General features: G+C 49.6%; 55 protein-coding genes and 4 tRNA genes (2 of these 59 only partly in view). 40 read left to right on the forward strand and 19 right to left on the reverse strand.

Annotation, left to right across the window (positions count from 1 at the left end):
* Window positions 1–2: a 2-nt sliver of a tyrosine--tRNA ligase gene (gene tyrS / locus HMPREF3047_RS09135; RefSeq protein WP_070713573.1), read on the forward strand. The gene continues 1294 nt to the left of window position 1, outside the view; only 2 of the gene's 1296 nt are visible here; the start codon falls outside the window, past its left edge; its stop codon straddles the left edge of the window (only 2 of its three bases are visible, at window positions 1–2).
* A gap of 176 nt (window positions 3–178) precedes the next feature.
* On the opposite strand, the gene hslO is transcribed toward tyrS, so the two are convergent.
* A complete protein-coding gene (gene hslO / locus HMPREF3047_RS09140; protein ID WP_070713577.1) occupies window positions 179–1075 on the reverse strand; it encodes an Hsp33 family molecular chaperone HslO in 897 nt (298 codons plus the stop codon).
* A gap of 260 nt (window positions 1076–1335) precedes the next feature.
* Here hslO and HMPREF3047_RS09145 point away from each other — a divergent pair, with 260 nt between their 5' ends.
* Entirely contained in the window at window positions 1336–1965 is a 630-nt protein-coding gene (locus HMPREF3047_RS09145) for a C40 family peptidase (RefSeq protein ID WP_070646619.1), read from the forward strand.
* A gap of 8 nt (window positions 1966–1973) precedes the next feature.
* Window positions 1974–2195, forward strand: coding sequence for a hypothetical protein (locus HMPREF3047_RS09150; protein WP_070713582.1), 222 nt, complete (start codon window positions 1974–1976; stop codon window positions 2193–2195).
* A 78-nt stretch (window positions 2196–2273) separates the two neighbouring features.
* Here the strand turns inward: HMPREF3047_RS09150 and HMPREF3047_RS09155 are convergent, their stop codons facing one another.
* Genes HMPREF3047_RS09155 through dxs form a run of 3 tightly spaced genes read right to left on the reverse strand, consistent with a single transcriptional unit; the run spans window position 2274 to window position 6645 of the window.
* On the reverse strand, window positions 2274–3674 hold the full coding sequence (locus HMPREF3047_RS09155) for an L-serine ammonia-lyase (RefSeq protein ID WP_070713584.1): 1401 nt from the start codon (window positions 3672–3674) through the stop codon (window positions 2274–2276).
* Between the two features lie 35 nt (window positions 3675–3709).
* Window positions 3710–4720, reverse strand: a complete 1011-nt coding sequence (locus HMPREF3047_RS09160; RefSeq protein ID WP_070713586.1) for a glycosyltransferase family 2 protein — start codon at window positions 4718–4720, stop codon at window positions 3710–3712.
* 35 nt (window positions 4721–4755) lie between these two features.
* A complete protein-coding gene (gene dxs, locus HMPREF3047_RS09165) occupies window positions 4756–6645 on the reverse strand; it encodes a 1-deoxy-D-xylulose-5-phosphate synthase (protein WP_070713589.1) in 1890 nt (629 codons plus the stop codon).
* 133 nt (window positions 6646–6778) lie between these two features.
* Here dxs and orn point away from each other — a divergent pair, with 133 nt between their 5' ends.
* The 6 genes from orn (at window position 6779) to HMPREF3047_RS09195 (ending at window position 11588) form a co-directional block, all read left to right on the forward strand.
* On the forward strand, window positions 6779–7336 hold the full coding sequence (gene orn / locus HMPREF3047_RS09170) for an oligoribonuclease (RefSeq protein WP_039862353.1): 558 nt from the start codon (window positions 6779–6781) through the stop codon (window positions 7334–7336).
* A gap of 63 nt (window positions 7337–7399) precedes the next feature.
* Complete coding sequence (gene queD, locus HMPREF3047_RS09175; RefSeq protein ID WP_070713592.1) at window positions 7400–7822, forward strand: 6-carboxytetrahydropterin synthase QueD; 423 nt, start codon at window positions 7400–7402, stop codon at window positions 7820–7822.
* A gap of 73 nt (window positions 7823–7895) precedes the next feature.
* Window positions 7896–8267: a DUF1304 domain-containing protein gene (locus HMPREF3047_RS09180; protein WP_070713595.1), complete on the forward strand. Its 372-nt coding sequence runs from the start codon at window positions 7896–7898 to the stop codon at window positions 8265–8267.
* Window positions 8268–8372: 105 nt separating this feature from the next.
* Entirely contained in the window at window positions 8373–9008 is a 636-nt protein-coding gene (locus tag HMPREF3047_RS09185; RefSeq protein ID WP_070713886.1) for a 7-carboxy-7-deazaguanine synthase QueE, read from the forward strand.
* 333 nt (window positions 9009–9341) lie between these two features.
* On the forward strand, window positions 9342–10928 hold the full coding sequence (locus tag HMPREF3047_RS09190) for an L-lactate permease (protein ID WP_070713597.1): 1587 nt from the start codon (window positions 9342–9344) through the stop codon (window positions 10926–10928).
* Between the two features lie 297 nt (window positions 10929–11225).
* Window positions 11226–11588 carry an ACP-like domain-containing protein gene (locus HMPREF3047_RS09195; RefSeq protein WP_070460395.1) on the forward strand — a complete coding sequence of 121 codons (363 nt, stop codon included), beginning with the start codon at window positions 11226–11228 and terminating at the stop codon, window positions 11586–11588.
* 137 nt (window positions 11589–11725) lie between these two features.
* Here the strand turns inward: HMPREF3047_RS09195 and dnaN are convergent, their stop codons facing one another.
* Window positions 11726–12829: a DNA polymerase III subunit beta gene (gene dnaN / locus HMPREF3047_RS09200; protein ID WP_004520410.1), complete on the reverse strand. Its 1104-nt coding sequence runs from the start codon at window positions 12827–12829 to the stop codon at window positions 11726–11728.
* A gap of 106 nt (window positions 12830–12935) precedes the next feature.
* The gene (gene dnaA, locus HMPREF3047_RS09205) at window positions 12936–14504 is read right to left on the reverse strand and encodes a chromosomal replication initiator protein DnaA (RefSeq protein ID WP_070713600.1); all 1569 of its coding nucleotides are present in this window, start codon (window positions 14502–14504) and stop codon (window positions 12936–12938) included.
* A 319-nt stretch (window positions 14505–14823) separates the two neighbouring features.
* Between dnaA and rpmH the strand changes: the two genes are divergently transcribed.
* The 4 genes from rpmH to yidC all read left to right on the forward strand — a co-directional run bounded on the left by rpmH (window position 14824) and on the right by yidC (window position 17285).
* Window positions 14824–14958, forward strand: a complete 135-nt coding sequence (rpmH, locus tag HMPREF3047_RS09210) for a 50S ribosomal protein L34 (protein WP_002214728.1) — start codon at window positions 14824–14826, stop codon at window positions 14956–14958.
* Between the two features lie 2 nt (window positions 14959–14960).
* On the forward strand, window positions 14961–15302 hold the full coding sequence (rnpA, locus tag HMPREF3047_RS09215) for a ribonuclease P protein component (RefSeq protein ID WP_070713604.1): 342 nt from the start codon (window positions 14961–14963) through the stop codon (window positions 15300–15302).
* Window positions 15299–15520, forward strand: coding sequence for a membrane protein insertion efficiency factor YidD (gene yidD / locus HMPREF3047_RS09220; RefSeq protein ID WP_003684591.1), 222 nt, complete (start codon window positions 15299–15301; stop codon window positions 15518–15520). The genes rnpA and yidD overlap by 4 nt, the downstream gene beginning before the upstream one ends.
* Before the next feature lie 118 nt (window positions 15521–15638).
* On the forward strand, window positions 15639–17285 hold the full coding sequence (gene yidC / locus HMPREF3047_RS09225) for a membrane protein insertase YidC (protein WP_070713606.1): 1647 nt from the start codon (window positions 15639–15641) through the stop codon (window positions 17283–17285).
* Window positions 17286–17380: 95 nt separating this feature from the next.
* Here yidC and HMPREF3047_RS09230 read toward each other — a convergent pair whose 3' ends face one another.
* The gene (locus HMPREF3047_RS09230) at window positions 17381–18091 is read right to left on the reverse strand and encodes an SAM-dependent methyltransferase (protein ID WP_070713610.1); all 711 of its coding nucleotides are present in this window, start codon (window positions 18089–18091) and stop codon (window positions 17381–17383) included.
* 54 nt (window positions 18092–18145) lie between these two features.
* Entirely contained in the window at window positions 18146–18736 is a 591-nt protein-coding gene (locus HMPREF3047_RS09235; protein WP_070584844.1) for a Maf family protein, read from the reverse strand.
* 55 nt (window positions 18737–18791) lie between these two features.
* Between HMPREF3047_RS09235 and HMPREF3047_RS09240 the strand changes: the two genes are divergently transcribed.
* From HMPREF3047_RS09240 to HMPREF3047_RS09315, 16 genes are all read left to right on the forward strand, one after another.
* Window positions 18792–19295, forward strand: a complete 504-nt coding sequence (locus HMPREF3047_RS09240) for a YceD family protein (RefSeq protein ID WP_070713613.1) — start codon at window positions 18792–18794, stop codon at window positions 19293–19295.
* Between the two features lie 33 nt (window positions 19296–19328).
* Complete coding sequence (gene rpmF, locus HMPREF3047_RS09245; RefSeq protein WP_002240035.1) at window positions 19329–19508, forward strand: 50S ribosomal protein L32; 180 nt, start codon at window positions 19329–19331, stop codon at window positions 19506–19508.
* A gap of 92 nt (window positions 19509–19600) precedes the next feature.
* Window positions 19601–20125, forward strand: a complete 525-nt coding sequence (locus tag HMPREF3047_RS09250; RefSeq protein WP_070460412.1) for a phosphoribosyltransferase — start codon at window positions 19601–19603, stop codon at window positions 20123–20125.
* 122 nt (window positions 20126–20247) lie between these two features.
* Complete coding sequence (gene plsX / locus HMPREF3047_RS09255; protein ID WP_070713617.1) at window positions 20248–21318, forward strand: phosphate acyltransferase PlsX; 1071 nt, start codon at window positions 20248–20250, stop codon at window positions 21316–21318.
* 152 nt (window positions 21319–21470) lie between these two features.
* On the forward strand, window positions 21471–22433 hold the full coding sequence (locus HMPREF3047_RS09260) for a beta-ketoacyl-ACP synthase III (protein ID WP_070713620.1): 963 nt from the start codon (window positions 21471–21473) through the stop codon (window positions 22431–22433).
* A gap of 51 nt (window positions 22434–22484) precedes the next feature.
* Complete coding sequence (locus HMPREF3047_RS09265; protein WP_070713623.1) at window positions 22485–22832, forward strand: DUF1294 domain-containing protein; 348 nt, start codon at window positions 22485–22487, stop codon at window positions 22830–22832.
* Between the two features lie 9 nt (window positions 22833–22841).
* Window positions 22842–23768, forward strand: coding sequence for an ACP S-malonyltransferase (gene fabD, locus HMPREF3047_RS09270; RefSeq protein ID WP_070713626.1), 927 nt, complete (start codon window positions 22842–22844; stop codon window positions 23766–23768).
* Between the two features lie 72 nt (window positions 23769–23840).
* A complete protein-coding gene (locus HMPREF3047_RS09275; RefSeq protein WP_070713629.1) occupies window positions 23841–24842 on the forward strand; it encodes a WaaS/CpsH family glycosyltransferase in 1002 nt (333 codons plus the stop codon).
* Window positions 24843–24897: 55 nt separating this feature from the next.
* Window positions 24898–25968, forward strand: coding sequence for a WaaS/CpsH family glycosyltransferase (locus HMPREF3047_RS09280; protein WP_070713889.1), 1071 nt, complete (start codon window positions 24898–24900; stop codon window positions 25966–25968).
* Entirely contained in the window at window positions 25961–26998 is a 1038-nt protein-coding gene (locus HMPREF3047_RS09285; RefSeq protein WP_070713634.1) for a glycosyltransferase family 8 protein, read from the forward strand. Before HMPREF3047_RS09280 ends, HMPREF3047_RS09285 begins: the two co-directional genes overlap by 8 nt.
* Window positions 26999–27042: 44 nt before the next feature.
* Entirely contained in the window at window positions 27043–27789 is a 747-nt protein-coding gene (gene fabG / locus HMPREF3047_RS09290) for a 3-oxoacyl-ACP reductase FabG (RefSeq protein ID WP_049336356.1), read from the forward strand.
* A gap of 268 nt (window positions 27790–28057) precedes the next feature.
* A complete protein-coding gene (locus HMPREF3047_RS09295; RefSeq protein WP_070713635.1) occupies window positions 28058–30040 on the forward strand; it encodes a monovalent cation:proton antiporter family protein in 1983 nt (660 codons plus the stop codon).
* 69 nt (window positions 30041–30109) lie between these two features.
* Window positions 30110–30185: transfer RNA gene (locus tag HMPREF3047_RS09300), tRNA-Val, on the forward strand.
* A 32-nt stretch (window positions 30186–30217) separates the two neighbouring features.
* Window positions 30218–30294, forward strand: a tRNA-Asp gene (locus HMPREF3047_RS09305).
* A 39-nt stretch (window positions 30295–30333) separates the two neighbouring features.
* Window positions 30334–30409, forward strand: a tRNA-Val gene (locus tag HMPREF3047_RS09310).
* 32 nt (window positions 30410–30441) lie between these two features.
* Window positions 30442–30518 (forward strand) — tRNA-Asp (locus HMPREF3047_RS09315).
* Between the two features lie 291 nt (window positions 30519–30809).
* Here HMPREF3047_RS09315 and dacB read toward each other — a convergent pair.
* Both dacB and HMPREF3047_RS09325 read right to left on the reverse strand, forming a co-directional pair.
* On the reverse strand, window positions 30810–32222 hold the full coding sequence (gene dacB, locus HMPREF3047_RS09320; RefSeq protein ID WP_070713639.1) for a D-alanyl-D-alanine carboxypeptidase/D-alanyl-D-alanine endopeptidase: 1413 nt from the start codon (window positions 32220–32222) through the stop codon (window positions 30810–30812).
* A gap of 69 nt (window positions 32223–32291) precedes the next feature.
* On the reverse strand, window positions 32292–33719 hold the full coding sequence (locus tag HMPREF3047_RS09325; protein ID WP_070713893.1) for an MFS transporter: 1428 nt from the start codon (window positions 33717–33719) through the stop codon (window positions 32292–32294).
* 136 nt (window positions 33720–33855) lie between these two features.
* Here HMPREF3047_RS09325 and HMPREF3047_RS09330 point away from each other — a divergent pair, with 136 nt between their 5' ends.
* From HMPREF3047_RS09330 to HMPREF3047_RS09340, 3 genes are all read left to right on the forward strand, one after another.
* A complete protein-coding gene (locus tag HMPREF3047_RS09330; RefSeq protein WP_070633057.1) occupies window positions 33856–34422 on the forward strand; it encodes an NADPH-dependent FMN reductase in 567 nt (188 codons plus the stop codon).
* 145 nt (window positions 34423–34567) lie between these two features.
* Window positions 34568–35245: a response regulator gene (locus HMPREF3047_RS09335; RefSeq protein WP_070713642.1), complete on the forward strand. Its 678-nt coding sequence runs from the start codon at window positions 34568–34570 to the stop codon at window positions 35243–35245.
* Window positions 35246–35274: 29 nt separating this feature from the next.
* Entirely contained in the window at window positions 35275–36588 is a 1314-nt protein-coding gene (locus HMPREF3047_RS09340; protein ID WP_070713644.1) for a sensor histidine kinase, read from the forward strand.
* Window positions 36589–36716: 128 nt separating this feature from the next.
* Here HMPREF3047_RS09340 and aroB read toward each other — a convergent pair whose 3' ends face one another.
* The 7 genes from aroB to pilM form a co-directional block, all read right to left on the reverse strand.
* Window positions 36717–37796: a 3-dehydroquinate synthase gene (gene aroB, locus HMPREF3047_RS09345; RefSeq protein WP_070713647.1), complete on the reverse strand. Its 1080-nt coding sequence runs from the start codon at window positions 37794–37796 to the stop codon at window positions 36717–36719.
* A gap of 22 nt (window positions 37797–37818) precedes the next feature.
* On the reverse strand, window positions 37819–38331 hold the full coding sequence (locus HMPREF3047_RS09350) for a shikimate kinase (RefSeq protein WP_070713651.1): 513 nt from the start codon (window positions 38329–38331) through the stop codon (window positions 37819–37821).
* 132 nt (window positions 38332–38463) lie between these two features.
* Complete coding sequence (gene pilQ, locus HMPREF3047_RS09355; protein WP_070713654.1) at window positions 38464–40596, reverse strand: type IV pilus secretin PilQ; 2133 nt, start codon at window positions 40594–40596, stop codon at window positions 38464–38466.
* 20 nt (window positions 40597–40616) lie between these two features.
* The gene (locus tag HMPREF3047_RS09360) at window positions 40617–41159 is read right to left on the reverse strand and encodes a pilus assembly protein PilP (RefSeq protein ID WP_003684527.1); all 543 of its coding nucleotides are present in this window, start codon (window positions 41157–41159) and stop codon (window positions 40617–40619) included.
* 15 nt (window positions 41160–41174) lie between these two features.
* Window positions 41175–41846, reverse strand: coding sequence for a type IV pilus inner membrane component PilO (gene pilO, locus HMPREF3047_RS09365; RefSeq protein ID WP_070713657.1), 672 nt, complete (start codon window positions 41844–41846; stop codon window positions 41175–41177).
* Window positions 41846–42469, reverse strand: a complete 624-nt coding sequence (locus HMPREF3047_RS09370; protein ID WP_070713660.1) for a PilN domain-containing protein — start codon at window positions 42467–42469, stop codon at window positions 41846–41848. Before HMPREF3047_RS09370 ends, pilO begins: the two co-directional genes overlap by 1 nt.
* Window positions 42470–42473: 4 nt before the next feature.
* Complete coding sequence (gene pilM, locus HMPREF3047_RS09375) at window positions 42474–43565, reverse strand: type IV pilus assembly protein PilM (protein WP_070713662.1); 1092 nt, start codon at window positions 43563–43565, stop codon at window positions 42474–42476.
* 153 nt (window positions 43566–43718) lie between these two features.
* Here pilM and HMPREF3047_RS09380 point away from each other — a divergent pair, with 153 nt between their 5' ends.
* On the forward strand, window positions 43719–46115 hold the full coding sequence (locus HMPREF3047_RS09380) for a penicillin-binding protein 1A (protein ID WP_070713665.1): 2397 nt from the start codon (window positions 43719–43721) through the stop codon (window positions 46113–46115).
* Window positions 46116–46180: 65 nt separating this feature from the next.
* A complete protein-coding gene (locus HMPREF3047_RS09385; RefSeq protein ID WP_070713669.1) occupies window positions 46181–47017 on the forward strand; it encodes a PHP domain-containing protein in 837 nt (278 codons plus the stop codon).
* Window positions 47018–47185: 168 nt separating this feature from the next.
* On the opposite strand, the gene HMPREF3047_RS09390 is transcribed toward HMPREF3047_RS09385, so the two are convergent.
* Together HMPREF3047_RS09390 and HMPREF3047_RS09395 are read right to left on the reverse strand one after the other, a co-directional pair.
* Window positions 47186–48625, reverse strand: coding sequence for a porin family protein (locus HMPREF3047_RS09390; RefSeq protein ID WP_070713673.1), 1440 nt, complete (start codon window positions 48623–48625; stop codon window positions 47186–47188).
* 106 nt (window positions 48626–48731) lie between these two features.
* Complete coding sequence (locus HMPREF3047_RS09395; protein ID WP_070713675.1) at window positions 48732–49472, reverse strand: Slam-dependent surface lipoprotein; 741 nt, start codon at window positions 49470–49472, stop codon at window positions 48732–48734.
* Between the two features lie 283 nt (window positions 49473–49755).
* Between HMPREF3047_RS09395 and HMPREF3047_RS09400 the strand changes: the two genes are divergently transcribed.
* The 6 genes from HMPREF3047_RS09400 to HMPREF3047_RS09425 form a co-directional block, all read left to right on the forward strand.
* Window positions 49756–50598, forward strand: coding sequence for a class II glutamine amidotransferase (locus tag HMPREF3047_RS09400; RefSeq protein WP_070713678.1), 843 nt, complete (start codon window positions 49756–49758; stop codon window positions 50596–50598).
* Between the two features lie 199 nt (window positions 50599–50797).
* Window positions 50798–51250: a transcriptional regulator NrdR gene (gene nrdR / locus HMPREF3047_RS09405; protein WP_070584707.1), complete on the forward strand. Its 453-nt coding sequence runs from the start codon at window positions 50798–50800 to the stop codon at window positions 51248–51250.
* Window positions 51251–51264: 14 nt separating this feature from the next.
* Window positions 51265–52368 carry a bifunctional diaminohydroxyphosphoribosylaminopyrimidine deaminase/5-amino-6-(5-phosphoribosylamino)uracil reductase RibD gene (gene ribD / locus HMPREF3047_RS09410; RefSeq protein WP_070713682.1) on the forward strand — a complete coding sequence of 368 codons (1104 nt, stop codon included), beginning with the start codon at window positions 51265–51267 and terminating at the stop codon, window positions 52366–52368.
* Between the two features lie 573 nt (window positions 52369–52941).
* Window positions 52942–54249, forward strand: a complete 1308-nt coding sequence (locus HMPREF3047_RS09415; RefSeq protein WP_070713685.1) for a nucleotide sugar dehydrogenase — start codon at window positions 52942–52944, stop codon at window positions 54247–54249.
* A gap of 169 nt (window positions 54250–54418) precedes the next feature.
* A complete protein-coding gene (locus HMPREF3047_RS09420; protein ID WP_070713687.1) occupies window positions 54419–55846 on the forward strand; it encodes an oligosaccharide flippase family protein in 1428 nt (475 codons plus the stop codon).
* A 42-nt stretch (window positions 55847–55888) separates the two neighbouring features.
* On the forward strand, window positions 55889–57040 hold the 5' portion of the coding sequence (locus tag HMPREF3047_RS09425; protein WP_070713690.1) for an O-antigen ligase family protein. It continues 159 nt past the right edge of the window; the window shows 1152 of its 1311 coding nt (coding positions 1–1152); the start codon lies at window positions 55889–55891; its stop codon lies beyond the right edge, outside the window.

A 57040-nucleotide genomic window follows, 5' to 3' on the forward strand; every position in this document is an offset into this window, starting at 1 on the left:
AATCTTTAAACATTAAACGCATCGTTTAAAACAATCATGCCGTCTGAAATCAGCCCACGCTTTTTTTCAGACGGCATTTTATATTGATGATATTCAGTTTTCCCAAAAAGAAAGAGCAGGTTTTACACCTGCCCTTCTATTAAATAATCCAATTTTTTAAGCAACTTTTATCGCGCGATTACTGCAAACGCTCATTTTCTTGACGGACGGCATTCACCACATCCGCGCCAAACAAAGCGTTGACATCGGTTTCATCAAACACATACTTGGTATGGCAGAAATCGCAATCGATTTGAATGCTGCCTTGTTCCGCCACTACGCCGCCGACTTCCTGACCGCCAAGCATCAACAGCATATCGCTGACTTTGCCACGGGAGCAGGTGCAGGCAAATTCAATAGCCTCCGGTTCAAAAACGCGGGGCGGGGTTTCATGGTAAAGGCGGTAAAGGGCGTGATGAGCGTCCAAACCGGTCAATTCTTGCGGAGTAAGCGTTTGCGCAAGCGTGGTCACATGCTCCCAAGCGGCATCATCCAATTCTTCTTCCGGCAGACGTTGCAGCAATAATGCACCTGCTGCTTGGTCGTCGGCGGCAAGCGTAATATAGGTATCAAGCTGCTCGGAACGTTTCATATAGTTGACCAGCATTTGCGCAATGCTGTCGCCTTCCAGCAGCACAACACCTTGCCAAGGGTCGGCATCTTTAGGCTGATGAGTCAAAACGAACACGCTGTTTTCGCCCAACAGCGCAGTCAGGCTTTCGTCATCACGGATTTCAGCGTTTTCGTCCCAACGCGCGGTAGCACGGACAGTATTTTCAGAAGTCGCTTCCACCACCAACATTTTCAGACGGCCCTGACCTTGAACTTGAACAATCAGCGTGCCTTCGTTTTTAAGGTTGGCAGACAATAAAGAACCGGCGGCCAACAATTCGCCCAATGCGCGACGGATGGCGACAGGATAATGTTTTTGGTTGACGATGTGGTGCCAAACCTTTTCGAGGCGGATGTGCATGCCGCGGATAGGCATATCGTCGAAGATAAAGCGTGTACGGATATCGCTGTGATTTTGTGTCATGTCAGTCTCTGAAAATAAATCAATGAATGCCGCTTATATGGTTGCAGCGGCGGATAAATCAAGCGAAACCGCATTTAATGTTTTTCTAGTTTGTTTGGAAACAAGGGTTTAACGCAAAATAACAGCAGTTTTTTTGCCAAAAAGACGGTTTTTGAATACAATCAAGCAGATAACAAGAGAATGATACGGGATAACATCTCAGAAACCGGCAATGTGCCTGCAATCGGCAGGGAATGCCTTCTGAAACGGAAGTTTTTATAATGAATTTTTTACTCCGGCTCGCAGCAGTTTGGACTTCGGTCGCCATGCTCGCGAGCGTCAATTTTTCTTACGCCGATGATTTGGAAAACCTGATTACCACCCGTCAGCATGTTTTAAACCAATTCAACGACAACGCCAACGTTTACGGCAATACGCGTCAGGCAACCCCTGTCCACCCCGTCAATACACGCCCCGCTCCAAGCAACAATACGCGCGCACCTTCAGGTAATTCAGACGAATTGATCGGCAGCGCCATGGGCTTGCTCGGCGTAGCCTACCGCTACGGCGGCACATCAGCCTCTACCGGCTTTGACTGCAGCGGCTTCATGCAACACATCTTTAAACGCGCCATGGGCGTAAACCTGCCGCGCACCTCTGCCGAACAGGCGCAAATGGGCGTTGCCGTGAACCGTTCCGAGTTGCAGCCGGGCGACATGGTCTTTTTCCGCACCATGGGTCGCGGCCGTATTTCCCACGTCGGCCTTTACATCGGCAACAACAATTTCATTCACGCACCGAGAACGGGCAAACGTATCGAAATTACCAGCCTCGGCCACAAATATTGGAACGGAAAATACGCCTTTGCCCGTCGCGTGAAGAAAAACGACCCATCCCGTTTCTTGAATTGAGGTGTACGATGGCGATGCCGCAAATGCCCAAATGGTATGACGACGACGGTCAGATTGTTTCCTGCACCGAAAAGGTCAAAGTCATGACCGAAAACTTAAACGAACTGTACCAAATAGCGCAGGACGCATTTGAAGACGCGCTGCTGATGGGTTGTTCCGAAAAACAGTTGCGCGAATACTTCCACGACTTAATAGCCGGACTGGAAAACCCTTATCAAAAAAACGGTTAGTTATTCGATCCATACAAAAAAGGCCGTCTGAAAGTTTCTCAGACGGCCTTTTTTATTGGGCATATCCCCTCCCTATTGCTAACATTCCACCACGCGCACGGATACCGGTATGGCTTTTTTCTGCAAGGTGATAGCCAGGCCGGCGAGTGAGGTTTCTTTGTAGGTTGCCTTCATATCGCGGCCGGTTTGCAGCATGGTTTGAATCACTTCATCGAGTGAGACTTTTTTGTCTGTGCCGTCTTCCAAAAGCGCGAGGGTAGCAAGCTTGAGGGCTTTTTCGGCGGCAATGCCGTTGCGCTCGATACAAGGGATTTGCACCAAACCGCCGACAGGGTCGCAGGTCAGGCCCAAGTGATGTTCCATAGCCATTTCGGCGGCGTTTTCCACTTGTTTCGGTGTACCGCCGATGACTTCGGCGTATGCGCCTGCCGCCATGGAACATGCCACGCCGACTTCGCCTTGGCAGCCGACATCCGCGCCGGAAATTGACGCATTGGTTTTATACAAAATACCGATGGCACCGGCAGTCAGCAGGAAGTCTTCGACACGTGATTGGTTGGCGTGCGGATTAAATTTACGGAAATAGTGCAAGACGGCAGGAATGATGCCTGCCGCGCCGTTGGTGGGTGCGGTGACGACGCGGCCGCCAGCGGCGTTTTCTTCATTGACCGCCATGGCGTACACCATCGGCCAAAGTTGGGTATTGACGATTTCGCTCTCGCGCAGGACTTTGAGTTTGGCTGCCAACTGCGGCGCGCGGCGGCGGACGTTCAAGCCGCCCGGTAACTGCCCTTCCGCACCCAAGCCGCGCTTGATGCAGTTTTCCATCACATCGGCTACGGCGGCCACTCGGCGGCGCACTTCCGCCTCATCACAACCTGCCAACGCCGCTTCATTGGCCAACACAACTTCGGAAATATTCAACTGGTTCAGACGGCATTGTGCCAGCAACTCGTCGCAGTTTTTGTATGGATACGGCACATCGCCATTTTCCTGCGCCTCTTGTGCAAATCCTTCGTCTGTTACGATAAAACCGCCGCCGACCGAATAATAAATCTGCTCTTTCAGCTTCAAGCCGTCTGAATGGTAGGCGATAAAGTTCAAACCGTTCGGATGTTTGGGCAACACTTTGTCGCCGCGGATATCCAAATCTTTTTCAGGATTGAAGGCCATTTCACGGTCGTTGAGTTTTAAAACGTGCTGCGTGCGGATGCGTTCCAAGCGTTGGGGGATGTCTGCAAGCGGAATATCGTGCGGCAGGCTGCCTTCCAAACCAAGCAATAATGCATCGAATGTACCGTGTCCGATACCGGTCAAAGCAAGCGATCCGTACACTTCAATGACAATGCGTGCCACTTGTGTATCCAAGTTTTCGGCATGCAGCAAATCGGCAAAAGCGGCCGCGGCCTTCATCGGGCCGACGGTGTGCGAGCTGGACGGGCCGATGCCGATTTTGAAAATATCAAAGATGCTGATCATAACTTTCCTATTATTGTGTGTGCGGGCTGTGTTTTTCAGACGGCCTTAAGGCCTAAAGAGGAATCTTGTGCGCCGCTTGCCAATGCAAGTACCAGATGCCCAACAGTCATCAAAGGATCGCCTGCTTCCGGCGAGGTGTATTTCAGCATCAGCGGTTTTTTACGCAAGGGTTCGTAACGGCTGACTTTACAATGCGGGTCTTCCAAACTTGTAGAGCCGGAGCGGTATCTGTATGCCAACAGCCGTAAATCGTTCAAGTCCATCTTCATGCCGTTATCCAACAATTCGCGCAACTGGTTTTCCCAGGCAATATCGTTGCTTCCGTCTTTAATGGCAATCAAGATGGACTTTTCGAGGATTTTTTTGATGTGCTGGTTCAAGGAGCGGATTGGGAAATGCCCCAGCCACAACAAATCGGTCTCTGCAAATTGTGCGGAAAACTGCTCGATAAACCAGGAATGTAAACCTCGATAATTCGGCGAATGAAACAGGGTTGATTCAACCTTGTTGCCATCTTTATCCAACATGTAATGGCAGCCGATAATCACGCTGCAAGATTCGGCAGCCCATCTGGGAATAATGACTTTAGGGGTAAAGAGCGTTTCGAGGCGTTGCTCGGTAAATTGAGTGGTGAAATCAGGGTTGTATTGCAACGATGTCGGCAAATAGCCGCGCCAAAGATACATGCCGATCTTGTATTCACCGATGACATCCAAGAGTTGTTCCAGCATGGTACGGCTAGGACATGAAATAAATTCGTCCGCATCCAGCGGAAAAACGAAATCTATCGCTTCATCTTTTGCTACAAGCTGCTTCATAAGCAGGTTTACCAATTGGTCTTGATTGAACTTGAGCGCTTGATATTGATAGATAAATACCGGTAAACCTTCTTCTTTCAATTGAATCAGGATTTCCCTTGTGCCATCGCTGCTGCCGTGATCAATGATGTGCATTTCATCCATCAGCTCGTGATTATGACGGACAAACGATTCGATAACGTCGTTTTCGTTGCGCACCATACTGATGCTGATTAATTTTTTTCCCATAAATTACGCAATGTATTGAGATATTTTAATATTTTTCAGACGGCCTTTATCCAACCGGCAATCCGTTTTTCAACGGATTCGGCATTCAGCCCCAAATCGGCTAAGAGTTTTTTCGGGTCGCCGTGTTCGGTAACTTTGTCTTCTACACCCAGCAGCAATACCGGTTTGCAGATGCCATGTTTCGCCAACACTTCCAACACCGCGCTGCCTGCGCCACCTTGTTCGGCATTTTCTTCGACAGTAACGATGTAGTCATGGCTTCGGGCGAGACGGACGATCAGTTCTTCGTCTATCGGTTTGACAAAGCGCATATCGGCAACGGTCGCGTTCAGCTTGTCGGCAGCGGCCAATGATGGGGTAACCATGCTGCCAAAGGCGATAACGGCAATTTTCTCGCCTTCGCGACGGATGATGCCTTTGCCGATTTCAACGGTTTCCAGGCCGTCTGAAACGGTTGCACCCGTGCCTGTACCGCGCGGATAACGGACGGCGGACGGAGAGTTTGCCTGATAGCAGGTTGAGAGCAGCAGGCGGCATTCGTTTTCGTCGCTTGGTGCGGCAATAATCATGTTCGGAACGCAACGCAAAAAGCTCAAGTCATATAAACCGGCGTGGGTCGGGCCGTCTGCACCGACAATACCTGCACGGTCGATAGCAAACAAAACAGGCAGGTTTTGCAAGGCAACGTCGTGTACCAACTGGTCGTAAGCGCGTTGCAGGAAAGTGGAGTAAATCGCCACGACAGGCTTAATGCCTTCGCATGCCAAACCGCCTGCAAAGGTAACGGCGTGTTGCTCGGCGATTCCAACGTCGAAATAGTGGTCGGGGAATTGCTGTTCAAACTCAACCAAGCCGCTGCCCTCGCGCATGGCAGGCGTGATGGCAACCAAACGCTCGTCAGCCGCCGCTTGGTCGCACAGCCATTGGCCGAAAACTTGCGTATAAGTTGGTTTGGCCGCGGCAGGTTTGACTTCCGGCGCAGGCACTTCGCTCGGCAGCTTGGCAACAGCGTGATATTTGACAGGATCGTTTTCGGCGAATTTGTAGCCGTTGCCTTTTTTGGTGATGACGTGCAACAACTGAGGGCCTTTTCGGCCGCGCAAGTCTTTTAATACGTCCACCAGATTTTCAACGTTGTGGCCGTCCACCGGGCCGGTGTAACGGAAACCGAAGTTTTCAAACAAAGACAGCGACTGTTTGGCGTGTTCCGCTTCGCCTGCCAAGGTTTTGATTTTGTTTTCGACTTTTTGGGCAAGCTCCATCGCGCCGGGCAATTTGTCCAATACTTTGCTCGATTGGGCTTTGATGGTGCTCAACAGGCCGTGCATATCGCGCACGACGTTGCTGGCAAGGTATTTCGGCAGCGCGCCGACATTGGGGGAAATCGACATTTCGTTGTCGTTGAGGATGACCAGCAAATCGACATCCATATCGCCTGCGCAGTTCAGGGCTTCAAACGCCTGACCCGCCGTCATGGCTCCGTCGCCGATGATGGCAACGCTGCGGCGGTTGTTGCCCAACTGTTTGTCCGCAACGGCCATGCCCAAAGCCGCGCCTATGGATGTGGAAGAATGCCCCACGCCAAATGCGTCGTATTCCGACTCGCTGCGTTTCGGAAAGCCCGCCAAACCGCCGTATTGGCGCATGGTGTGCATTTGATTTTTGCGGCCGGTCAGGATTTTGTGCGGATAGCTTTGATGGCCGACATCCCAGACCAAATGGTCTTCGGGCGTGTCGTACACATAATGCAGGGCCACCGTCAGCTCGACCGCGCCCAAGTTACTGGCGAAATGGCCGCCCGTCTTACCGACGGAATCCAACAGAAATTCGCGCAATTCGGCGGCGACTTGCGGCAGCTGTTTTTTCTCCAGACGGCGCAAATCCTGAGGCGTATCGATAATATCGAGCAAAGGGCTTGGGTTCATGATTTTTGGCGGTGATTTTTTGTGTAACGGACGATTATATCAAGAGATTGCACAACTTGTTACAAATGCTTTCAGACGGCCCGAACCTTTATCCTTTATAATACTGCCAACTGAAAACACAAGGCCGTCTGAAATGACCCAAAACGCAAACAATCTCTGCTGGCTCGATATGGAAATGACCGGCCTCAACCCGGAACACGACCGCATTATCGAAGTTGCCATGATCATTACCGATTCCGATTTGAACGTACTGGCGCAATCGGACGTTTACGTCATCCATCAAAGCGACGAGTTGCTCGACGGCATGGACGAGTGGAACACCGCCACCCACGGCCGTACCGGCCTGACCCAACGCGTGCGAGAATCCAAACTGACCGAAGCCGAAGTCGAGCAAAACCTGTTGGACTTCATGTCCGCATGGATACCCGAGAAATCCACGCCCATGTGCGGCAACTCCATCCATCAAGATCGCCGCTTCATGGTCAAATACATGCCGCGTTTGGAAGCCTATTTCCACTACCGCAACTTAGACGTGTCCACGCTGAAAGAATTGGCCAAACGCTGGAATCCTGCCGTTGCCAAAAGCGTGGTCAAACGCGGTTCGCACAAGGCATTGGACGACATCCTCGAAAGCATCGAAGAAATGCGCCATTATCGCGAGCATTTCCTCAAACTCCCTTCCGAACAATAATCCCAAGGCCGTCTGAAACCGGTTTGACACCGTTCAGACAGCCTGATCGGCTTCCCTCATCTCATGAAAATCACCAAAATTTTTACCTTCGATTCCTCGCACATGCTCGACGGGCATGACGGCAAATGCCAAAACCTGCATGGCCACACCTACAAACTCGAAATCACCGTCTCCGCGCCCGTTATCCAAGGCGGCGCAAAAGACGGCATGGTGATGGACTTTACCGACCTGAAAGCCATCGTCAAACAACACATTACCGACCCGTTCGACCATGCCTTCATCTATCACGGCGACAACGAACGCGAAAGCCAAATCGCCGCGCTTTTGGAAGGCTGGAACATGAAAACCCTGCGCTTGCCCTGCCGCACCACAGCCGAAAACATGAGCGTAGAAATGTATGGCCGTCTGAAAAATGCCGGTGTCAAAGTGTGCAGCGTGAAACTATGGGAAACGCCGACGTCGTGTGCAGAATATGAAGGAGACTAAACCGGCATTTTGTATTTTTCAGACGGCCTGTTCCACAAACACACCCATCCGCTAAACATCAAAAGGAATCTTCATGAAAATCATCTCCACCCTCCTCGTCCTCTTCGTCGCTGTCGAACACTTCTACATCGCCTGGCTCGAAATGACGCAAATCCCAAGCGAAAAAGCGTCAGAGCTGTTCAACATGCCTTACGAATTTATGGAACAAAAGCGCGTGCAAACCCTGTTTTCCAACCAAGGCCTGTACAACGGTTTCCTCGCCATCGGCTTGGTATGGGCGCGCTTTGCCGCACCCGACAACGCGGTTTACGGCGCGACCATCCTGTTCCTCGGCTTTGTCCTCATCGCCGCCGCATGGGGCGCGTTTTCATCCGGCAACAAAGGCATTTTGCTCAAACAAGGCTTGCCGGCATTTTTGGCCGCCGCAGCCGTCATTGCCGCTTAAACACACCAGCCGTTCTTTCCACTCGAACTAACAGAAAGAATGGCTGCCTCAACCGATTTCTTAAAACGCTTCACCACAACAATTAAAACCCCACACCCGACATTCATGACCATTCACATCACGCCGAACAATCCCCAATACCGCATTGTCGAAATCTTTGAAAGCCTGCAAGGCGAAGGCTGGAATACAGGCATGCCCGCCGTTTTCATCCGTTTGGGCAAATGCAATCTCGCGTGCAGCTGGTGCGATACCGACTACCTCAAATTCGGCATGATGAGCCTGTCCGATATTTTGGGCCGTCTGAAAACCTACACGGCGCGCAATATCATCATTACCGGCGGCGAACCCACCATCCAACCGCATTTGGATACCCTGCTCAATGCACTCAAAGCCGAAGGCTATTTCCTGTGTATCGAAACCAACGGCCTCAACCCCGCGCCGCCGCAAATCGACTACGTTGCTACCAGCCCTAAGGCCTGCTACGCCGCCAAATATCAATCTAGTTGCATCGAGAAAGCTAATGAAGTGCGCATTGTTGCCGACGGCGATGTCATTGCGTTTTGCCAAGAGATGGAACGCAAAATCCTCGCCCAACATTACTACCTCTCGCCTTGCGAGCAAGAAGGTGTGATGAATATCTACGACACCATCCGCCAAATCGGTGTGTTAAACAGCCGACCCGATGCACTCGTCCATTGGCAATTGAGCGTACAAACGCATAAATGGGCAGGAATAGAATAATTCGTTTGAAATCAATTAAAAACAAAATCTTTACAAAATATTGAATGTAAATACCATTCGATATCCGACCAAATGAACTGCTGGCAAAGCTCTCAGGCCGTCTGAAAACCCTATTTCAGACGGCCTTTTTTATTACAAACCTCTTGACCGATTACATAAGATTACGTAAAGTGTGCAACAGTTTTCATAAATTGGTAAAACCAATTTACCTGATAACTGGTTGCATCTAAAAAAAATAGCAATCCTTATTCGAAAAACATTAACTACTCAACACATCGCATCAAACCGCCATTGATTGACGGTTATGATGCTTGTTGCCCCGAGGATAATCCCATGGCTCTCTTTCTCAGTATTTTTCCCATCGTGCTGCTGATCTGGCTGATGGTTAAGAAAAACAGTATGCCGTCCTACGTCGCGTTGCCGATTACCGCCGCGCTGATTTATGCCATCAAACTGTTTTATTTCGGCGACGACGCCATGTTGCTCAACGCAACAGCCGCGTCCGGCCTCGTCTCTACCCTGACCCCGATTACCGTAATTTTCGGTGCCATTATGTTTAACCGCATGATGGAAACCACCGGCTGTATCGATGTCATCCGCAAATGGCTGGCCACCATCAGCCCGAATCCGATTGCCCAGTTGATGATCATCGGCTGGTCTTTCGCCTTTATGATTGAAGGCGCATCCGGTTTCGGCACACCTGCCGCCATTGCCGCGCCAATCCTGATGAGCTTGGGCTTCAACCCATTAAAAGTAGCCATCTTCACTTTGGTCATGAACTCCGTACCCGTATCCTTCGGTGCAGTAGGTACCCCGACTTGGTTCGGCTTCGCTCCTTTAGGCTTGGATCAAAAGAGCATTATGGAAATCGGTATGCAAACCGGCGTAATGCACTTCTTTGCTGGTTTCATCATCCCTGTGATCGGCTTGAGCTTCATCGTACCTTGGGCTGAAATCCGCAAAAACTTGGGCTTCATCGGTATCGCCGTATTCTCCTGTACCCTTCCTTACGTTGCATTGGCGATGGTCAATGAAGAATTCCCATCTCTGGTTGCCGGCGCAATCGGCCTGATGGTATCCGTATTCGCCGCAAACCGCGGCTGGGGCTTGAGCAAAGATTACGCCAAAGACCCGAATGCAGAAAAAGTACCTTTCGCACAAGTTGCCAAAGCACTGGCTCCTTTGGGTATGCTGATCGGCATGCTGGTGATAACCCGTATCAAACAGCTGGGCATCAAAGGCCTGCTGACCAGCAAAGAAGAATGGTTCAGCTTCCAACTGCCGTTTGATTTGTCCAAAATCACCGTCAGCGACTCCCTGACCATCACCTTCGGCAACATCTTCGGCCAAGGCGTAAACGCTTCCTACCAAACCCTCTACGTTCCGGCTTGGATTCCGTTTGTCTTCACCGTTTGGATTTGCATCCTGCTGTACAAAACCAAATTCAAAGATGCGTGGTCTTTCTACGCTGCAACCTTCAACCAAACCAAAAAACCTCTGCTTGCCCTGATGGGTGCGCTGATTATGGTTCAACTGATGATGGTTGGCGGCGACGACTCCATGGTGAAAATCATCGGTAAAGAGTTTGCCGCGATGGCAGGCGAACACTGGGTGTACTTCTCCCCATACTTGGGCGCAATCGGTGCATTCTTCTCCGGCTCCAACACTGTATCCAACTTGACCTTTGGTCCGATTCAACAACAAATCGCGCTTGATACCGGCCTGTCCGTTACCCTCATCCTCGCCCTGCAATCCGTAGGCGGCGCAATGGGTAACATGGTCTGCATCAACAACATCATCGCCGTATGCAGCGTATTGAACGTAAACAACGCCGAAGGCGCGATCATCAAGAAAACTGTCATCCCGATGAGCATCTATGGCGTCATCGCCGTGACTATCGCTTCAATTTTCTTCTTGTAAACCGCTTCATATCAAAGGCCGTCTGAATATTCAGACGGCCTTTTTTGTATTCTTTTGCTATATTTCTTAAAGAATCATTAATGTATATATTCCGCAACAACCCGTATAACCACTTTGCAACACCAAATTACAAACAACTTTCTATTAATAAACAATCAGGTAAGCATAAGTAAACACTGTTTTGCAATTTACCTAATTGTCACTACCACCAAAACGCCTACAATATGCTTCATCTGCAAACGAAAACCCTTTCTCACTTTGCAAGATAACACACAACCCTCATATGGAGCTTAGATCATGAAATTACTTTCTGTTATCACTGCAGCCGCATTGGCTACTGTTTCCTTCTCTGCTGCCGCTGCACCTGCCGGCTTCGTTTCTTACCATTGTGACGGTGGCAAATCACTGAACGTGATGTACGGCTTTGACCGTAGCGGCCGTGCAGTTACTGCTGACGTAAACGCCGGTGGCAAAAAAGCCTCTTTGGTTGTCAACAAAAAACGTTCTGACAGCACTGGCACTACTTTCACCAACCGTCAAGGTTATGCAATGTCTGCCGGTTTCATCGACAAAAACACCCACACTACTTCTGAAGTAGTTGGCGTGAACGCCCCTAACGGCTCATTCCTGGTGAAAAACTGCGAACCACGTCCACGTTAATCCCAGTTTTCCTATTTAACCGAATCATCCCGGTTTAATCAAAAGGCCGTCTGAAAAACAATTTTCAGACGGCCTTTTGATTCAATCCTATAAAAAAGAGCGTGTCCCGTACACGCTCTTTTTGTTTGTTCACCCAATTAAATACGCATCGGCATTACGATGTATTTGAAGTTCGGATTGTTCGGCACGGTAAACAGCGTTGAACGGTTGGCATCGCCGAAAGCAAGCTGCATATCGTCGGAGTGGATATTACGCAACACGTCCATCAAGTAGCCGATATTGAAACCGACTTCGAGTTCTCCGCCTTGGTAAGCGATTTCCAGCTCTTCGCGCGCTTCTTCCTGCTCGTTGTTGCTACATACGACACTCAGCAAACCTGGCTGCAAGAACAGTCGTGCACCGCGGAATTTTTCATTGGCAAGAATGGCGGCACGTTCGAGCGCACCCAAAAGCTGAGTACGGGATACGAGGAAAATCTTGTCGTTATCCAAAGGAATCACGCGGTTAAAGTCAGGGAACTTGCCGTCGATGACTTTGCTGACAATAGTCGTGCCATTGCATTGGAAGCGTACTTGATTGTCCAAAAGCTCAACGGTAATGGACTCGGACGGATTGTTCAACAGCTTAAAGAGTTCCAATACCGTTTTACGCGGCAGGATCACTTCCGTTTTCGGCAGTTCTGCTTCAATTTGGCTGGCCGCATAAGCAAGGCGGTGACCGTCGGTTGCAACAAGGCGCAGTTGGTTTCCTTCAACCTGCATCAGTAAGCCGTTGAGATAATAGCGGATATCTTGAACTGCCATGCTGTATTGCACTTGCGAAAGCATGGTTTTGAAGGTTTCTTGAGTCAGCGAGAAAGTCGCGCTGACGTCGCTGCCGACGTTCATCAACGGAAAGTCTTCAGCAGGCAGGGTTTGCAGGGCAAAACGGGATTTGCCCGCGCGCAAAGTCAGACGGTTGTCCGCCCAATCCAGTGACACCAGCGCACTGTCAGGCAGGGCGCGCAGAATGTCTTGGAATTTTTTAGCGTTGGTCGTAATGCGGAAATCGCCTGCCTGACTTTCAGGGCCGGCGGTATTGATTTGGATTTCCAAGTCGGTTGCCAAAAGTTTGGTTTGTCCGTCTTTGCTTTCCAGCAACACATTGGACAAAATCGGCAGAGTATGGCGACGTTCGACAATACCGGTAACGGCTTGCAACGGCTTGAGCAGACTGTCGCGATCGGCTTGTAAAATCAGCATGTTCCATTCCTTTGAATTTGAAATCGGTTGATTGGGGTATTTTAAAATATTTTTTGTTTTCAGACGGCCTCACATTGACATCAGGCCGTCTGAATATTGCATTGGGTCAGTTCTGAATCAAAATCAGCAGTTTCTCGTAGTCTTGCGCCAATTCGGGATCTTCTTCGCGCAGTTTCGCCACCGCTTTGACACCGTGCATCACGGTTGTATGGTCGCGACCGCCAAAGGCATCGCCGATAGAAGGTAGGCTGAGCGCGGTCAGCTCTTTGGTCAGGCTCATGGCAACTTGGCGAGGACGGGCGATGTTGCGTGTGCGTTTTTTACCCAATATATCGCTGATTTTAATACGGTAGTATTTGGCTGTCGCATCGATGATGATGTCGGCAGTAATGACTTTGTGTTTCTCGGCAATAATATCCTGCAAAGCCGTACGCGCCAAATCCATGTCGATGACTGGGCGGTTCATAAAACGGCTGCTGGCGCTGACACGGTTGAACGCGCCTTCCAACTCACGCACATTGGAGCGGATCAGATTGGCAATAAACAGAGCAGCTTCGTCTTCGATACTGATACCGGCTGCTTCTGCCTTTTTCTGCAAAATCGCCACGCGCATTTCCAATTCGGGCGGTTCGAGTTCCAAAGTCAACCCCCATGAGAAACGGGATTTGAGACGGTCGTCCATGCCCTCGATTTTGGCAGGCAATACGTCGCACGTCAGAATCAGCTGTTTTTTCTCGTTGTGGAAATGGTTGTACAGATAGAAGAATTCTTCCATCGTACGGTCTTTGCCTTTGATGAACTGAATATCGTCGATAATCAGCAGGTCATATTGCTTGTATTGTTGCTTGAACACATCATAAGTGTTGTTGCGCACAGCCTTCATAAAGCTGCGGATATAGTCGTCCGAGTGCATATAGCGCACTTTGGCATCAGGACGGTTTTTCAGCAATTCGTTGCCAATGGCCTGCACCAAGTGGGTTTTACCTAAACCGGTACTGCCGTATAAGAAAAACGGGTTGTAGCCCTGCCCCGGATTTTCAGCAATCGCTTGGGCGGCTGCGGCGGCAAGGCGGTTGCCCTTACCTTCCACCAAAGTTTCAAATGTATAGTCGCGCGACAGATTGGTCTGTTCGTAGCGCGCTTCTTCCGCATCGTGTTGTGCGTCGGTTTTGGCTTTGGCAACTGCTTTAGACTCAGCCGGAGCGGCAGTTTGTACTTGAGGCTCATGCGGCAGGTTTTTCATGCGTTGCGCCAAAATCTCGGCAGCCGTCATGGCAGCGGCAGGCTTGGAAACCGTTTCAGACGGCCTATCTTCTTCCACTGCCACAGCAGTTTGCAAAGGCATTTGAACAGGCTCTACAAATTCTTCAACTTCAATGACTTCTTGCACTTGCACCGGCGCAACAACCTGAGCCGCCATTTCATAATGCGTACCTACGCCCGGCTTAAACGCAAACGCAGCCTGCTGAGGCACCAATTCGGCACGCACGGCGTCAATTTTGGCGGCAAACTGGCTTTTGAGCATATTGCAGGCAAATTGGTTTTTACCATACACCACCCATACGCCGTTTTCTTCACCCACGGTCAAAGGCGCAATCCATTGCGCAAACTGCCCGGCAGGCAACATTTCGTGAAGGCGGCAAAGGCACAGCGGCCAAAATTCAGCTAACGTCATGAGATTAAGCTCGGAAAATGGAAGATTTGGGAAATACAAGAAGGCAGAGCAGACAGGTAATCCGATAAAAATCAAATTTTTACGATACTCCCACTGCTTTCAGACGGCCTTGCGCACAGAGAAAAGCAAGGTTGGGCGATTATACCCATTCCGCTCTTTTTTATCCACAACCGCCGCAAAATTTTATCCACAAATTCTATCAATGCATCAAACTCGTTGTCACACTTTAGCCAACGAAAAGTTTTTATATTGATTGACAAAAGCAACAAATTGGAGTGTAATTCACGGTTTAATTATCTACCAATTTTTAGGAAACATCATGAAACGCACTTATCAACCTTCCGTTACCAAACGCAAACGCACCCACGGCTTCTTGGTTCGCTCCAAAACCCGCGGTGGTCGCGCAGTATTGGCTGCCCGTCGCGCCAAAGGCCGCAAACGCCTGGCTGTATAATTTTGAATTACGGCTTCTCGAAGCAGTATCGCTTATTAAAAACGGATGATTTTTCATCCGTTTTTGCGTTGAAAAACCGACGCAGCCGCGATTTGCTGCAAGTCTCCCAGTCCGCAGACAACACGCTCGGCCATCCGCGCCTTGGTTTGGTCGTCAGCAAAAAGACCGCCAAACGCGCCCATGACCGCAATTACATGAAGCGCGTCATCCGCGACTGGTTCAGGCTGAATCAACACCAACTGCCGCCGCATGATTTTGTTGTGCGCGTGCGTCAGGCGTTTAATCGGGAAACCGCCCCTGAAGCCCGAGACCAACTTGCCCAGCTGATGAAAAAACGCCGATGAATACCCTGCTTTCCAAGCTCTTCCTTGCACTCATCCGCTTTTACCAATACTGCATCAGCCCCCTCATTCCGCCGCGCTGCCGCTATACCCCGACCTGTTCACAATACGCAGTCGAAGCCGTCAAAAAATACGGCGCATTCAAAGGCGGATGGCTGGCAATCAAACGCATCGCACGATGCCATCCTTTCGGCGGACACGGCCATGACCCTGTTCCATAATGCTGCTGTCAACCATTTAAAGAACACGATTTCCTTTAATTTCCCGTCGGTTTCTATATAATGCCGTCTGAAGCAGTTTTCATCTCGATTACCTATCCGTCAATTCCAGGAATCTCTTATGGATTTTAAAAGACTAATGGCGTTTTTTGCCATTTCAGTGGCAATCTTTGCCGGCTGGGAACATTTTTTCCCCAGCCCCAAACCTAATCCGGCGCCACAAGCCGCGCAACAGCAAACGGCCGCAGCTCCGGCAAAAGCCGCTGCCGAAACCGTGCTTGCCCCGGCCTCCTCTATTACCGTTACCACAGACACGATTAAAGCCGTCATCGATGAGAAAAGCGGCGACCTGCGCCAGCTGACCCTCTTGCAATACAAAGCAACCGGCGACGAACACAAACCATTCGTCCTGTTTAACGACGGCAAAGAATACACCTACGTTGCCCAATCCGAGCTTTTGGACGCACAAGGCAACAACGTTCTGAAAGGCATCAGCTTTACCGCTCCGCAAAAACAATACAGTTTGGAAGGCGACAAAGTTGAAGTCCGCCTGAGCGCACCTGAAACCAACGGCCTGAAAATCGACAAAGTTTATACTTTTACCAAAGGCAGCTACTTGGTTAACGTCCGCTTTGACATTACCAACAGCAACGGCCAACCCGTCAACCTGAGCGCAGACTACCGCATCGTTCGCGACCACAGCGAACCTGAAGGCCAAGGCTACTTCACTCGCTCTTACGTCGGCCCGGTGGTTTACACCCCTGAAGGCGGCTTCCAAAAAGTCAGCTTCTCTGATTTGGACGACGATGCCAAATCCGGCAAATCCGAAGCCGAATACATCCGCAAAACCCCGACCGGCTGGCTCGGCATGATTGAACACCACTTCATGTCCACTTGGATTTTGCAGCCTAAAGACGGCCAAAGCGTTTGCACCGCAGGCGACTGCCGTATCGACATCAAACGTCGCAACGACAACCTGTACAGCGCAAGCGTCAGCGTGCCTTTAGCCGCCATCCAAGCCGGTGCGAAAGCTGAAACCGCCATCAACCTGTATGCCGGTCCGCAAACCACTTCCGTTATCGCCAATATCGCCGACAAACTGCAACTGGCCAAAGACTACGGCAAAGTACACTGGTTCGCCTCCCCGCTCTTCTGGCTCTTGAACCAACTGCACAACATCATCGGCAACTGGGGCTGGGCAATCATCGTTTTGACCATCATTGTCAAAGCCGTACTGTATCCATTGACCAACGCCTCTTACCGCTCTATGGCAAAAATGCGTGCCGCCGCACCTAAATTGCAAGCCATCAAAGAGAAATACGGCGATGACCGCATGGCGCAGCAACAAGCCATGATGCAACTTTACAAAGACGAGAAAATCAATCCGCTGGGCGGCTGTCTGCCTATGCTGTTGCAAATCCCCGTCTTCATCGGTCTGTACTGGGCATTGTTCGCCTCCGTAGAATTGCGCCAAGCGCCTTGGTTGGGTTGGATTACCGACTTGAGCCGTCCGGATCCTTTCTACATCCTGCCTTTGATTATGGCGGTAACCATGTTTGCACAAACTTATCTGAATCCGCCGTCAACCGACCCTATGCAGGCGAAAATGATGAAAGTCATGCCTTTGATTTTCTCCATCATGTTCTTCTTCTTCCCTGCCGGCTTGGTTCTGTACTGGGTAGTCAACAACCTCTTGACCATCGCCCAACAATGGCACATCAACCGCAGCATCGAAAAACAACGTGCCCAAGGTGAAGTTATTTCTTGATAAAGGCTTAGGCAACACAAAGGCCGTCTGTTGTTCAGACGGCCTTTTTTTATTTCCTCAAACAAATACAGTTTGAAATTGAATCCAATCCAGTTTTAAGCGGCATGCAACACAAAAATCGTCGGGCGCTTTTTCAAATTCGGCATTTCTTTTCTTTTTCGCCACTGCGCAATCGTCTGACTGATGATTTCCTGTGTCGACAAGGTCAAGTCCGTAGCCACGCACAAGCGCGTTTCGGGATGCAGGTTTTCCACCGCATCAGCCAACAACGCATCGTTGCGATACGGCGTTTCGATAAACAGCTGCGTTTCATTCTGCTGGCGCGAACGTTGCTCCAAAGCCTTCAAACTCTGAATCCGCTCATTTTTTTCAGACGGCAGATAACCCTTAAATGCAAAGTTCTGCCCATTCGCACCCGAAGCCATCAGCGCCAGCAACAAACTGGACGGGCCGACCAAAGGCCGTACTTCAAAACCGTGTTTATGCGCCAACGCCACCAAATTCGCGCCTGGATCAGCAACAGCCGGGCAACCCGCCTCACTGACAATGCCCATACTGCGTCCCTCTTGCAAAGGCTTCAGCAATTCCGGCAAAGTCTTCAAATCCGTGTGTTCATTCAGCGTTTGCAAATTCAGCTCGCGGATAGGCGTAGTCACGCCCAAATGTTTCAAATGCGCGCGCGCTGTTTTTTCCGCTTCCACGACAAAATCCGTCAGCCCGACAATCGCCTGTTGTTCATGCGGCAACAGGCATGGCGTATCAGGCGCACCCAAAGGGGTAGGAATCAAATACAAAATCGGTTTCATTCTTGCAACTCCAAAAAATCTCAGGCCGTCTGAACACATTCAGACGGCCTCAAACTATAAAACTTCCACACCTTCGTTTTTCAAAAAATCAATCAGACGGAAAATCGGAAGGCCGATCAAAGCATTCGGGTCCGTACTTTCAATCCGCTCCAACAAAGCAGCGCCCAAACCCTCGCTCTTCGCCGCACCGGCACAATAAACCGCATCCGGCTCTCGTTCCAAATATCGGCTGATTTGCGCCTGCGTCAACTGTCGCATGGCAACCACCGTATGATCGACATGATGCTGAACCTTGCCCGTAGCAGTATTCAAAAGCACGATTGCACTGTAAAATTCAATCCGTTTTCCGCTTAAGTCCGCCAGCATCTGTTGTGCATTTGCGACGTTCATCGGTTTACCCAACTGCCGTCCTTCGCACCATGCGACTTGGTCTGCGCCGATAATCAGCGCGGCAGGGAAAGTTGCCGCCAATGAACGGGCTTTGCCTTCCGCTAAACGCAGCGCCGTCTCGCCTGCATGCTCGCCCTCAATAGGCGTTTCGTCAAAATCAGGCGATGCCGTCTGAAAATCGATACCCAAACGGCGAAGCTGTCCACAGCGGAAAACCGAACTCGACCCTAAAACCAAAGGCAGTTTTACTTCCATATTTTTACTTAAAAACATTGACGTTAGACTGCTGAAATTATATCATACTCCGTTTATGTCATACCCTAATTTGATTGACCCAGAAGTTTTCGCCGCCGAAGGGCAGAATCTGCAAGGCAGCTTCCTGCTCGAAGAATTGGATGAACGAGTCAGTTCGCACGATTATCCGGCCGACAAACAGACACGCGTGTCGTTTACGCTGCAAGGCGGTCGTGACCGGCTGCACCGTCTGTTTCTCGATTTAAACGTCAAAGCCGACATGCCCCTGATTTGCCAGCGTTGCATTACGCCCATGCCGTTTCTACTCGATGAAACCAGCCGTATCGTCCTGTTTGCCGATGAAGAGAGTTTGGACGAAGCCATGCTTGCCGATGAAGAATTGGAAGGCATGCTGCTCGAAAAAGAGCTTGACGTGCGGACTCTGGTTGAAGACCAAATCCTGATGTCGCTCCCTTTCTCCCCTCGACACGAAGACTGCGGCAACAATGGAACACTGGACGAAGTCAATCGGGACAAACCAAACCCCTTCGCTGTTTTAGCAGGTTTGAAAAGCAGTTAATTAGGACACAGTTTATTTATCTAGGAGCTTGAAATGGCCGTTCAACAAAACAAAAAATCCCCTTCTAAACGCGGTATGCACCGTTCACACGACGCTCTGACTGCGCCTTCTCTGTCTGTTGACAGCGCAACCGGCGAAGTACATCGTCCACACCACATTTCTCCAAACGGTATGTACCGTGGCCGTAAAGTGGTAAAAGCTAAAGGCGAATAATCCGTTCGTCTGACTGAAAAAGCCAGAATATTGCCATGCAATGACTGGCTTTTTTGCATTGCACCCTGTATTTTCCTCTTCGGAAGCACACCATGAAACGTAAAATCTGGTACACCTACGACGACATCCACCGCGTAATCAAAGGATTGGCGGAAAAAATCCAAAACTCCGGCACCAAATACGATGCCATGATTGCCATTGGCGGCGGCGGTTTTATCCCTGCCCGCATGTTGCGCTGCTTCTTGGAAATTCCGATTTACGCCGTCACCACAGCCTACTACGACAGCGATAACGAAGGTCAAGTGACCGAGGAAGTAAAAAAAGTCCAATGGCTCGATCCCGTTCCCGATGTACTGAAAGGCAAAAACGTACTGGTCGTCGACGAGGTGGACGACAGCCGCGTTACCATGGAATTCTGCCTGAACGAATTGTTGAAAGAAGATTTCGGCACCGTCGGCGTGGCAGTATTGCATGAAAAAATCAAAGCCAAAGTCGGCAAAATTCCTGAAGGTATCCCTTATTTCAGCGGCATCACCGTTGAAGACTGGTGGATCAACTATCCTTGGGACGCGCTGGACATTGACGAACACAACAAATTGGCCGCGCAAAACCAATAAATCTGGCACGACTGTCGCAACAAGCCTTTTCATCTGATTTTCAATTCAATCTCCTGAAAATCAGATGAGCGTGCTTGTCCGATTGTCTGAGGCCGTCTGAAACACACAAACCGGAGAACAACATGATTACACTGGCCGTAGATGCCATGGGCGGAGATGCAGGCCTTGCGATTACCGTCCCCGGTGCAGTGGATTTCCTGAAACAGCAATCCGACGTACATCTGATTATGGTCGGAGATGAAGCAGCAGTCCGCCAAGCATTAAGCTCTGCTGGTGCGCCTATGGACCGCATTACCGTCAGCCATGCAGCGCAAGTCGTCGAAATGGATGAAGCGCCGCAATCCGCGCTGAAAAACAAAAAAGAATCATCCATGCGCATCGCCATCAACCAAGTCAAAGAAGGCAATGCGCAAGCCGCCGTATCGGCAGGCAATACCGGCGCACTGATGGCGACCGCCCGATTCGTCCTCAAAACCATTCCCGGCATTGAGCGCCCTGCTATCGCCAAATTCCTGCCTTCCGACAGCGAACACGTTACTCTAGCTTTGGATTTGGGAGCTAACGTCGACTGTACGCCCGAACAACTGGTTCAATTTGCCATCATCGGCAGCGAGCTGGTACACGCGTTACACCCTGAAAAAGGCAGCCCGCGCGTCGCCCTTTTGAACGTCGGCACAGAAGACATCAAAGGTACGGATGCCGTCAAACAAACCTTTAAACTGTTGAGCAGCAGCAAACTCAACTTTATCGGCAATATCGAAAGCAACAGCGTTTTGTATGGCGAAGCCGATGTCATTGTCGCTGACGGGTTTGTCGGCAACGTTATGCTCAAAACCATCGAAGGCGCGGTTAAATTCATGAGCGGCGCCATCCGACGCGAATTCCAAAGCACCCTGTTCAACAAACTTGCCGCTATTGCCGCCCTGCCCGCACTCAAAGGTCTGAAAGGCAAATTGGATCCGCGCAAATTTAACGGCGCTATTCTGCTTGGTTTACGCGGTATTGTGATTAAGAGCCACGGCGGAACCGACGAAGTCGGCTTCCGTTATGCTTTGGAAGAAGCCTACCACGAAGCCAAATCTGCCGGCCTCGCTCAAATCGAACAAGGCGTAGCCACCCAGTTGGCTGCTTTGGAAGCCGCCAAAGCAGCAGCCGAACTGGAAGAAACCGCTACTCCAACAACGGAAGCTTAAGGCTGATATATACAGGCCGTCTGAAACTTCACAATGTTCAGACGGCCTGTTTTTATCTTTAATCACCGACTTCATTCTTAATATTGGGAATTTTCCCATTTTCGCTTACAATACCCGACTATCTGAATCAACTCTCTAAAAAGGCCGTTCTCATGCAATATGCCAAAATTTCCGGTACAGGCAGCTACCTTCCTGCCAACCGCGTCAGCAATGACGACCTTGCCAAAAAAGTGGACACTTCCGACGAGTGGATTACCACGCGTACAGGTATCAAATTTCGCCATATTGCAGACGACAGCGAAAAAACCAGCGATTTGGCCGCCGAGTCAGCGCGCCGCGCCTTGGCAGATGCCGGTTTGCAGGCTGACGATATCGATCTGATTATCGTCGCCACAGCCACTCCCGATATGCAGTTCCCTTCTACGGCAACCATCGTGCAGCAAAAATTGGGTATTGCCAACGGCTGCCCTGCCTTTGACGTACAAGCTGTGTGCGCCGGTTTTATGTATGCCCTGACCACTGCCAATGCCTACATCAAAAGCGGCATGGCGAAAAACGCTTTGGTCATCGGCGCGGAAACCTTCAGCCGCATCGTCGATTGGAACGACCGCACCACCTGCGTCCTCTTTGGTGACGGTGCGGGCGCGGTTGTCTTAAGCGCATCTGACGAACCGGGCATCATCCACGGCAAACTCAAAGCCGATGGCAACTATCTCAACCTTTTGAACGTCCCCGGACAAATCGCCAACGGCCAGATTTGCGGTTCGCCCTACATCAGCATGGACGGCCCCGGCGTATTCAAGTTTGCCGTCAAAATGCTGTCCAAAATCGCAGATGACGTTATCGAAGAAGCCGGTTATACCACCGATCAAATCGATTGGCTTGTGCCGCACCAAGCCAATAAGCGCATTATCGACTCTACCGCCAAACACTTGGGCTTGAGCATGGACAAAGTGATCTTGACCGTCCAAGACCACGGCAATACTTCCGCCGCCTCCATTCCGCTGGCACTGGATGTCGGTATTAAAAACGGCCAAATCAAACGCGGACAAAATCTCTTGCTCGAAGGCATCGGCGGCGGTTTTGCCTGGGGTGCGGTCTTAGTAAAATACTAACGGTTGGGCCGTCTGAACATCCCTTTCAGACGGCCTATTCTGCTCAAACCCATGAAATCCCTAACGTTTGCACTCTGCATCAGCAGTCTGTTTTTAAGCATAACAGCTGCGATATTGCCCAAACTGGCAATCGCCTATCTCGCACTGAGTGCATACGTTTTCCTGCTTTACTACCAAGACAAACAGCGCGCACGCAACCACGGCAGACGCATACCCGAAGCAAAATTGCATCTGCTCAATCTGCTTGGCGGCTGGCCGGGCAGTTATTGCGGCAGCCTCGCATTCCGGCATAAAACCAGCAAACTCAGTTTTGTCCGCATCTTCCGACTGACCGCTGCAACCAATACTGTCGCCACCCTCCTTCTGCTGGCAGACACCCTCAAACATTCAAACCAATAAGGAATTACCATGTCTTTCGCATTCTTTTTCCCCGGACAAGGCTCACAAAGCCTAGGCATGATGAACGGCTTTGCCGAGCAAGCCATCGTTAAAGCCACATTTGACGAAGCTTCCGCCGTATTGGGTCAAGACCTGTGGGCAATGATTAACGGCGAAGATGCCGAATTAATCGGACAAACCGTCAACACCCAGCCCATCATGCTGGCTGCCGGCATTGCCACCTACCGCGCCTACTTGGAAGCCGGAGGTAAAATCCCTTCAGTCGTTGCAGGCCACAGCCTCGGCGAATACACCGCCCTCGTCGCTGCCGGCGCATTGGATTTCGCAGACGCGGTCAAACTGGTTCGTCTGCGCGCCGAACTTATGCAATCCGCCGTACCACAAGGCGTAGGCGCAATGGCCGCTATCTTGGGTTTGGAAGATGAACAAGTAAAAGCCATTTGTGCCGAAGCTGCACAAGGAGAAGTCGTTGAAGCCGTCAACTTCAACTCCCCAGGCCAAGTTGTGATTGCCGGCAACACTGCCGCAGTCGAACTCGCCATGGCCGCCGCCAAAGAAGCCGGAGCCAAACGCGCCCTGCCGCTGCCTGTTTCCGTTCCTTCACATTGCAGCCTCATGAAGCCTGCAGCGGAAAAACTTGCCGAAGCACTGAAAGACATCACCATCAAACAACCGCAAATCCGCGTCATCCATAACGCCGATGTCGCTTCTTATGATGATGCCGACAAAATCAAAGATGCCTTGGTACGCCAGCTGTACAGCCCGGTGCGCTGGACAGAAACCGTCAACGCGCTTGTTTCCGAAGGCATCACCGAATCCGCCGAATGCGGCCCCGGCAAAGTCCTCGCAGGCCTCGCCAAACGCATCAACAAAGAAGCCGCGTGCAGCGCATTGACCAATGCCGACCAAGTGGCTGCATTTATCGAAGCCCAGTAAAACGTTTTCAGACGGCCTATCCTGTCAGGCAAGGCCGTCTGAAAAATCAGCCCACTCCAATCCGAATACATTATGAAAAAAACCATTATTCTTGCCGTTCCCTACATGTACGGACTGGATCAATGTATCGAAAAAAATCTGCGTTTTCTTGGTTTTAATGTCATTAATCTGTGCTATGACGACCGAGATTCCTATTATCCGAACTTGGGCAGCAGACTCAAAAACCTCTACCACAAACACATCACCAAAGACGGCAACTATAAAAAATACCTCAAATACAGCCGCCACCTCGACGACATTCAGCAAAAATTGGCCTTGCTAAACGGCAAAAAAGCCGATTATGCGCTCTGTATCCGCGCCAATATTTACCCCAAAGAGATTATCGCCACCATCCGCGAACACAGCAATGTTTGCGTGAATTATCAATGGGATGGCATAGGACGCTTCCCAGATATTATTGAATATTTGGATTATTTTGACCAATGCTGGGTTTTCGATCCCGACGATATTCAAAAATATCCACAATGCCGTTTCAAAGCCACCACTAATTTTTACTTTGACTTTCCCGTGGCTGAATATGCACCCACTAACAAACTCTACTTTTTAGGCGGCTACGAACTTAGACGCGAAGAGCAAACCAAACGCTTTATCCAAGAAACCGAACGCCTCAGCCTACCCTTGGATTTTCATATCTACTGCAAAGACGACAGGGCTGAAAAAGCCTTCGGACACAACGGCATCCGCTATCTTGACCGCAGCAGCATCCTCAGCTTTGAAGAAAACCTCAGCCAAGTGCAAAGTTGCGGTGCAGTCGTCGATTTTGCACAATTCGAACATTACGGCTTATCATTCCGTATCTTTGATGCGTTGCGTTTCGATAAAAAACTGATTACCACCAACAAACATATCTTGGAAACCGACCTATACCACCCAGACCGCGTGTTCGTATGGGACGGCGGTAATTTAGACGCATTGCCTGAATTTTTGGCACGTCCGTATCAGCAACCTGCCCCTGAAATCAAAGCCTATTATTCGTTTACACAATGGCTAAACCGCCTGCTCGGCATTGATTAACCCTATTGCCTATGGCAAATATACCTGCCTGACAAAATGTTATATTGAATACATTATGAGTAAGAAAAAAGTCATTCTCGCCATGCCGGAACTCTTCAAAATCCACGAACTCATTATTGAGAACTTGGAGAAATGCGGATTTGAAGTGCTGTCTCTGACCTATGAAGAAAAAGAGTTCAAATACAAAAATGTATTTCAACGGCTGAAAAAAATCTGGTATCGAAATATTCTTGGGCAAAAAGACTTCAAAAAACGGACCATGTTCCGCGCCGTAGCAGAACGCCTCAATACCCTGTTAAGCGAACATCCCGAACAAGCGGATTATTGCTTCATGATTTGGCTGGGGGCCTATCCGAAAGACTTCATCGCCAAGCTCAGAGCGCATTCAAAATTAATGGTGTATTACAACTGGGAAGCCCTGACCTTCTTAAAAGAAGACTTCGACAACATCGAATTTTTCGACAAATTTTACTTTTTCGATCCGTTTGACCAAGGCAAACATCCCGAATACACCGAAAAACTCTTTCCAACCACCAGCTTCTACTTTGACAGCTTCAGGCCGTCTGAAAACCCGCAAAACAAAATCTTGTTTATCGGTTCGTACGCTGCCGACCGCAACAATGACATCCGTGCATTTTGCGAAGCTGCGCGTTCAATCGGTTTAGAAATAGATTTCCGCTTGGCCAGTAAGAAAATCGAAGAAGAAAAAGCGGCTTTAGGCATTCCCGAAGTCGAGTTCTTCTCATTTGAAAACGCCCTCTCCTATCGTCAAAACTTAGGAGAAGCGGCCAAATCCTCCGTATTGGTAGATTTCCTCAACCGCAAGCACTACGGCCTCTCTTTACGGATTTTCGAAGCGATTGGTTTGGACAAAAAACTGATTACAACCAATCCGACCATCGTACATTACGATTTTTATCACCCGAACAATATGTTCTACTGGGACGGAAGCAACCTTGAAGAACTCAAAGCCTTCCTGACCTTGCCGTACGTACCGCTTGCCCCCGGCCTAAAACACAAATACAGCTTCAGCAACTGGATCAGCTGCGCATTTGATATTGAACCGAATATCCCTATCGGATTACCTGAAATCGATAGAGAAGTTGTGGAGAATTTAAATGTTTAACCGAGAAAAATTAGTATTAGAAACCGTTCATATCCGCAAACGAGAATTCATTGAACAACCGAAACATATTGTTTATGCAGCCGATCAAAACTATATCAAACACATCGGCACTGCGTTACTTTCTGTATTGCAAAACAATACCAGCTCAATACATTTTCATTTGTTAGTTAGTGGTTCAGAAGGTTATGATTTTAATATTTTCAATCAAATTGAAACATCAAATCAAAACTACGCAATAAGCGTTTACCATTTAAATACAGAATACTTTTCTACCCTGCAAACTACTCATTATTTTACTATCGCTATGTATTACCGTATGAGTATCCCTTGCTTATTAAAAGGTATTGCTCATACTGCACTTTATTTAGATACTGATGTACTGTGCTTGGGTAACATTGATGATTTATTTGAAATCGACATTTCAAATTCTTTGATTGCCGCCGTACCTGATGCAATCTTATACAGAGCATATATAAAACAACTCAATCAATTTGGTTTTACAGATACTGAGCCTTATTTCAACTCTGGGGTCATTCTATTCAATATTGACAAATGGAATGATATGGCAATAGATAAAATTTTGTCTGAAAAAATGCAAGCCGTAGAAAAACAGAATTTTAAACTCTCCTGTCCAGACCAAGATATTTTGAATTTAGCCTGTATAGGTCATGTACACTGGCTTTCAGAAAACTTTAACTGGATACATTGGCATCAAAAATACAGTGAATTAATCGACAATCCCAACAATATCCGCTTAGTCCATTTTGTTGGTCATATCAAACCGTGGCATCAATTAGGCTTCCACCCTGCATATGATCAATATTTTAAGAATTCCCCATGGAATAACGGATATCTAGAACAACCTCTATCAACTTGGTTGCCCTTTCCAAATCCTAAAAGGAAATTTAGACAAGCAGCCAAACGGCTTTGGAAACAAGGACAAAAAAAGCAAGCATGGGCATACTACAAAGAATATTTATTACGCAGAATCAACAAACGACGGTATCAAGCACCCTCCCTAGGTAAATAAGGCCGTCTGAAACCATTTTTCCAATCGCAATTAAGGAATAAAACATGAGTACACAAGATTTAAGCGGCAAAATCGCTTTGGTAACCGGCGCATCGCGCGGTATTGGTGCGGCGATTGCCGATACTTTGGCTGCGGCCGGTGCAAAAGTTATCGGCACTGCCACCAGTGAGAGTGGCGCGGTTGCAATCGGCGAACGCTTGGCACAATGGGGCGGCGAAGGCCGTGCATTGAATTCTGCCGAACCTGAAACCATCGAAAACCTGATTGCCGACATCGAAAAAGAATTCGGCAAACTGGATATTCTGGTCAACAACGCCGGCATTACCCGCGACAACCTCCTGATGCGCATGAAAGAGGAAGAGTGGGACGACATCATGCAGGTTAACCTCAAATCTGTGTTCCGCGCCTCCAAAGCCGTATTGCGCGGCATGATGAAACAGCGTGCCGGCCGCATCATCAACATCACATCCGTTGTCGGCGTGATGGGCAATGCCGGCCAAACCAACTATGCGGCCGCAAAAGCAGGCTTAATCGGCTTCTCCAAATCTATGGCGCGTGAAGTCGGCAGCCGCGGCATTACCGTCAACTGCGTCGCCCCCGGCTTTATCGACACCGATATGACCCGCGCCCTGCCGGAAGAAACCCGCAAAACCTTTGAAGCGCAAACTTCTTTGGGCAAATTCGGTGAAGCGCAAGATATTGCCGATGCAGTCTTGTTCTTGGCTTCTGATCAGGCAAAATACATTACCGGTCAGACACTTCATGTCAACGGCGGCATGTTGATGCCTTAAACCGTTTGTTTATTTAAAGGCCGTCTGAATATTTCAGACGGCCCTTTTTGTCAATCAAAACACTACTTTACATTCTATCTTGATATAATCTTAATAATCCGTTAGATAACGCTCGAAACAGTAAGTCCAAATAAGCATGATACGGGAAATCAAATCGCAGAAATGAAGTTCATTCTGTGCGTTTTTATTTGGGTTTGCTGTCGGTTTTCGACGTGTTTCAGACGGCCTATATAACAATAGCTACTTTTAACGAAAGGCCGCCCACTCTATGCACGAATTCTCCCTCGGTCCCATTGTCATTGTCCTGTTGGTTTCCGTCATTACGGTTATCTGCTGTCGCAAGTTCAACATTCCTTCCATGCTCGGTTATCTTTTGGTCGGTTTTATTGCCGGTCCGGGTATGTTCAAACTGATTCCGCAAAGCCACGCCACCGACTATTTGGGCGAAATCGGCATTGTGTTCTTGATGTTCAGCATCGGTCTCGAATTCTCCCTGCCCAAACTCAAAGCCATGCGCCGCCTCGTATTCGGCTTGGGCGGTTTGCAAGTCATCATTACCATGCTCTCGATTATGGGCATTTTGATGGCAATGGGCACGCCGTTTAACTGGGCGTTTGCCACTGCGGGCGCACTGACCATGTCGTCCACCGCCATCGTCAGCCGCATTCTGTCGGAGAAAACCGAGCTGGGTCAGCCACATGGTCAAATGGCCATGGGTGTTTTGCTGATGCAAGATATTGCCGTGGTACCGCTGATGATTCTGATTCCGGCACTTGCAGGCGGCAGCGAAGGCAACTTGTGGGTAGAGCTGGGCTTGGCCGGTTTGAAAATGTTGCTGACCTTGGGCATTTTATTCGTTGTCGGCAGCCGTGTGATGTCGCGCTGGTTCAGACTGGTTGCCAAACGCAAATCGTCCGAACTCTTTATGATCAACGTTTTGCTGGTTACTTTGGGTGTGGCCTATCTGACAGAGCTTGAAGGCCTGTCTATGGCATTGGGCGCATTCGTTGCCGGTATGCTGCTTTCCGAAACCGAATACCGTATTCAGGTGGAAGACGACATCCGTCCATTCCGCGATATCCTGCTTGGCTTCTTCTTCATTACCGTCGGTATGAAGCTGGATATTCAGGCGCTGATCGGCAACTGGCAGCAAATCCTGATTTTGTTGGCAATCCTATTGGCCTTGAAAGCACTGGTCGTCTTCATCATCGCTTTGCGCATGAAAAACCCTACGAGCGACAGCCTCAAGAGTGCGCTTTATTTGGCACAAGGCGGCGAGTTCGGCTTCGTGATGCTGGCCATTTCCAGCAAAATCAATATGGTTTCGCCCGAATTGGAACAAGCAGCCACTGCAGCCGTCTTGCTCTCCATGATTGCCGCACCATTCATTTTGGGCAGCAGCGATGCCATCGTCAGCCGCTTTGTCAAATCCGACTGGGACATGAAAGCTTTGGACTTGCACTCCATGTTGGTGGAAACCATGAGCAAATCCGAACACGTCCTGATTATCGGTTTCGGACGCGGTGGTCAATCGGTTGCCCGTGTATTGGCGCAAGAAGGCATCCCCTACTTTGCCCTTGACTTGGACATTGCCCGCGTACAAGTGGCACGCAATGCAGGCGAGCCGGTTTCCTTTGGCGATGCCAAACGTCGCGAAGTCTTGGAAGCCGCCGGCTTGGGGCGCGCCAAAATGGTGGTCATCACGCTGAACAATATGCACGAGACCCAACATGTTCTCGGCAACATCATGTCCATGCATCCGAGCATGCCAGTTTATGTTCGCGCCACCAATGACGATTACGTTAAAACCTTTACCGAAATGGGTGCGGAAGAAACCGTCTCCGATACCAAAGAAACCAGCCTGGTGCTGGCAAGCTATGCCATGTTGGGTCACGGTCTCTCTTATAACCATGTTTATCAAACCATAACCCACATCCGTCACAGCCGCTATGCATCTTTGCAAGACTTGTTTGTCGGCAGTGATGATGACAGTTTCTCCGACGAAGACAGCAAGGCCGTCTGCCGCCATGCCTTCCCATTGCAAGGCGAGGCACACGCCATCGGCAAAACCATCCGTGAATTGCCATTGGCAGCGCATTATCTGAAACTATTGTTTATCCGCCGCAATACCGGAAAAATCCAAGACCTTGACCCTGATTTCGTTCTGGAAGCCGGCGATATTTTGGTTGTTGCAGGCAAGCAGGAAGAAATTATTTCCTTTGAAAACTGGTGCTTGCAGGGAGATATCTAATAATCGGCAAATAAATCTTGCGCGTATCAGGATTTTTTGGTTTAATAGCGTCTTCGCAATTTTGTGCATGGGTGATTAGCTCAGTTGGTAGAGCGTCTGCCTTACAAGCAGAATGTCGGCGGTTCGACTCCGTCATCACCCACCACTTTCCTTTTCATTGTCCCTGACAATGGATGCGCGGTGGTAGCTCAGTTGGTTAGAGTACCGGCCTGTCACGCCGGGGGTCGCGGGTTCGAGCCCCGTCCGCCGCGCCATTATTTAGAAATGCTGATTCCTCAGTATCTCCCTTTTTCGGGTGATTAGCTCAGTTGGTAGAGCGTCTGCCTTACAAGCAGAATGTCGGCGGTTCGACTCCGTCATCACCCACCAAGTTTCCTTTCATTGTCTTTGACAGTGGATGCGCGGTGGTAGCTCAGTTGGTTAGAGTACCGGCCTGTCACGCCGGGGGTCGCGGGTTCGAGCCCCGTCCGCCGCGCCATCAAGTTAAAAATAAAAAATACCGGTTTTTACCGGTATTTTTTTCGTCTGTATCCTATGCCTTTTTATAAAAAATCCAGCTATTTAAATAGTATAAACAGGACAACACAATAAAGTAGACATATGGTTTAAATCCTGAAAGACCATCCATCTCAAGCGGATTCACACCAAACGCTTATTCATCAAAACCCCTAAATCATCTTCCAAAATAGACATAAATACTTGCCTCCCCTTCTTACACAAAGGCCGTCTGAAAACGTCAATACATTTTCAGACGGCCTTTTTTAGCTTATCAAGCCTGATACCTAATCATGCAGGAAGCCTTAGCATCAATCCAATGTTCGCCACCGGGCTGAACAATTTTAGACACCAGCTTATCCAAGTCGCGTAAATAATCGGTTGATTTTTGGCTGTTGATAATGACGACAACCAGCAACGGCTTTTCGCCCAACCAATACCCAGCCAGTGCGCGGACATCTTTAAGCGTACCGGTTTTGAGGCGCAGGTTTTCACCGGGCTGTTTCAAGCGTGTTTTAAGCGTACCGTCTTTACCGGCAATCGGCAGCGTACTGATAAACTCGTTTTTAAACGGGCTGAAGTAGGCTTTTTCCAACATTTGCGCCATCATTCGCGCATTGAGCCGTTCTACGCGGGACAGGCCTGAGCCGTTTTCCAACACCAATCCTTCCGTATTGATACCGGCAACCGCCAACTCGCTTTTTACGATAGAGGCGGCCTTAGTCTGCGCCAGCTTGTAATCAGACATGTTTCCGGCAAATTTAAGGAAAACCGAACGGGCAATCAGATTATTGGAATGCTTGTTCATATCGGTGAGAATATCGGTAAGCGGTTTGGAGAGATGGCTTGCCAACACATGCGCATCATGAGGAGCGACACCTGTCGTCAGGCCGTCTGAAACCGTGCCGTCTTGTTGACGCCATTGGTTCACAAAACTTTTGCCGATATATTCTTTCATGCTGTACATATTCAGATACAGCTCTTGACCCAAGCAGCTTTCCGGCAGCTTGCCCGATACGGTCAGCGTATTGTTTTTATAGGAAGTCTTCATGTGGTTTTTTAAAACACTGCACTTCCCTTCTTTATTCTCAAGCGTCAATTTGTTTTGAATATTCAGATTCGGCAGCGGCGGATTGGTACGGATGACCAAGCTTCCGTCTTCTTCTTTTTCAGCACGGAGTTCAACGGTTTTATACGCCAACATATTGGGATCGGGCGGCGTCATAAAGCTTTCGGCAGAATCGGAAGCAAAATCATCCGGATTCTTCACATCGCCCCACAGACTACGGTCGAGTATCAGATGTCCGTCAATATGGCGTATGCCCTTATCGCGCATCTGTTGCTGCATTTGCACCAAATCATGCTGGTCAAACACAGGATCGCCACTCCCCACCCAATACACATTGCCTTTCAACGTATCGCCTTTGATTGAGCCGTTGGTTTTAAACTCGGTTTTCCAACGATAATCGCCGCCCAACATATGAAACGCGGTAAACGCCGTTACCAGCTTCATGGTCGAAGCAGGATTGCGCAATTCATCGGCACGGTGCTCGGCAATCACTTTGCCGCTGTCCAGTTCCTGCACATAAACGGAAATTTCATTTTCAGGAATACGCCCGAAATCCAAAGCCCATGACGGACAAACAGCCATCATCAGGCCGATTGATAAAATACTTTTCAATTTCATTGTGTTACAAAAATCTTATAATTCTTACGAGGTACTTAGGCCGTCTGAACGGTTCAGACGGCCTTTTATTTATTTCTGATGCGCTTTCAAACGCAAAGCAAACATAACAACCACAACACCGACAACCAAAGCGCAACCCATCGCCAAATGGATACCGTCCAGCATTGCCTGTTGCGGCATATCTGCGCTGGAAAGTTTCTCGCCGATATTGGTCGCACCAACAAAAAACGCCGCGCCGATGGCACCGGCAATCGGGTTGATGGTGGTCAGAATCGCCGCACCGTGCGGATTGAGCGTTTTCGGCAACGCGTTCAGACCATGGGTTTCGCCGGTTACGCAAGCAGACACGGAAAGCGCCAACAGCGTAAACATCGCCGTCAGCATCATCACTTGCGTATCAATCCGTAAAAACAGCCACAATACCGCCAGTGACACCACCAGCATCACTGTTGCCGGCAAGACGACGAAGCGGCCGCCCTTTTTGTCCAACAATTTACCGAACAAAGGCGCGGCAACCGCCTGGGCAATACTGGCAGGCATCAAAATCAGACCGGTTGCCGTACCGGTCAGCATCAACACTTGCTGCGTGTACATCGGCACCATCAGTTCCAAGCCCAAGAACAGGAATATCGCACCAGCCAAAATCACAACGCAATATCTGAACTGTTTGTATTCAAACGCACGAAGGTTCAACAACGGCGTAGTCAAACGGAACTGACGGTGCGCAAACCAATCCACCAGCACAACGGAAGCGGCAAAGAGCAGGATAAATTCCAGCAGCGGCATATGGGCAAAATTACTGCTCGCATAAACCAACCCGCCGAAACCCGCAATCGACAGCACAGCCGACAACATATCGATTTTCGGACGGCTGATGTTGCTTAAATTGACCGTCAAATATTTACCCACCAGCACCATCGCCGCCAACATAAACGGCGCGGTAAAACCGAACAGCACGCGCCAATGCGTATGGTCGATGATGATGCCCGACAGCGTCGGCCCCATTGCAGGCGCGGCGGTAAACATCATGGTAATCACACCCATCGCCGTTCCGCGCTTATTGGGCGGGAAAATCGACAATACGCCGTTAAACAGAAGCGGGACAAAAAACGCGGCAGACACCGCCTGCACCATACGCCCCACAACCAAAATTCCGAAAGTAGGTGCAAACGCGCAAATCAGCGATCCTGCTAAAAACGTTGCCTGCGTAAACAGCACCATTTTGCGCGTTTCAAACCATTGAATCACGCCGGCCGTAATCGGCGTAAATGCCCCCATGACCAGCAAAAAGCCCGTTGTCAGCCATTGAACCGTGGTCTTATCGACACCAAAATCTTTCATAATCGGCGTAAGCGCGACATTCAGCAGCGTGTCGTTGAGATAGCCGAAAAATGCGCCGATGAATAAGGTGGCGACAATGGTTTTAGCTGGAAAGTCGGGATTGTCGGCATAGTATTCGTGTGCCGTTGCGTCCTCTTGCGAATCAGAAGCGTGCATAATAATTTGAAATATCAGCGAAACCGTTATTTTAGCATAAACCATTTTGACAGGCCGTCTGAAACCTTGACCGCTTCCCCAGATAACACTAAAATTTAGAATTGTTTTCATTTTTATTATTAAACAGGAGAAAAACATGTCAAAGAAAGTCAGCATCTTGGTCGGCAGTCTGCGTAAAGGCTCGTTCGCACGAAAAGTCGCACAAAACGTCATTTCCATGTTCCCCGAAGGCTACGAAGCGCAAATCGTCGAAATCGGCCATTTGCCTTTATACAACTTCGACTACGACGATCCTGCCGTTACCGACTTCCCCACTCCATCCAGCTATACCGAGTTCCGTGAAACCATCAAAGCCTCTGCCGGCGTATTGTTCGTGACTTCCGAAAACAACCGTACCGTACCGGCCTGCCTGAAAAACGCCATCGACATCGGTTCCAAACCCAATGCCGATGTTGCCTGGAAAAAAACACCTGCCGGCATCATCAGCCATTCAGTCGGCAAAATGGGCGGTTATAGCGCGCAAAAAAATCTGCGCCTTGCCCTTTCATATTTCGATATGCCGCTGACCGGCCAGCCGGAAGTGTTCCTCGGCAACTCGCCTACCCTGTTTGACGACAACGGCCAGCTCATCGAATCCGCGCGCGGCTTTGTTCAAGGCTATATCGACCAATTGGTTGCCTTGATTGAGAAAAACCCTAAATAATCGCGATTGAAGCATACAGGCCGTCTGAAAAACGAATTTCAGACGGCCTCATCTTTTGCAAAAAATCAGTTTTTCAACCCTTCCTAAATTTTTACTAATTGAGTGCGGTTATAATCACTGTCCACCCATCCTCCGGAGAACTTCCATGCGCGTATTATTGGTTGAAGACGATGCCATGATTGCCCAAGCCGTCAGTGCCAACCTGAAAGACACCGGCTACGCTGTCGATTGGGTCAGCCTCGGTTCGGAAGTTGCCTCAGCAGTGGCGGCGCAGGCATACGATTTGCTACTCTTGGATTTGGGTTTGCCCGGCAAAGACGGTTTGGACGTATTGGCGCAAATCCGCAACGGCGGCTGTACCGTTCCCGTCTTAATCGTGACCGCACGCGACGATTTGCACAGCCGCCTCAACGGCCTAGACGGCGGCGCAGACGACTACATCGTCAAACCCTTCGACATGGCAGAACTGCAAGCCCGTATGCGCGCCGTATTGCGCCGACACGGCGGACAGGCGCAAACGCTACTGAGCAACGGCATCATCACGCTCAACCCTTCCACCCATCAGGCGGAAGTGGTCGGGCAGGAACAGGCCATCATGCTCAGCAACAAAGAATTTGCCGTCCTCCAAGCCCTGCTACTGCGTCCGGGCATGATTCTGTCGCGCAGCGATTTGGAAGATAAAATCTACGGCTGGGGTGAAGAAGTCGAAAGCAACGCCGTTGACTTCCTGATTCACGCCTTACGCAAAAAACTCGGCAAAGAAGCAATTCAAAACGTCCGCGGGGTCGGCTGGCTGGTTGCACAAAACAACCAGGCCGTCTGAAAAACCAAAACAACACCAACACACAAACCATGCAACGCCTTATCCACACCATCAAACAATCCCTACAAGTTAAGATCAGCCTCACCCTGATCTGCATGCTCCTGCCCCTCTCCATTCTTGCAGGCATATTTTCATATTACGATACTTATCACGAGACCCAAGAGGTTCAAGACGACCTGTTGCGCCAAGTTGCGAACTATCTCGACCCGAGCGATGCCGATGACGAGAATCACTCGCTCGACAACGACAACAAGATTTCCGTTCAATTTCCCAATACGCCCAACCCCATTGTCAGCCTGCCTGAGCAGATTTCAGACGGCCTGCACACCATTCAGGCCGATGACGACGACGATTACTACCGCGTTTATACCCGTAATACCAAGCAAGGCCGCATCGCCGTCATGCAGGAAAGCGACTACCGTGAAGAGCTGGCCGAAATGGCCGCCGTGCAGAGCATCCTCCCCATGCTCCTCGCCCTACCCCTGATTATCCTGCTCACCGTCTGGATTACCCACCGCGCCATGCGTTCCGTCAAAACCCTGTCCAACGATTTAGAACAGCGCCAAATCAACGACCTCTCGCCGATGGACACGCAAGACATTCCCAGCGAAATCCAAGGCTTTGTCGTCGCTATCAACAACCTGTTGCAGCGTACCGACGAAAACGTCCGCCAACAGCAACGCTTTATCGCCGATGCCGCACACGAATTGCGCAGCCCCATGACTGCCCTTTCCCTTCAGGCAGAACGGCTCAACAATATGCAGCTGTCCGCCGAAGCGCGCGAGCAGTCCGCCCTGTTGCAACAAAGCATACAGCGCAACCGCCACCTGCTTGAGCAACTCCTTTCCCTCGCACGCGCCCAAGCACCCGAAACCCAACGCCCCAAAACCCTGATCAGCCTGCAAAACCAGTTCCGCCGCGTCTTGCAGGAACTCATGCCGCTGGCGTTGGCCAAAGGTCAAGACATCGGCGTCGCCGTTGAAAACGACTGCCAAATCCACGCCGACGACACTGAAATCTACACCCTTATCAAAACCTTTACCGATAACGCCATCCGCTATACCCCAAAAGGCGGCCGCATCGATTTGGGCTTTGACGAAACCGCCGAATACCTCAACATCTGGGTGGAAGACGACGGCCCCGGCATTCCCCCAAGCGAACGCCAACGCGTTATCGACCCCTTCTACCGTATTCTCGGCACCGAACAACAAGGCACCGGCTTGGGCCTGTCCATTGCAGACACCATTGTCAAACGCCATCAAGGCCGTCTGAAACTGGCCGACAGCCGACGCTTTGACAGCGGCTTGTTGATTATTGCCGAGTTGGATAAAAAGACGCTTTAAATAATTGACCCGCTCAAATGGTTTATCTAGCTTTAAGCCGATGAATCAAAACGCTTTAAAACCAAAGGCCGTCTGAAAATGACTTTCAGACGGCCTTTTTATATTTTAAAGCAAACCTCATTCATTCCTCACAAATACGGCTGCAAGGTTTGGCGGAGGATTTCCATATCGGTAATTTCAGTAATATTGGCTTTGCCCAAGTATTCCAAACCGACAAAACGCATGATGCCGCTGCTGACTTTTTTGTCGTGGCTCATGTGTTCAATCCATTTTTCAAATGAGAAAACAGGCGGCGCAGACGGGAGGGAGGCGGCTTCCATTAAAGCGGCAATGCGGCCGGTATCGGCCTGTTGGGTTTTGCCCAAAATTTGCGACAAACGGGAAGCGAGGACGCAACCGGCGGCAACGGCTTCGCCGTGCAGCCATACGCCGTAGCCCATTTCGGCTTCGATGGCATGGCCGAAAGTGTGACCGAGATTAAGCCATGCGCGGATGCCCTGCTCGGTTTCGTCTTGGGCAACAATATCGGCCTTCATTTTGCAGCAATGGTAAACGGCTTCTGCCATTTTTTCTTGGTGTTGCGCCATCAGGTCGGCCATATTTTCTTCCAACCAAGCAAAAAATTCGGCATCGCCCAATGCGCCGTATTTAATGACTTCGGCCATACCTGCAGAAAGTTCGCGCTGCGGCAGCGTTTGCAAGGCAGTCAAATCGGCCAGTACGGCTTGTGGCTGGTAGAACGCGCCAATCATGTTTTTACCGAGCGGATGGTTGATGGCGGTTTTACCGCCGACTGAGGAATCGACCTGGCTGAGCAAGGTGGTCGGCACTTGGATAAAAGGTGCGCCGCGCTGATAAGTCGCCGCGGCAAAGCCGACCATATCGCCTATCACGCCGCCGCCCAAAGCGATTAAAGTGGTTTTGCGCTCGGCACGGTTTTGCATCAAGCCATCGTAAATCAGGTTGAGCGTCTGCCAGTTTTTATATTCTTCGCCGTCGGGAAGGATGATGCTGAAATGCGGCACGCCCAGTCTGTCTAAGGCCGTCTGAAGCTGTTTGAGATAAAGCGGCGCAACGGTTTCGTTGGTAATAATGGCTGCTTTTTTGCCCAAATAGGGCTGAAGCAGCGTATCGGCCTGCTCAATCAGTTTATGCCCGATAAAGATGGGGTATTGATGGGACGGGGTTGGGACAGTCAGTGTGCGCATAGTATTCCTGTGCAAAGCGTATTTATTCGCCTAAAGCCTGTATCAGGCGTTTGAGCGTTTTGTGACAGCTGTCGGATTCGATGACGAGATGGGCGGTTTGACGGTACAGCGTATCGCGTTGGTCATACAGCTCTTGCAGTTTGACCAAAGGGTCGGCAACTTGCAACAGCGGCCGGTTGCTGTCGTAACGGGTACGCTCCAGCAAGGTTTCAGGACTGGCATGCAGATAAACAACCGTGCCGTTTTGGCGCAAAATCTGCCTGTTTTCACTGCGTAATACGGAGCCGCCCCCGGTCGATAAAACGATGTTGCGCCGGGAAGCGAGCTTCTTCAGCATATTGGTTTCGCGGTTGCGGAAGCCTTCCTCCCCTTCCATCTCAAAAATGGTCGGAATGGATACGCCCGAAGAAGTGCAGATTTCGTAGTCGCTGTCGTAAAACGGGCATTCAAACATTTGGGCAAGCTGCTTGCCCAAAGTGGTTTTGCCCGCGCCCATCAGCCCGATTAAAATTAAATTGCCGTTGATTTTTTCCATGTGGGTCATTTTATACGATATGGTGGTTTCGTGGAAAAGTTCGTCGTTTTTCAGACGGCCTTTTCATCTCAGGCCGTCTGAAAACCAAAACAGGCATACCTTTGCAGATATGCCTGTTTGTCATTTTAAAAATCAGTAACGCAGATTGTTACCCACATTATCCATGATGCGCGGCGTGATGAAAATCAACAGCTCACGGCGATTTTCACGCTTGCCGCGTGATTTGAACAGATTGCCGACAACAGGAATATCGCCCAAAACAGGGACTTTGTTCACTGCATTGGTGCTTTCTTCTTCGTAAATACCGCCGACAATCAGCGTACCGCCATCTTCAACCATGGCTTGGGTATTCAAGTGTTTGGTGTTGATACACTTGGTTGTCAGAGAATCCACGGTACAGTCGATCGGGGTATCGCGATTAATCTTCACAGTCATGATGATTTGACCGTCAGGCGTAATGTTCGGCGTTACGGTCAAGCCCAAAACGGCTTTCTTGAAGGTAATCGAAGTCGCACCGCTGGAAGAAGCCTCTTGGTAAGGAATTTCCGTACCGGATTCAATTTTGGCTTCTTTGCGGTCTTGTGTCAGCACACGCGGATTGGAAATGGTTTTGCTCTTACCTTGTTCTTCAGACGCGCTGATTTCCAAGCCCAATGCACCGGACGAGAACGCCCGCACCAGCGCAATGCTGTTGACTGCGGCTGCGGTCGGCAGGCTGACGTTCGGATCCAAAGACCAAGTAGGATAGCGGACATCACCACGGTTAAACGAGGCATTGGTATTGTAGTTGGTTTGTGCATTGCTCCAGTTGCTGCCCCATGCGTTACGGCCACTTGCACCACCGGAACCGAATTTAACGCCCAAGTTTCGGAAGAAGGTATCTTCTGCTTCCACAATACGCGCTTCCACCATCACTTGACGGGTTGGAACGTCCAATTCATCGATCAGTTTGCGGAATTTCTCAATCACGCCGCGGTTATCGGTCACGATCAGCGTATTGGTAGCCGGATCGATTAAGGCGCTGCCTCGGTTGCTCAACAGAGTGTTGCGGGTATTGGAATTATTGCTGTCGTATTCTTCCAAACGCAGAATTTTGCGGAATTCTTCCACGTTTTTGTATTTCAACTGGAAGGTTTGAGAATACAGCGGACCCAATTCGGCAATCTCTTTTTCAGCCTGCAAGAAGGCTTTGTCTTTTGCCAACAATTCATCGCGAGGTGCGATATTGATGATGTTGCCTTGACGGCGCATATCCAAATTGCGCGCCTGCATGACCAAATCCAAAGCCTGATCCCAAGGTACATCTTTCAGGGACAGGGTCATGGTGCCTTTGACGGTATCGCTGGCAACAATATTCACGCCGGACTCTTTCGCTAAAATCTGCAAAATGGTACGGACCTCTACATCTTGGAAGTCCAAGGAAATTTTACGGCCTTTAAACGATTTATTCGCATTTTGGTTCAAGCCGCTGGATTCGGTATTGGCGGCTTTAGGCGATACTTCAAATACAAAACGGCCGGAAGAAGCTTTGGTATTGATGTCCCAATTCGCATTATTGTTGCGGATAATGAGCTGGGTAGAATTGCCGATACGTTTGAGCGTAACGTTTTGTACAGGCGTATTGAAGTCAGCCACATCCAAACTGCGTTGCGCTTGTGTCGGCAGCGTATGGTTTTTCAAGGTTACAACCACGCGGTCGCGCTGCTGTTTAATGTCCGGCTGTCCGCTGAAACCCGGGGCGGACAATTCAATAATGCCGGAATTGCGTGCGCCTTTGCGGAAATCGATATTGGCGGCCGAAACGGCTTGATAAGCCTGAGTAGCGCGCGCGGTAGACGGCGTAGCCGCACGTTCATTTGCAACGGCTGCATTGGTTTGGTCAGTAGATTCGTTTACGAATACCCAAACTTCGTTGCCGCGAATCTCAGTATTGTATTGGCTGATTTTGTTCAAACCCAAAACCACGCGTGCGCGGTCATTGTTTTGTGCCGCAGTAATTTGATGCAGCAATGGGTCGGCATATTCCAAAACAGGCTGAGGTAAACGGATATTGGTGTTGGCAAAATCCAATGCAATACGTGCCGGAGTAGATGTTACAAAACCATGAGGTGTAGTGACGTCTTTGTCGAAACGGATTTTGATGATTTTTTGGTTGTCAGGCAAAGTGGAAACGTTGATATCGGTAATATTGCCTGCAAAGGCCGTCTGAACAGCGAGGGCAACGCTGAAGCCGGCAAATAATTTTGTCATGTGCTTGGTTTTCATAATCGAGTGAGACCCCTAAATTAATTTGAATTCGAACTATCGGAGCTATTGGAAGAATCCGCCTCTTTACTGCTCAATGGCAATTCGGCCTTCCGGTACACCCAGTTGCCGTAGCTGTCTTCAACTTGCTCGGTCAAGATAATTTTGTCTTCGGTAATACTTTGGATTCTGCCGTAATTCTGACCGATGTAGTTTCCGGGATAAACGGTATAAACATGGTCGTTGACCTTGATAAATCCGGAAACTTTACCGCCGCTTTGCAGCGTTCCGACAAAGGCCATATTCTCCAAACTGAAGGCTTCCAATGTTTCTTTCGGACGGTTTACATCCGGCGCATTGCCGCCTTTAGGGGCAGTGTCCAAACGGCGTGAATCAAACGCATTCATGCCTTTAAAGTTCGGCGGGCTATACGGCTTAGGCAATGTAACCGTCGGCTCTTCAAACGGAATAATCTTGGATTTTGCTTCCTGACGGGTTTGCGTCATCCATTGAGTCAAATCTTCATAGCTTTGCGTACAGGCTGCCAAGGGAAGAAGACTTAAGAGTAAGATGATTTTTTTCATGATTTCCCTATTCTTTTATTTTTGCTCATTCTCGGCAGGTTTGCCTTCTTCTTGTGCCTGTTGCGCAGCCAATTCGGCAGCAATCTCTTCGGCCGGACGTGCTTTGTAAGTCGTCGCAATCGCGCTCAATGTCAACTCGCCTTTATTGCCTTTGCCTTCTTTATCCTCGCCTGCATTCACGAGTTTCAAAGAATCTAACGTAATAATGCGCGACAAATCGCCTACATCACGGGTAAATTGGCTGATCTGTGAGTATTTGCCTGTGATGGAAATCTGATACGGCAGTTTTTGAATCGGACCATCGTTTTCAGGTTGGAGCGGTGCAACGCTGTCCAAACGCAGTCCGTTGGTTGAACCTGCCTGATGCAGCTCTTGAATCAGGTTCGGAATTTCCGCGTCGGTCGGCAGTTGTTTCAACAACACGTCGAATGCAGAACGGATCGAAGCCAATTCGGCCTTCAGATTATTCAAGCTTGCTGCCTGAATGCTTTTACGCGTAAAGGTTTCCTTCAGCTCTTCTTCTTTGGCTTCCTGCGTATTCAAAGTTTCAATCTGATCTTTAAATACGACGACATAGCCCAAAGCCAACATACCGACAATCAATAAACCTGCCAGCAAAAGTTTTGAAGGCATATTAAGCAGGTACAGGTTTTGTACGTCCAATTGTTTTAGGTTTTTAGATGCCATTATTGAGCCTCCGGAGCAGGTTCGGCTACAGGTTCGGCCACTTCACCGCTGCTTTGGGTAGTCGGTGCAGGAGCCGGCGTATTCACTTGGTTGATTGAAGATTTCAAAGTAAATTCTTGGTAGTTATCTACTTTTTTAATGCTCAACAATTCAGGCTGCAAGAAAATACCTGTACTTGGCAGGGAGCGCATCATAACGGCGATTTTATTGTCGCTGACGGCATGGCCGCTGATTTTATAGCTGGTCGGGCTTTCTGCTTCCAACGCAGTCAAATAAGTATTATCGGGCGTAAGCGCATTCAAAGAATCAAGGATATAGGCCGCTTGATAGCGTTTTTCCTGCAATTCTTCCACTTTCAGCTTCTTGGCCAAGAAGGCTTCTTTTTCTTGCTGAAGTTTATCAATTTCGCCTAATTCCCTATCAAGTCTGTCGATTTCGGTTTGCAAGAAGTTGTTGCGGCCTTCTTGATTGCTGATGGCGCTGTCAATACCGAGATAAGTAGCGGCCGCCAAGCCTAAACCCACTGCAAAAGCACCAAGCATCAATATTTTGAATTGCTGCTGCTTGCGCTGTTTAATTTCTTCCCGATACGGAAGAAGGTTAATTCTGGTTAATTCAATCATGTTCTCAAAGTCCCCTTAATGCCAATCCGAACGCCAAAGTCAGTGACGGCGCATCAATTTGAAACTGCGGCAATTCTACTTTTGCACTGCGTTCCACATATGAAATCGGATGCAGATATTCTGTTGGCGTATTGGTTTGCGAGAAAATGCTTTCTGCCAAACCTGCCTGCTGCGCAGTAAAGCCGGTCAACAGAATGTGTTTGATATTATGAAAAGAATCAGTAGCTTGCGTGGTATAGTAAAATTGCAGAACACGCTGAACTTCCTGCGCAACCTGTACATTAAAACGGTCGGCAATCTGAGACTGGTAGTCGGAAGGCTTGTTTTGAGAAGCCATCATTTGTGCGGCTTTTTCTTCCGTTACCTGATAAGTACGCTGAATCAGCTGATTGAGCTGCTCAGTACTGACCGGCGTTTCTTGTTTGTAGAGGATACGGCCGTTTTGCAGAATCAGGGCATACATTTGCGTTGCATGAATGCCGAACACGGCAACTTTTTCCTCTGCCATTTCGGGAGCATGCGTATTCATCCAATAGACAAAGGCATTACGTTGCGCCAGCAAGTCCAAATCCAAAGCGGACAAAGGCAAGCCCGCATTTTCAAACATTTCAATGCGTGGCTCGACATCGTCTTTTTTGGCGGCAACAGCTAAAACATGCTGGCTTGAACCGACTTCTTCGGCTTGAAAGTCGTAGTTCATCTCTTCAATAGGCGCAAATTGGCCGACTTCCGCCTCGATAAACTCTTCCAAGTCCAAATCGGTATCACGCGGGTTGTAAATAATTTGCTCGACTGTTGCCAAATTTTGTGGCACAGCAGCAACAATATTTTTGCAAGAACTGCGTAATTGTGTGTAAGTATGTTGGATGTAAGTAGCAAGCTGATCGTAGTCTTGAATTTTGTTGCCTTTAACAATATTTTTAGGCAATTTGGTAATAACGTATTTTTCCAGCTGAATTTGGTTTAAACTACGGCCTGTCAGTTGTACCATCTTAATGGCATGTTGACTGATGTCGACGCCGATGGCAGAGCGGTTGTTCAATCCGCTAGAAGCCTTGCCTGTTTTGGTATCTTTCGTGCTTTTAAATAAGCGCATGATTTGACTTCCCTGTATCATTTAGGAGTGAGTAACTGTTTCGTTATCCGTAAAGGACTTCTTATTCTTTACACAGTATTGACTGTGGCTGATAGAAATCGTTTCCCATTTTACTTTATTTATCGCCATTAATGGCAAAATTATTACCTAGTCATGATTAAAAAGATTATAACGACCTGCATGGGTCTCTTATTAGGACTGGCTCTTTTTGGTGTAGGTCTGATTGCAATTGCAATTTTGGTAACCTATCCAAAACTGCCGTCTTTGGACTCTTTACAACACTACAAACCAAAAATGCCGCTGACGATTTATTCTTCAGACGGCCAAGTCATTGGCGTTTACGGCGAACAACGGCGTGAATTTACCAAAATCGGCGACTTCCCGAAAATTTTGAAAGACGCCGTGATTGCCGCCGAAGACAAACGCTTCTACGACCACTGGGGTGTGGACGTTTGGGGCGTGGCGCGCGCCGCAATCGGCAACGTCATGGCCGGCGGCGTTCAATCCGGTGCCAGTACGATTACGCAACAAGTTGCCAAAAACTTCTACCTGAGCAGCGAGCGTTCGTTCACCCGTAAATTCAACGAAGCCCTGCTGGCCTATAAAATCGAGCAGTCTTTAAGCAAAGACAAGATTTTGGAGCTGTACTTCAACCAAATCTATTTGGGTCAACGCGCTTATGGTTTTGCATCTGCAGCCCAAATTTATTTCAACAAAAATGTTAATGAATTAACATTGGCCGAGGCCGCCATGTTGGCCGGCTTGCCTAAAGCACCTTCTGCCTACAACCCGATTGTGAACCCTGAGCGTGCCAAACTGCGTCAGGCTTATATTCTGAACAATATGCTGGAAGAAGGCATGATTACCCTGCAGCAACGCGATCAGGCTTTGAAAGAAGAGTTGCATTACGAGCGTTTTGTACAAAACATCGATCAAAGCGCCCTGTACGTTGCCGAAATGGTGCGTCAAGAGCTGTTTGAGAAATACGGCGAAGATGCCTACACTCAAGGCTTCAAGGTATATACCACCGTCGACACCGCACACCAGCGCGTGGCCACCGAAGCCCTGCGTAAAGTCCTGCGCAATTTCGACCGCGGCAGCAGCTACCGCGGTGCGGAAAACTACATTGACCTGAGCAAAAGCGACAACGTAGAAGAAACCGTCAGCCAATACCTTTCTACACTTTACACCGTCGATAAAATGATTCCGGCAGTTGTATTGGAAGCCTCCCGTAAAGGTGTACAGATTCAGTTGCCGAGCGGCCGTAAAGTGACGCTGAACAGCCACGCTTTAGGCTTTGCCGCCCGTGCCGTCAACAACGAAAAAATGGGGGATGACCGCATCCGTCGCGGCTCCGTCATTCGCGTTAAAGGCAGCGGCGATACCTTTACCGTCGTTCAAGAGCCTTTGTTGCAAGGCGCATTGGTGTCTTTAGATGCGAAAACCGGTGCAGTCCGTGCATTGGTCGGCGGCTACGACTACCACAGCAAAACCTTCAACCGCGCAACTCAAGCCATGCGCCAACCCGGCTCTACGTTCAAACCGTTCGTTTATTCCGCCGCTTTGGCAAAAGGCATGACTGCTTCCACCATGATTAACGATGCGCCGATTTCCCTGCCGGGCAAAGGTGCAAACGGCAAAGTGTGGAACCCGAAAAATTCAGACGGCCGCTATTCCGGTTACATCACGCTGCGCCAGGCTTTGACCGCTTCGAAAAACATGGTGTCCATCCGCATCCTAATGTCTATCGGTATCGGTTACGCGCAACAATACATCCAACGCTTCGGCTTCAAGCCGTCTGAAATTCCTGCCAGCCTGTCTATGGCTTTGGGTACAGGCGAAACCACGCCGTTGCGTATTGCAGAAGGTTACAGCGTCTTTGCCAACGGCGGTTACAAAGTATCTGCCCACGTCATCGACAAAATCTACGACAGCCAAGGCCGTCTGAGAGCGCAAATGCAACCTTTGGTAGCCGGTGAGAACGCACCTCAGGCCATTGACCCGCGCAACGCCTACATCATGTACAAAATCATGCAGGACGTTGTCCGTGTCGGTACCGCACGCGGTGCAGCCGCACTCGGCCGCTCCGACATCGCCGGTAAAACCGGTACCACCAACGACAACAAAGACGCATGGTTTGTCGGCTTCAACCCTAGCGTTGTGACTGCCGTCTATATCGGCTTTGACAAACCGCGCAGCATGGGTCGTGCAGGTTACGGTGGTACAATCGCCGTACCGGTTTGGGTAGAATACATGCGCTTTGCCCTGAAAGGCACCAGCGTCAAACCGATGAAAGCCCCTGAGGGCGTGGTTTCGAACGGTGGCGAAGTGTATATGCGCGAACGCATGACCACCAGCTCCGACCTGGCCTTGGACAACAGCGGCGTTGCTCCGCATCCCGCTCAATCTGCCCGTCGCGCGGTTCCGAATGAAAACCGCCGCCGAGCCGAGAGCGGCAATGCGCCAGCCCGTGAAGAATTAGACGAAACCCCAGTTCTGCCAAGCAATACCAGCAACAATAACAGACAACAACTGGACTCTCTGTTCTAATGTTCTAAAGCAAGGCCGTCTGAAACGTTCAGACGGCCTTTTTTGAGAAAATTCAAAGCAAAACCATGATTGATTTACACTGCCATTCAACCGTTTCAGACGGCATGTTGTCTCCAACCGAAGTTGTCCGACTCGCCCGTCAAAACGGTTGCACCCTGCTCGCCCTAACCGACCACGACCATACCGGCGGACTTGCCGAAGCACGTGCCGAAGCCGATACCCTCGGCCTCCCCTTCGTCAACGGCGTGGAAATATCCGTCACTTGGCGCGGCCGCACCATCCACGTTGTCGGCTTGGACTTTGACGAACACAACGAAGCCCTGCAAAACCTGCTTTCCGAAGTCCGCAAAGGCCGTCTGAAACGATTGGAAGCCATCGCGGCCAAACTGGAGAAAAAAGACATAACAGGCGCGTATGAAGGCGCACTCGCATTGGCCGCCAACAAAGAAATGGCCAGCCGCACCCACATTGCCGAATTCCTCATCCGCGAAGGCCATGTCAAAAACAAACAGCAGGCATTTACCAAATACCTGGGCGACGGCAAATCCTGTTCCGTCAGACACGAATGGGCCACACTGGAAGACTGTGTAGCCGCGATTACAGGCGCGGGTGGCATGGCCATTATTGCCCACCCGATGCGCTATGAATTATCCGCCACCGCCAAACGAAACCTGTTTCAAGAATTTAAAAATCTCGGCGGCGCAGGAATTGAAGTACACAGCGGCAACTGCTGTAAAAACGACCGCCTCAACTATGCCCTGCTTGCCGACCGCTTCGACTTTCTCGCCAGCGCAGGCAGTGACTTCCACCGCCCCAACGACTTCAGCGGCGGCATACTCGGCGCCTGTCCCGATTTACCCGAACAATGCCGTCCTGTCTGGAAACACTTTAAGGCCGTCTAAATTTTTCTAAATTTTCAAAACGAAAATATAGCCCTACTATTTTTTAAATAACCTGTTTCCATTGAATCACAGTTCAACATTCTTAAAATCAGCGCTTCCATCATCAATCAGGCCGTCTGAAAGATACTTTCAGACGGCCTGTTCATTTTTATTTCTCTTTACCGCAAGTTAAAACGACCTTACCAGCGACAAACCGACTTCGTTTTGTTTGTAGCTGTACAGCCAGTCGGTGTTGCCGTTGACGCGGCGGTGTTTATAGCTGAGGACGGGCTTGAGTCCGGCGAATTTCCAGCGGTCAGCGCCTATGCTGAGGCGGTAGGTTTGTTCTTTGTCGCGGCGGCGTTGTTCGAGGACGGCATTCTCTTCTCTATGGCTGCGGATACCGAAAGTCGCAGAAATCGAAGCATCGAAACCGGCCTCAAATATTTTTGCCGCACCCAACCGTGCAGAAATTTGGCGATAGCTGTCCACAGGATCTTTCGTTTTGCGCTGTTGCCAGTCTATACCGCCGTAGAGCATGAGGTCGTTGCGTGGAAAATAAGACAAGGTGTTGTAAACGGAGAGGAGGCTGCCGTCGAGTAAACGGGTTTTGTCTGCATAAGAAAGGTGTTTCCACTTGGCTTCGGTGTTCCACGTCCAGCCGCCCTTGTCGAGGTTCCACTCACTGCGCACGCCGTAGGCGCGGTTGAGGGTTTTGCCGCCGTTGCCATTCCATTCGACAAGCGGTGCGAGGGCGAAGGTGTGGCGGTGGTTTTCAAACTGGTAGCCTGCGCTGAGGTTGAGCGTGTGTTCGTTGAAGTCTTTATGGTCGCGGTAGAAGCGGCCGTAGCCGAGCGCGCGGGCAGCGATGCCGTGGTGTCCTTTAATCTGCCAGCGGCGGACGGCGGCGGCTTCGTATTTGATGCCGTTGGCGGAAATGGGTTTGTCGCCGGAAAATTCTTCCCAACATTCGCCGTCGATTTCGGTTTTACACCACACTTTGCCGCTGCCTTCGTTGATATTACTGTTGTGGACGGCACCGACAGAAAGGCTGCCCTTCCAGCTTTGACGCTGGTTCAAGGCATCTTGGAAATGGGCGATGTTTTCTTTGACGGCTTCGGGCAAATCTTCGTTTTGAAGGCGTGCAAATTCAGAAGAGGCTTCGCGGTTCAGACGGCCTTCAAAAAGTAGGCGTGCGTAATCAAGCCGTCCGCGCGTGAAGTCGGGATGACGTTGCAACAGGGTTTCGTATTCTTGCTTGGCGGCTTTCCACTTACCTTCGCCTCGTGCAAGAGAAGCGCGGGCAAACGAAGCAATATCGGAATCGTATTCACTTTGCTGGGTATAACGCTCCAGCAGAGGGTGAACGGTTTGCCAATCGCTGCGGTTGACAGCATTAAACAGTGCCTCGCCTTGGTCGGCTTCGGAATCGCTCTCGGCTGTCTGCCCGGTATGCGGAGCAGAAATATCGAGATGATATTCGCGCACTTTTTGTTCCTGCTCCTGCATGGTTTGGCGGGTATCCTGCCACAGGCGTTGTGCGGTGCGGTCGTCTGAAAAATCAGAACGCGGCGCGGCAAGAACTGGGGCGGAGAGAAGCAGAATCAGGCAGGCAGACGGTTTGTACATGGGATCGGCTTTCCGGTCGTAAGTTTCAGACGACCTTGAGAAATTTGGAGGCAAGTGTTTAAAAAAGCCTGCGGATGGCAGGCTTTATTTTACTTAAGGACAGATTTTAGCGTTTTACGCCGCCGAATGCTGTATCCAAGTTGCGGTCGGTCTTAAATTTGGCAACACCGGCCAACGCGCTTGCACCGTTGCCGAAGAAGTGGCCTTCGGTTTTACCGAAGTGGCCGTTGGCGCGGGCGTAGCCTTCAAATGATGCGCTGGATGGTTTGATGCGGGAATGGATGTCCATCTGTACAGCGTTATTTTTCATAGAACCAGTCAAGACGCGTTGACCAAAGTCTGCGCGCAAAGTACCAACCATCGGGTTGTTGCCGGTGTAGTTGTTGATACCTTTAACTGCGTAGTTGGCTACACCGGATACCGGCATAGAGGTAGCGCGTTTGTCGCCAGAGTAGAAAACGCCGCGGTTAGAGCCTTTAGCGTATTCTTTGCCGACCCACTCGCCGTAGTATACTTCAGAGTCACCGCTCTTAATGGTGTTGAACGCATAGCGACCGAGGTTTTGATGGGTGTATGCGTCGTTAACCTGTACGGTTTTCACGCCGTTGCGGTCTGCATTGCCGGGCATACGGTTTACGTTGGTGTAGTACACGCCTGAACGGTAGGCAGCGTGTTTCATCACTTTTTCGCCTTCGGCTTCAGATGCAGGCTTGCCCCATTTTTTGCCGTATTTGTAGTTTTGGTAACCATAATCAAATGGGTTGTAGTAATTGTTGGCGGCAAATGCGCCTGCACTGAACAAAACAGCCAAAACAGCAGCGGTGGTTTTTTGCAGATTCAGTTTCATTGAACACTCCTTGAGGTAAAACGATGGTGGGGAAAATTATGTTTCGTTGTGAGTAGAACATATCGTTATGTGAGGAGGTCTTTTTGTTCTGCAAAGCATTTTATAGGGGAAGTGTTAGCATAGAATTAGTAAATGTCCTAACAATCCCCTATAAAGCGAAATTCTTTATTTTTAATTCGATACAGCCTGTATTACCTACCCAACAATGGCAAAGAATATATTGAAACTGCCTGCCCGATACACCATAATGACCCTATAAATACCCGGAAAAAAGGTTAACGCCATGTGCCAACTGCTCGGCATGAATTGCAACACTCCCACAGACATCATGTTTTCTTTTGAAGGCTTCCGCCGTCGTGGCGGCATTACCGACCACCACGCCGACGGCTTCGGTATCGGCTTTTTTGAAGGCAAAGGCGTGCGCTTGTTTCACGACGACAAGCCCAGCGCCAACTCGCCCGTTGCCGACTTGGTACGCGCCTACCAAATCAAATCTGAAAACGTTATCGCCCATATCCGCAAGGCCTCACAAGGCCAGACCTCATTGGCGAACACTCATCCCTTCATGCGCGAGATGTGGGGCGAATATTGGCTGTTTGCCCACAACGGCCATTTGATTGATTTTTTCCCCGAGCAGGGCGAGTACTACCATGCCGTTGGTTCAACCGATTCCGAACGCGCGTTCTGTTTTATTCTCAACCGCCTGCGCAGCCGCTTTGCCACCAAGCCCGAACCTGAAGTTTTGTTTGATGCCATCGCCGGCCTGACCCATGAAATCCGCCGCTATGGCTTGTTTAATTTCGTGATGTCCAACGGCGACTGCCTGTTTGCCCACGCCAGCACCTTGCTGCACTACATCGTGCGCAAAGCCCCGTTTGGCAAAGCACGCCTGCTGGACGATGATGTGATGGTCGATTTTTCAGAAGTGACCACACCGAACGATAAAGTTTCCGTCATCGCCACCCTGCCCCTGACGCGTGATGAAACTTGGTCGCAATTGGCAGTCAATGAATTGGTGATGTTTCAAGACGGCGATATCGTCCGCAGCGACCGTCCCGAGAATCCGGTTTATATGAGTGCGGAAGAAGGTTTGGAAATCGCCCGTGCCGTCGGCGTATCGGTTTAACGGTTGATTGACTGAAAAACTCAAGGCCGTCTGAAAGGCTCAACTTCTCTCAAGGTGCCCTTTCAGACGGCCTTTTTATACTTAATCCATAGTCAAAGCGTTTACTATACGAAAATAGCGCAATCCGCTACAATAATAGGTCACAAACAATAAATTCAATTGCTTAGCGACCTTGCCGAGCGTATGACAAGGAAACCCGATGAAGTGCCCGTTTTGCCAACACCCCAATACACAAGTAGCCGACTCGCGATGGCTGGAAGACACCAACAGCATCCGTCGCCGTCGCAAATGCTTGGAATGCGGACAACGCTTCAGCACCTTTGAAACCGTTGAAATGCGGATGCCGCAAGTCATCAAATCCAACGGCACACGGGTTCCCTTCAATCCACACAAACTGCAAACCAGCCTTGAGCGCGCGCTGCACAAACGCCCTGTCACACAAGAACAAATCGATGAAACCGTTGCCCTTATCGAGCAACGCCTCTACCGTTTGGGCAAAAAAGAAGTCGCTTCGCGCATCGTCGGAGAAATGGCGATGGAAGAGCTGGCAAAAATCGACCAAGTCGCTTATGTCCGCTTCGCGTCCGTCTATAAAAGCTTTAAAGACGTTTCCGAATTCACCCAAGTCATTGCCGAATGCAAAGCCAAATAAGGTCGTCTGAAACCATGTTTTCCGCACTTGATACCCAAATGATGCAAACCGCCCTCGAGCTGGCCAAGCTTGGGCGGTTTTCTACTTCCCCAAATCCCCGCGTCGGTTGCGTGATTGCACATGGCGCCCAAATCATCGGACAAGGTTTCCACGTCAAAGCAGGCGAGCCGCACGCTGAAGTTCACGCCTTGAGGCAGGCCCAAGCGGCGGCAAAAGGCGCAACAGCCTATGTCACGCTGGAACCTTGCAGCCATTACGGCCGCACACCCCCATGTGCCGAAGCGCTGGTTCATTCCGGCGTAACGCGCGTGGTCGCCGCCATGACCGACCCTAACCCATTGGTCGCAGGCAAAGGCTTATCCATGCTGGAAGCCGCCGGAATCCGTACAGAAAGCGGTTTGTTGGAAGCTCAGGCGCGCGAACTCAACCGCGGTTTCCTGTCGCGTATCGAACGCGGCAGACCATTTATCCGCCTCAAATGCGCCGCCAGTTTGGACGGTAAAACCGCCCTTTCAGACGGCCGCAGCTTTTGGATTACCGGCAAAGCAGCGCGCGAAGACGTACAAATTCTCCGCGCCGAAAGTTGCGCCGTTTTGACCGGTATCGGTACCGTACTTGCCGACAACCCGAAGCTCAACGTCCGCAGCTTCCCCACTCTGCGCCAACCTGCGCGTATCGTCTTGGACAGCCGACTGCAAATCCCTTTGGACTGCCACCTCGTTACCGATACCAACAGCCCGACCGTTATCGTTACCCTTTCCTCAGACGAACAACGTTTGCAGGCTCTAAGTGCATTTGAACATATCCGTATCATCAGGCCGTCTGAACACATCAACGGCCGCATCAATCTTCTTTCCCTCATGCCGCAACTGGCAGAGCTTGGCTTTGGCGAAGTTCTGGTAGAAGCCGGCTCAACACTTGCTTCAGCCTTCCTGAAGGATGACTTGGTGGATGAAATCGTCCTCTACCAAGCGCCGAAACTGTTAGGCGCAGGCAAACCTCTTTTCTCCCTCCCTGAAAATCCGGCCGCCATACTTTCAGACGGCCCTTGGCAAAGTCAATCGGTAGAAATCATCGGGCAGGACATTAAATGGATTCTCCGGAAAAAATCCATCTAATTGCCCCAACTTAATAATTAAACCATTTCAATAGAATCCATATATCATTTATGTAGTAATAAATGTGCTTTTTTCGTCAATATATTACAATGACTATAACGTATTCCAATTTAAAACTTTGACTTGAGTTAACTATCCTCAAGCTGATTGTCTACAAATTTTCCTTTTTTTCATCACGAAAGAATGCATTATTAAGATAAGTTAAACCATGAAAATTTATTAAAAGTTTTTATTCTAGAAGGGTTTTAAACGGCATAAACGGTGGTTTAATTTCATGAACCATGCATTTGACAAAGAGATATTTAAAATTAAAACATTTAGTTGAGTGTAATTTCTAAAAATTCAATATTCAAAAATACCTTTTTCATACCTTACAGGCCGTCTGAACGACCGTTAAACTTTTTTGATTGAGACGAATCAGATAAGTGCTTATGATTCCGTCTAATGTAATTATAAGTATGGTTTTAAGGCTTCACACGATACGGCAGCCGGCTATGGCTATGCGGTTGCAGCAAACAACTCAGGCTTCGGGAAAACACTCCCGATTTACTCATTCATTAAACGAAAGACATCATGAAAAACGTTACGATACAAAAATTTGCCGATAAGACCGCAAAAATCGGCATCGTTGGCTTAGGCTACGTCGGTTTACCACTGATGTTGCGCTATGTGGATATCGGTTACCAAGTTTTGGGGTTCGACATTGACACCAACAAAGTCGACAAGCTCAACAAAGGCGAAAGCTACATTGAGCATATCCCTTCCGACAAAATTGCCGCTGCTTCCAACAGCCTGTTTGAAGCAACGACCGACTTCTCCCGCATTGGCGAAGTAGAAGCCGTCATTTTGTGCGTACCGACTCCGCTGAACAAATACCGTGAGCCGGACATGAGCTTTGTGATTGACACTACCGATGCGGTAAAACCTTACCTGCGCGCCGGTCAAGTGCTGTCTTTAGAATCCACCACCTACCCCGGTACTACCGAAGAAGAATTGCTGCCGCGCATGGAAGAAGGCGGCTTGAAAGTCGGTCAAGACGTGTTCTTAGTTTACTCTCCTGAGCGCGAAGACCCGGGTAACCCTAACTTTGAAACCCGTACCATTCCAAAAGTCATCGGCGGCCATACCCCTGCTTGTTTGGAAGTCGGCCTTGCACTGTACCAACCTGCCATCGATAAAGTTGTTCCAGTAAGCTCCACCAAAGCAGCCGAGCTGACCAAACTTTTGGAAAACATCCACCGCGCCGTAAACATCGGCCTGGTGAACGAGATGAAAATCGTTGCCGACAAAATGGGCATCGACATTCACGAAGTCATCAATGCCGCTGCAACCAAACCGTTCGGCTTCGTTGCTTATTACCCAGGTCCAGGCTTGGGTGGCCACTGTATCCCTATCGACCCGTTCTACCTGACTTGGAAAGCACGCGAATACGGCGTAAACACCCGCTTCATCGAGCTTGCCGGCGAAGTAAACTCCCACATGCCTGACTACGTTATCGAAAAAGTCGGCCTGGCTTTGAATAACCACAACCGTTCTATCAAAGACAGCAAAATCTTGGTATTGGGTATCGCCTACAAGAAAAACGTGGACGATATGCGCGAAAGCCCGTCTGTGGAAGTTATGGACCGCCTGCACAAACTGGGCGCAGTGGTTTCCTACTCTGACCCACACGTTCCAGAGTTCCCGCACATCCCCGGCCACCACTACTTCGACCTGAAGAGCGAAGCGCTGACCCCTGAAACTGTCGCTCAATACGATTGCGTAGTTCTGACCACCGATCACGACAAATTCGACTATGACATGATCACCGAACATGCCAAGCTGATTGTCGATACACGCGGCAAATTCCCAGTGAAAAATCCTAAAGTCATCAAAGCATAATCTTGCTTCAGACGCGTCCGGCTGCCTCCGGTTTCCCCAACTGGGACGGCGGCCGGTTTCCCAAGGCCATTTGTTTTTTCAGACGGCCTTGGCAAACCGGCAACGGTAACAACACATACCTTACGAAAAACGCTCAGCTCGAACTTCTGGCCGTCTGAAAACAAATAATATGAACGCGAAAAAAATCCTCGGCTACGCATTGGGCCCGCTAGGAAGCGCCGCCTTTGGCCTGCTTTCCCTGCCGCTCATCTCATGGTACTTCCCTGCGGAAGACATCGGCCGTATCGTACTCTTGCAGACCATTGCCGGACTGAGCATTCTGCTCTTGGGCTTGGGGCTGGACCAATCCTATATTCGCGACTATTACGCCGTTAAAGACAAGGCTGCGCTGTTCAAATCCGTTTTTTTATCGCCATTGATTCTGACTGTGACGGTTGTGGTTTTAGTGTTGCTGATAAACGCATCATGGCCGTCTGAAATCATTTTCGACATCCCCAGTGCGAATTTGGGGATTCTCTTCCTGATTTTCTTGGCCACCACGCTGATTATCCGTTTTTTAGCCTTGATTTTGCGGATGAAAGAGCAGGCATTGGCTTTTTCCGTCAGCCAGCTTGCGCCGAAATTCTTGATTTTGGTGTTGGTTTTTGCCGTGATTGCTTCCGGCTTGCCTACCAATACTACTTCGCTGGTTTTTACCTACACCGCAGCCCAAGTGCTGACCGTTGTACTGTTGATATATCAGCTGCGCCGAGACCTGCAAGCCGCTTCCCATGCGAAATGGTCGTCCGAGCTGCATCGGGACGGCCTGCGCTACGGCCTGCCGCTGGCATTCGGCAACTTGGCCTATTGGGGCCTGACTTCGATTGACCGCTTTGTCCTCAAAGACATCTCGGGTTTGGACGAATTGGGCATTTATTCGATGGCAGTCAGCTTTGGTGCCGTCGCCCTGATTTTCCAAAGTGTGTTTTCCACCATTTGGGCACCTTTGGTGTTCAAATGGGTAGAAGAAAAAACCAATCTGGACAAAATCGGCGATATCACGCTTTCCATGACCGTCCTCATCAGCGCAATGATTTGCCTCATTGGGATTTTCTCGCCGATGGTGACTTGGATACTGCCGGAAAAATACACGCAGGTTCAATTTATCCTGCTCTCGTGTATGCTCTTTCCCCTGTTTTACACGCTGACCGAAGTCAGCGGCATCGGTTTGAACGTCGTCCGCTCGACTTGGCTGATTACTGTCATCAACATCGTTGCCTTTATCGCCAATACCGCCCTGCTCTATCTGCTGGTACCGAAATTTGGTGCAAAAGGTGCGGCTATGGCCAGCGCAACGGCTTTTTGGCTGTTTTTCATCTTTAAAACCGAATTCTCTTCACGCCTGTGGCAACCTTTGCCGCGCCTGAAGATCTATACCAATTCAACGCTCTGCCTGATGATCTGCCTTGCCTATACTTGGCTGGGTACGCGCGACAACTACATCTGGTTTGCGCTGGCATGGGCAGTCGGGCTGGGTTTCCTGTTCCTAAAATACAAACAAGCACTATTTGCCGCGACCGAAAAAATCAAAGCCAAATTAAACCGTTCGGCAAAATAGCCAACCTGAGATTCATGTCTCTACGATAACAACAGAACGACTATGAAAATAAAACGTCTAAATTTATACACTTACATCCTATACATTATGTTTACAGCTTATATGCTGGGGCCGGCGCTGTCTTTTAAAATCGGCGTACCGCGCATCGATAATCCTTTATCGTTGTTGTTCGTATTGATTGGCCTTGCCGTATTCTTTTTGGAGGGCAAGCATATTCCGCGCAAAATTTTTGTCATGCTCTGCGCCCTGGCCGCCATGTGTATTTGGCCGGCCATCCACATGGGCATTACATCGCTGATACCGACTCAATACATGGACATCTTGTTTTTTATGGCGGTGCCGGTTTTTTTCTACTTGTTTTACCAAGTGCTTATGCGCGCTGAAAATCCATTGGGCGTTATTCAGAAGTTTTTATTGGTCTTTGCCCTTTATGTTGCCATTCCACCATTTGTGGAATTGATTACCGGCATTCAGTTTGTCAGTGCCAGTGATGAACTGGCCATTAAAGAAGGTTCGCTCAAAGGGCTGTTTTTCAATCCCAACAACCTTGCTGCCACTGCCGTTTGCCTCGCACCCGCCATCCTATTTTTCTTTCAACTGCAAGGACGCAAACACAAAGAGAAACTACTGGGCTGGGGATTATATTTACTACTAGGTATGGCCATTTTTGTTTGCGTATCACGCACAGCTATTGCCTGCTACCTTTTGATTTCACTCATTTATATAGCTTATCGTAAAAATGGTTTTATTACCGTTATTGCCACAGGACTGCTCGCGTTAACATTATCGATGATTCCATCCCGTGTCATCGCGGAATTTTTGCTGTCACTTAACGGCAACCCTTTTCTTGAACGTTTTTCCAGCCGCGTGTACCTTTTTCTATTCGATTTAGACAGCGACAACTCTGTGTCCTACCGTCAGGAGATTTACAACTATTTTTGGAATAATCCGCCCCTGTTGCTAACCGGCTACGGACCAAAAAATTTTCGCGACTATTTTGGCGGCCACTTGAGTAACAGCCTGGGTTTTGAAAATCCGCACAGTTTCATCATCGAACTGTATTTGGGTTTCGGCATAATTTCCCTGCTCGGTTTTATTGCATTTGTAGCGTTTTATTTCCTCTACACTACCTCAAGCCGTGCACTAACCAACAAATCACGCGTACTGGCTTGGGTAACTTTGGGCATTTTCTTG

This window comes from Neisseria sp. HMSC075C10 (assembly GCF_001815615.1).
Classification (GTDB): Bacteria; Pseudomonadota; Gammaproteobacteria; order Burkholderiales; family Neisseriaceae; genus Neisseria; species Neisseria subflava_A.

Coding starts and splice junctions, on each gene's coding strand:
- HMPREF3047_RS09235 (WP_070584844.1), bottom strand. CDS start 18,736: ATGGAAGTAAAACTGCCTTTGGTTTTAGGGTCGAGTTCGGTTTTCCGC.
- HMPREF3047_RS09150 (WP_070713582.1), top strand. CDS start 1,974: ATGGCGATGCCGCAAATGCCCAAATGGTATGACGACGACGGTCAGATT.
- HMPREF3047_RS09380 (WP_070713665.1), top strand. CDS start 43,719: ATGATTAAAAAGATTATAACGACCTGCATGGGTCTCTTATTAGGACTG.
- HMPREF3047_RS09350 (WP_070713651.1), bottom strand. CDS start 38,331: ATGGAAAAAATCAACGGCAATTTAATTTTAATCGGGCTGATGGGCGCG.
- HMPREF3047_RS09265 (WP_070713623.1), top strand. CDS start 22,485: ATGAAATCCCTAACGTTTGCACTCTGCATCAGCAGTCTGTTTTTAAGC.
- HMPREF3047_RS09275 (WP_070713629.1), top strand. CDS start 23,841: ATGAAAAAAACCATTATTCTTGCCGTTCCCTACATGTACGGACTGGAT.
- HMPREF3047_RS09370 (WP_070713660.1), bottom strand. CDS start 42,469: ATGATTGAATTAACCAGAATTAACCTTCTTCCGTATCGGGAAGAAATT.
- HMPREF3047_RS09185 (WP_070713886.1), top strand. CDS start 8,373: ATGACCATTCACATCACGCCGAACAATCCCCAATACCGCATTGTCGAA.
- pilO (WP_070713657.1), bottom strand. CDS start 41,846: ATGGCATCTAAAAACCTAAAACAATTGGACGTACAAAACCTGTACCTG.
- hslO (WP_070713577.1), bottom strand. CDS start 1,075: ATGACACAAAATCACAGCGATATCCGTACACGCTTTATCTTCGACGAT.
- HMPREF3047_RS09195 (WP_070460395.1), top strand. CDS start 11,226: ATGAAATTACTTTCTGTTATCACTGCAGCCGCATTGGCTACTGTTTCC.
- HMPREF3047_RS09335 (WP_070713642.1), top strand. CDS start 34,568: ATGCGCGTATTATTGGTTGAAGACGATGCCATGATTGCCCAAGCCGTC.
- HMPREF3047_RS09250 (WP_070460412.1), top strand. CDS start 19,601: ATGAAACGTAAAATCTGGTACACCTACGACGACATCCACCGCGTAATC.
- HMPREF3047_RS09240 (WP_070713613.1), top strand. CDS start 18,792: ATGTCATACCCTAATTTGATTGACCCAGAAGTTTTCGCCGCCGAAGGG.
- yidC (WP_070713606.1), top strand. CDS start 15,639: ATGGATTTTAAAAGACTAATGGCGTTTTTTGCCATTTCAGTGGCAATC.
- ribD (WP_070713682.1), top strand. CDS start 51,265: ATGTTTTCCGCACTTGATACCCAAATGATGCAAACCGCCCTCGAGCTG.
- HMPREF3047_RS09155 (WP_070713584.1), bottom strand. CDS start 3,674: ATGATCAGCATCTTTGATATTTTCAAAATCGGCATCGGCCCGTCCAGC.
- HMPREF3047_RS09330 (WP_070633057.1), top strand. CDS start 33,856: ATGTCAAAGAAAGTCAGCATCTTGGTCGGCAGTCTGCGTAAAGGCTCG.
- HMPREF3047_RS09415 (WP_070713685.1), top strand. CDS start 52,942: ATGAAAAACGTTACGATACAAAAATTTGCCGATAAGACCGCAAAAATC.
- HMPREF3047_RS09160 (WP_070713586.1), bottom strand. CDS start 4,720: ATGGGAAAAAAATTAATCAGCATCAGTATGGTGCGCAACGAAAACGAC.
- HMPREF3047_RS09400 (WP_070713678.1), top strand. CDS start 49,756: ATGTGCCAACTGCTCGGCATGAATTGCAACACTCCCACAGACATCATG.
- HMPREF3047_RS09325 (WP_070713893.1), bottom strand. CDS start 33,719: ATGCACGCTTCTGATTCGCAAGAGGACGCAACGGCACACGAATACTAT.
- HMPREF3047_RS09145 (WP_070646619.1), top strand. CDS start 1,336: ATGAATTTTTTACTCCGGCTCGCAGCAGTTTGGACTTCGGTCGCCATG.
- HMPREF3047_RS09280 (WP_070713889.1), top strand. CDS start 24,898: ATGAGTAAGAAAAAAGTCATTCTCGCCATGCCGGAACTCTTCAAAATC.
- HMPREF3047_RS09260 (WP_070713620.1), top strand. CDS start 21,471: ATGCAATATGCCAAAATTTCCGGTACAGGCAGCTACCTTCCTGCCAAC.
- rpmH (WP_002214728.1), top strand. CDS start 14,824: ATGAAACGCACTTATCAACCTTCCGTTACCAAACGCAAACGCACCCAC.
- HMPREF3047_RS09180 (WP_070713595.1), top strand. CDS start 7,896: ATGAAAATCATCTCCACCCTCCTCGTCCTCTTCGTCGCTGTCGAACAC.
- pilQ (WP_070713654.1), bottom strand. CDS start 40,596: ATGAAAACCAAGCACATGACAAAATTATTTGCCGGCTTCAGCGTTGCC.
- HMPREF3047_RS09395 (WP_070713675.1), bottom strand. CDS start 49,472: ATGAAACTGAATCTGCAAAAAACCACCGCTGCTGTTTTGGCTGTTTTG.
- HMPREF3047_RS09340 (WP_070713644.1), top strand. CDS start 35,275: ATGCAACGCCTTATCCACACCATCAAACAATCCCTACAAGTTAAGATC.
- dnaA (WP_070713600.1), bottom strand. CDS start 14,504: ATGACGTTAGCTGAATTTTGGCCGCTGTGCCTTTGCCGCCTTCACGAA.
- aroB (WP_070713647.1), bottom strand. CDS start 37,796: ATGCGCACACTGACTGTCCCAACCCCGTCCCATCAATACCCCATCTTT.
- queD (WP_070713592.1), top strand. CDS start 7,400: ATGAAAATCACCAAAATTTTTACCTTCGATTCCTCGCACATGCTCGAC.
- yidD (WP_003684591.1), top strand. CDS start 15,299: ATGAATACCCTGCTTTCCAAGCTCTTCCTTGCACTCATCCGCTTTTAC.
- pilM (WP_070713662.1), bottom strand. CDS start 43,565: ATGCGCTTATTTAAAAGCACGAAAGATACCAAAACAGGCAAGGCTTCT.
- fabG (WP_049336356.1), top strand. CDS start 27,043: ATGAGTACACAAGATTTAAGCGGCAAAATCGCTTTGGTAACCGGCGCA.
- HMPREF3047_RS09385 (WP_070713669.1), top strand. CDS start 46,181: ATGATTGATTTACACTGCCATTCAACCGTTTCAGACGGCATGTTGTCT.
- dacB (WP_070713639.1), bottom strand. CDS start 32,222: ATGAAATTGAAAAGTATTTTATCAATCGGCCTGATGATGGCTGTTTGT.
- HMPREF3047_RS09295 (WP_070713635.1), top strand. CDS start 28,058: ATGCACGAATTCTCCCTCGGTCCCATTGTCATTGTCCTGTTGGTTTCC.
- dxs (WP_070713589.1), bottom strand. CDS start 6,645: ATGAACCCAAGCCCTTTGCTCGATATTATCGATACGCCTCAGGATTTG.
- dnaN (WP_004520410.1), bottom strand. CDS start 12,829: ATGCTGATTTTACAAGCCGATCGCGACAGTCTGCTCAAGCCGTTGCAA.
- HMPREF3047_RS09285 (WP_070713634.1), top strand. CDS start 25,961: ATGTTTAACCGAGAAAAATTAGTATTAGAAACCGTTCATATCCGCAAA.
- rpmF (WP_002240035.1), top strand. CDS start 19,329: ATGGCCGTTCAACAAAACAAAAAATCCCCTTCTAAACGCGGTATGCAC.
- fabD (WP_070713626.1), top strand. CDS start 22,842: ATGTCTTTCGCATTCTTTTTCCCCGGACAAGGCTCACAAAGCCTAGGC.
- orn (WP_039862353.1), top strand. CDS start 6,779: ATGACCCAAAACGCAAACAATCTCTGCTGGCTCGATATGGAAATGACC.
- nrdR (WP_070584707.1), top strand. CDS start 50,798: ATGAAGTGCCCGTTTTGCCAACACCCCAATACACAAGTAGCCGACTCG.
- HMPREF3047_RS09420 (WP_070713687.1), top strand. CDS start 54,419: ATGAACGCGAAAAAAATCCTCGGCTACGCATTGGGCCCGCTAGGAAGC.
- HMPREF3047_RS09390 (WP_070713673.1), bottom strand. CDS start 48,625: ATGTACAAACCGTCTGCCTGCCTGATTCTGCTTCTCTCCGCCCCAGTT.
- plsX (WP_070713617.1), top strand. CDS start 20,248: ATGATTACACTGGCCGTAGATGCCATGGGCGGAGATGCAGGCCTTGCG.
- HMPREF3047_RS09190 (WP_070713597.1), top strand. CDS start 9,342: ATGGCTCTCTTTCTCAGTATTTTTCCCATCGTGCTGCTGATCTGGCTG.
- HMPREF3047_RS09360 (WP_003684527.1), bottom strand. CDS start 41,159: ATGAAAAAAATCATCTTACTCTTAAGTCTTCTTCCCTTGGCAGCCTGT.
- HMPREF3047_RS09230 (WP_070713610.1), bottom strand. CDS start 18,091: ATGAAACCGATTTTGTATTTGATTCCTACCCCTTTGGGTGCGCCTGAT.